The sequence below is a fragment of the Kitasatospora sp. NPDC051164 genome, from assembly GCF_044455625.1.
In the GTDB taxonomy this organism is placed as follows: Bacteria; Actinomycetota; Actinomycetes; order Streptomycetales; family Streptomycetaceae; genus Kitasatospora.
Genome location: NZ_JBITFB010000001.1, coordinates 1 through 56528 on the forward strand (window position 1 = coordinate 1; position 56528 = coordinate 56528).

Here is a 56528-nt window from a genome sequence, read left to right on the forward strand (position 1 = left end):
CGGCTCGTTCACCGTCGCCACCGGCGTCCCGGTCTACTTCTGCGACCCCGCCAGCCCCTGGCAGCGCGGCTCGAACGAGAACACGAACGGCCTGCGGCAGTACTTTCCGAAGGGCACAGACCTGTCCGTCCACACCCCGGAGGACTTGGTCCACGTCGCCGCCCAGCTCAACGGCCGCCCACGCAAAACGCTCGGCTGGGAAACCCCAGCCGAGCGCCTGCATAAACTCATCGCGGCCCAAACAACCGACCACGTGTTGCAACGACCCCTAGAAACCGCCAACTGCCCTCCGGGGCCCTTCCCTTGGCCCTACGGCCGACGCTCAGCGCGCGCAGGCCCCGGTGGACCCGCGCATCACCAGCTCCGGCTGGAACATGAACTCGCCGCGCTGGGCCGCGTTTCCGCCGACCTCCTCCAGCAGCGCGTCCACCGCCGCCGTGGCCATCGCCTCGACCGGCTGGCGGATCGTGGTCAACGGCGGCTCGGTGAAGGCGATCAGCGGCGAGTCGTCGAAGCCGACCACCGACACGTCCTGCGGCACCGACAGCCCACGCTGGCGCACCGCCCGGATCGCTCCGAGCGCCATCATGTCGCTCCCGCAGACGATCGCCGTGCAGCCCTTGTCGAGCAGCGCGCCGGCCGCCGCGTGTCCGCCCTCCACGCTGAAAAGCGTGTGGTGGACGAGGTTCTCGGCCTCCTCCTGGGTGCGCCCGAGCACCTCCCGCATCGCCGCCGTGAAGCCTTCTATCTTGCGCAGCACGGGCACGTACCGGCGCTGCCCGACGGCCAGCCCGATCCGCTCGTGCCCGAGTTCGGCCAGGTGCTGGACGGCCATCCACATCGCGGCCCGGTCGTCCGGTGAGATGAACGGCGCGTCGACCTTGTCGCTGAACCCGTTGATCAGCACGAACGGCACCCCGCGCCCGGACAGCCGCGCGTAGCGGTCGTGGTCGGCCGTGGTGTCGGCGTGCAGCCCGGAGACGAAGACGATGCCCGCCACGCCCCGGTCCACCAGCATCTCCACCAGTTCGTCCTCGGTGGATCCGCCCGGAGTCTGGGTGCACAGCACCGGCGTGTAGCCGTGCCGGCTGAGCGTCTGCTCGATCACCTGCGCCAGCGCGGGGAAGATCGGGTTGCTCAACTCCGGTGTGATCAGGCCGATCAGCCCGGCGCTGCGCTGGCGCAGCCGGGTCGGCCGCTCGTACCCGAGCACGTCGAGCGCCGCCAGCACCGTCTGCCGGGTGGCGGCGGAGACGTTCGCCTTGCCGTTGAGCACGCGGGAGACGGTGGCTTCGCTGACCCCCGCCTGTGCCGCGATGTCTGAGAGTCGCGCCGTAGTCACGGTCCCAGAGCCTATTGCAACCACGTCAGACCGCCCACCAGCCGGTGCTGTCCGGAGCGAGCACCGTCTCGCCGCCGTCCACCACGAGGTCGGCCGAGGCGAGCAGCAGTGTGCCCGGGGCCGCGATCCGCACCGGCTCGCCGGTGGTGTTCACGGTGCAGATGAAGGAGCCGCGGCGGAAGGCGAGGGTGCCGTCGGGGCCGTCCAGCCACTCGACCTCGGTGCCGGCGCCGAGGTCGGCCTGCGCCCGGCGGACGGCCAGCGCGCTGCGGTAGAGCTCCAGGGTGGAGGACGGGTCGCCGGTCTGCGCCTCGACGCTCAGCTCGGCCCAGGCGGCCGGCTGGGGCAGCCAGGACGGCCCGCCGGCCACCGGTCCGAAGCCGTACGGGGCCTCGGTGCCGGACCAGGGGATCGGGACGCGGCAGCCGTCGCGGTAGCCGTCCTGTCCGGCCTGGCGGAAGAACGACGGGTCCTGGCGCACCTCGTCGGGCAGGTCGGTGACGTCCGGCAGGCCGAGTTCCTCGCCCTGGTAGACGTACGCGGAGCCGGGCAGCGCGAGCATCAGCAGGGTGGCGGCGCGGGCGCGGCGCAGGCCGAGTTCGCGGTCGCCGGCGGTGCGGATCTGGGTGCCGAGGCCGGGCTCGTTGGCGAAGCGGGTGGCGTGCCGGGTGACGTCGTGGTTGGACAGCACCCAGGTGGTGGGAGCGTCGACCGGGCGCATCGAGTCGAGCGAGACGTCGATCACCTCGCGCAGCGCGGCGGCGTCCCAATCGGTGCCCAGGTACTGGAAGTTGAAGGCCTGGTGCAGCTCGTCGGGGCGGACGTAGTTGGCGGTGCGCTGGACGGTGGGGGTCCAGGCCTCGGCGACGCCGATCCGCTCGCCAGGGTACTCGTCGAGGATCTTGCGCCAGCTGCGGTAGATCTCGTGCACACCGTCCTGGTCGAAGAACGGCATGACGTCGTTGCCGAGCAGCTTGAGCTGGTCGGCGCCGCCGAGGTCGGGCAGGCCGGGGGCCTTGACCAGGCCGTGGGCGACGTCGATGCGGAAGCCGTCCACGCCCATGTCGAGCCAGAAGCGCAGGATCGAGCGGAACTCGTCGGCGACGGCCCGGTTCTCCCAGTTGAAGTCGGGCTGCTCGGGGGCGAACAGGTGCAGGTACCAGTCGCCGGGGGTGCCGTCCGGGTTCTCCGTGCGGGTCCAGGCCGGGCCGCCGAAGATGGACTCCCAGTCGTTGGGCGGCAGTTCGCCCTTCTCGCCCTTGCCGGGGCGGAAGTGGTAGCGGTCGCGCAGCGGCGAGCCGGGGCCCTCGCGCAGGGCGCGCTGGAACCACTCGTGCTGGTCCGAGGAGTGGTTGGGGACCAGGTCGGTGATGATCCGCAGCCCCAGCTCGTGGGCGTCCCGGATGAGCGCGTCGGCGTCCAGCAGGGTGCCGAACATGGGGTCCACCGCGCGGTAGTCGGCGACGTCGTAGCCGGCGTCCGCCTGCGGCGAGGCGTAGAACGGCGAGAGCCAGACGGCGTCCACGCCGAGATCCCGCAGGTAGGGCAGGCGGCTGCGGATGCCGGGCAGGTCGCCCATGCCGTCGCCGTTGGAGTCGGCGAAGCTGCGCGGGTACACCTGGTAGATGACCGCGTCCCGCCACCAGTCTCTGGACGCGACGCCGGTCACAGGGGCCGGGGTGGCCGCCTCGTGAGCGGTCTCGGCGGCAGGCCGGGAGGTGTCGGCCAGGTTCTGGGTCATGGACGGTATCCCTTGGGGATCGGAGGAGCGGGGAGCCTTGCGCGCGAGGTTTTCCGCGTCAGGCGTCACGACTTGGAGGCACCGGCGGTCAGTCCGGTGACCAGGTGGCGCTGCACCAGGTAGAAGAAGGCCGCGGACGGGATCGCGATCAGTACCGCGGTCGCGGCCATCAGGTTCCACTGGGCGTCGTGCTCGCTGACGAAGGTCTGCAGGCCGACGGCCAGCGTGTACTTGTCGGAGCTGAGCATGAACGTCGAGGCGAACGGCACCTCGGCCCAGTAGGTGAGGAAGGAGTAGAAGGCGGCGACCGCCAGGCCCGGACGGGCGAGCGGCAGCACCAGCCGCCAGAAGGTGCCGAACGGGCTGAGCCCGTCGACCCGGCCGGCCTCGTCGATCTCCACCGGGATGGTGTCGAAGTAGCCCTTCAGCAGCCAGGCGCAGTACGGCACGGTGGTGGTCGAGTAGACCAGGATCAGACCGGAGTAGCTGTCCAGCAGGCCGAGTTCGGAGAGCATCGTGTACATCGGCACGATCAGCACCGCGATCGGGAACATCTGGGTGACCAGCAGCGACCACATCAGCGGCTTGTGCCCGGGGAACTTCATCCGGGAGACGGCGTAGCCGGTGGTGGCGGCGAGCAGGACGCCGAACACGGTGGTGACGCCGGAGACCAGCAGGGCATTGCCGAACCAGGTGAAGAAGTCGGTGTCGGACAGCACGTGCTGGTAGTTCGACAGCGTGAGCTTGTCGAGGATCTGGCCGGGGTGGAGGTAGTCGGTCTTGTCCGGGCCGAGCGAGACGAAGAGGATCCACGCGACCGGGAACAGCGCGATCAGGCTGGCCACGATCAGGGTGCCGTGGGACAGCGCCCGGGCCAGCGGGCTGCTCTCGCCGCGGCGGCGGACCTTGGCCGGCCGGGCAGTCGGGGCCGCAGTCGCCGCGGGGGCCGGGCGTTCGGTGGTGGTGCTCATCGGGGTTACCTGCCTTCGTGGGTCAACTGGGTCCGGGGCCTCAGCCGTTGGCCTGCTCGTTACGGGCGAGCCAGCGCCGGTAGAAGGCGGTGAAGACGATCAGGATGGACAGCAGGATCACGCCGTACGCGGCGGACCCCGCGTAGTCCCGGGGGATCTGGCCGAAGCCGAGGCGGTAGGCCCAGGTGACCAGCAGCTGGGCGTCGGGCGCACCGGTGCCGAACAGCAGGAAGATGACGTTGAACTGGTTGAACGTCCAGATCACGCCGAGCAGGACGACGGTGGAGGACACGGTGCGCAGCCCGGGCATGGTGACGTACCGGAAGCGCTGCCAGGGCGTGGCGCCGTCCATCTCGGCGGCCTCGTACAGCTCGGCCGGGATCGACTGCAGGCCGCCGAGCAGCGAGATCATCATGAACGGCACACCGGCCCAGGTGTTCACCAGGATCGCGGCCGCCTTCTGCGCCCACGGGTCGGTGAGCCAGCCGGGCTCGGGCAGGTGCAGGGCGGAGAGGATGCCGTTGACGACGCCGCCGTCGGCGAGCATCAGGCGCCAGGAGAAGACGGTGACGAAGGTCGGCACGGCCCAGGGCAGGATGAGCAGCAGCCGGTAGGCGGCGCGCCCGCGCAGCTTCTTGTTGAGCAGCAGGGCGAGGCCCAGGCCGAGGGTGTAGTGCAGGAAGACGCAGATCGCCGTCCAGGCGATGGTCCAGACGAAGTGCGACCAGAAGCGGTCGTACGAGCCGGGGCCCCACAGGATGTCGGCGTAGTTGTGGAAGCCGACGAAGTTGTAGCTGGCCGGGATCTCGTTGACGCCGATCGTGCGGGCGACGTTGAGGCTGTTGGCGTCGGTGAGGGTGAGCCAGACGCCCTCGACGAGCGGGTAGAGCACCAGCGCGCCGAGCACCAGTACGACCGGGGCGATCATCGCGTAGGCGTACCAGTGCTTGGCGTAGGAGCGCTTGACGCGTTCCAGCAGGCCCGGACGCTGCTCGCGTTCCCGGTTGCCCTTGCCGGTGGCGCCCTGCACGGCGACTGACATCGTTTGCACCTTCTCGGGGGGATTCTCGGGGGAGCCGACGAGCCCGGCCTGCCGGGGCGACGAATGACGGCGAACAGCAGACAACTGACAGATGATGAAATCTGTTCGCTGTTATCCGTTCGCCGTCATTCGTTCACTGTCATCCGTCGGCCGGCAGGCCGGGCACGGGGACTACTTGGCGAAGCCCGGCAGGAGCTTGGCGTAGTCGGTGGCGACGGTGTTCAGCGCGTCCTGGGTACCGGTGCCCTGGACGGCCTTGCCCAGGTTGGTGCCGAGCGAGGCGAACAGCGAGCTGTACTCGGGCAGTTCGGGGCGCGGCTTGGCGCTGTTCAGGATGCCCTGGAAGCCGGCGATGCCCGGGTCGGCCTTGACGTCGGCGGTGAAGGCGTCGGAGCGGGTCGGCAGGGTGGAGTTCTTCTGCGCGATGAACGCCTGGCTCTCGGCCGAGGTCATGAAGGCGGCGAACTTCTCGGCGGCGGCCTTGTGGGCCTTGTCGGCACCGGCGTAGACGGAGATGTTGTGGCCGCCGGTGGGGGCGCCGGCCTTGCCCGCGGAGCCGCCGGGGACGGCGGCGATGCCGAGGTTGGCCTTGTCGGCGAAGGCCGAGCCCTTGTAGATGTTGGTGATCTCCCAGGGACCCTGGATGATCGCCGCGACCTTGCCGCTGTTGAAGGCGTCCATCATGTGCGCGTAGGCGTCGGTGGTGATGTCGGCCTTGGCGGTGCCGGGCGAGGTGAACATCGTCTTGTAGGTCTCGACGGCCTTGGCGGCCTCCGGCGAGGTGACGGTGATCTTCTTGCCGGCGGCGTCGACGGTGTCGGTGCCCTCGCCGAACAGGAACGGCATCGCGTAGTAGCCGTCGGCGGCCTTCAGCCAGAAGCCGTCCACGCCGGCCTTGTCCTTGACGGCGGCGGCGTCGGCCTTCAGCTCGTCCCAGGTCTTCGGCGCCTCGGTGATACCGGCCTTGGTGAACAGCTCCTTGTTGTAAAGCAGGCCGAGGGTGTCGGTCACCAGCGGGACGCCGTACAGCTTGCCCTCGTACTTGGCCTGCTGGATCAGGCTGGGCTGGAAGGCGGAGGTGTCGGCGGCGGCCGGGGTGCCGTCCAGCGGCTCGAGGTAGCCGGCCTTGGCGAAGGCGGCGGTCCAGCCGACCTCGGAGCGGAACACGTCCGGAGCGCCCTTGGCCCCCATGGCGGTCTGGAGCTTGTTCTGCGCCTGGTCGAACGGGACGTTGACGAAGTCGACCTTGATGTTCGGGTTGGCGGCCTCGAACTTCTTGACGAGCTCCTGGTAGTTCGGCGCCTCGTTGGTGGCGTTCGACGTGTCCCAGTACGTGAGAGTGACCGGCCCGTCGGCCTTGCCGTTCGAGCTGGAGCCGCTGCTGCCACAGGCAGCCATCGAGACCGCGAGGGCCACAACGAGGGCAGAGGCCGCGATGCCACGCCGCATGAGAACTCCTTGGGAGGGTGGGGGTGCCCGAGATGTTCGGAGACAGGCGCATAATGGCTGCCTCGTGCCGACCGCACCTTTGCTGCCGTCGGGCTCGGGAAGGAAGTTAACAGCGGTGAAAGATCCACGGAAAGTCCTTGCAGAAAGTTTCTGCAAGAAACCGCGATCGTTACACCCGCGTGTCCTGGACGTTGCCGCACGGTAGTTGATGACCGCACCGATTGACCCCGTTCGTCCGATTCACCCCACCCCCGGATGACCGACGGGACCACCGTGCGTGGCTGAAAGCCGTTTGCAGCAGACTGGACGCATGCGCATCCGAGCCGTCACCAGCGACGAACTTCCGCTGCTCGCCGAGCTGGAACGGGCCGCCGGTGCTCCCTTCGCCGCGATCGGCATGCCGGAGATCGCCGAGGACGAACCCCCGGCCCCGCAGGAGCTGGCGTCCTACCTGGAACGAGGCGTCGCCCTGGCCGCCGAGGCCCCCGACGACTCGGTCGCCGCCTACCTGCCGGCCGAGCCGGTGGACGGCGCGCTGCACATCGAGCAGGTCTCCGTCCACCCCGACCACGCCCGCCGCGGCATCGGCCGGGCACTGATCGAGCACCTCGCCGCGACCACCGACGCCCCGGCACTCACCCTGACCACCTTCGCCGAGGTGCCCTGGAACGCCCCCTACTACGCGCGCTGCGGCTTCCGCCCGCTGAGCGACGCCGAGGTCACCCCGGGCCTGCGCGGGATCCGCCGCAAGGAGGCCGAGCACGGCCTGGACCGCTGGCCCCGGCTCTGCATGCGCCGGGACCTGCGACCGCGACCCGCCCAGCCGTGACGCGCCCAGCCGCGATCCGCGCAGCCATGAGCCGCCAGGCCACGACCCGCCAGGCCATGAGCCGCCAGGCCGTGACCCGCTAGGCCGTGACCCGCTAGGCCGTGACCCCCTGGTTCGTCCCCAGCCGCAGCACCGTCGTCGAGCGGAACTCCTCCCCCGGCCGCAGCACCGTGCTCGGGAACGCCGGGTGGTGCGGGGAGTCCGGGAAGTGCTGGGTCTCCAGCGCGATCCCGGCGAACGGCCCGTACGGGACGCCGCTCGCGCCGGTGACCGCGCCCTGGAACTTGTTCGCCGTGTAGACCTGGATGCCCGGCTCGGTGGTCAGCACCTCCAGGGTGCGGCCGCTGACCGGGTCCTCCAGCAGCGCCGCCCGCGCCGGACTGCCGTCGGCGGGCCGGGGGCGCAGCACCCAGTTGTGGTCGTAGCCGCCCGGCCCGACCAGCTGCGGGTGCCGGTCGTGCACCGACTTGCCGATCGGCGTGGCCACCGTGAAGTCGAACGGCGTGCCGGCCACCGGCTCGGTCCGCCCGTACGGGATCTGCCGCTCGTCGGCCGGGGTGTATTCGTCGGCGTCCAGGGTGAGCAGGTGGCCGAGGACGTCGCCGACGCCTTCACCCGCAAGGTTGATGTACGCGTGGTTCGTCAGATTGACGACGGTCGGTTTGTTGGTGACCGCGCGGTAGGCGATCACCAACTCGCCGGAGGCGTCCAGCGTGTAGTCGACGGTGACGTCCAGCGCGCCCGGGAAGCCCTGGTCCCCGTCCGGGCTGTGCAGCCGCAGCCGCACCCCGTCCTCGACCGGCTCGGCCGCCCAGATCCGGTGCGCGAAGCCGTCCGGCCCGCCGTGGATGGTCATGCCGCCGCCGGTCCGGGCGAGCTGGTGCTCCTCGCCGTCGATGGTGACCGACGAGCGGTCGATCCGGTTGGCGTACCGGCCCACCACTGTGCCGTAGTGCCGGGCCGGGCCCAGGATCTGCGCCAACTCGTCCGTGGCGAGCAGCAGTTGGGCGGGACGACCGGAACGGTCCGGCGCGCTCAGGGTGTGCAGGGTGGCACCGAGGGTGAGCACGCTCGCCTCGTACGGGCCGGCCGTGAGCGTCCAGCGCCCGATCGCGGCACCCGCGCCCGAGGGGTCGAGGGGTTCGTGCCGAACGCTGGTGGCCTCGCTCGCCATGGCCTGCTCCTCACTGTCGGCCGCGCCTGGGGCGCCCGCCGCTTCCTGGTCCCGTCGAGGGGTCACCGCGGCAGCCCCGTGCCCGTCAGCCTAGCGACGGAGGCACCGGCGAGGGCGCACCCTCGCCAACGCGCGCCGCCCGTACGCGACGGCCGCCCTGACCGATCGCCACCACCGCAACCGCCACCGCCACGCGCCGGACGACCGGCCACCTCACGTGAGACGACGGACCGCCTCACGCGAGACGACCGGCCGCCCCGGGCGAGACCGCCGACTCCGACTCCTACTCCTCGCCCTCCAGCCGGGTCGCCTCCCGCTGCTGCGGCGGCAGCCCGAGCGCCGAGGCCAGCCCCTCCGGCCCGCTGCCCGCCTTGCGGTAGACCGCCGCCAGCCGCCGGTTGACCAGGCTGATGTGCAGTCCGAGCTCGTCGGCGATCCGCTGCGGCGGCAGGCCCTGCACCGCCCGCTGGGCGATCTCCAGCTCCGGGCCGCTGAGCGTGTCCCGGACGTCTCGCAGTCCCAGCCGGTTGGGCCGCAGGCCGTAGTTGGCCAGCTCCCGCCGGGCCTGGTCGACCAGGCCCTCCGCGGAGCAGTGCTGGGCCAGCTCGATGCCCTGGTACAGGTACTCCTGGGCGTCCTCCAGTCGCCCGACCCGGCGCAGCGCGGCGCCGAGGTCGACCAGCGCGACGGCGTGCTCGTAGCCGGCCGGGGACTGCCCGAGGTGCAGCACGGCCTGCTCCAGCAGCTCGACCGCCTGCTGGCCGTCCTCGACCTGAGCCTGCAGCCGCAGGGCGGTCCCGATCGCGGAGGCGGTGCCGAAGGCGCGCGCGTCCCGGACGGCCTTCTGGGAGTACTCGCGGGCGCGCTCGGGCTCGTCGTCCGCGAGCGCGACGGCGAGGTGGCCGGCCCAGGGCGCCCAGACGGTGTTGTGCCAGCCGCGGACCTCCAGCCAGGCGCCGGCCTCGGTGAGCGCGGCGGCGGCGCCCGCGTGCCGGTTCTTGGCGATCAGCAGCTTGCCGTACAGCGAGGCCGCGTCCGGCAGCACCATGGCGGTCGCGTGGTAGGGCGGGTGGAAGCCGAAGTCGTTGGCCAGCTCCCAGGCCTCGTCGACGCGGCCGCGGGCGATCAGGGTGTCCACCAGCACGCCGACCGCGTCCCAGGCCAGCGGCAACTTCTCCCCGATCCGCTCGGAGATGCGGTACGCCCGGCGCAGGAAGTCCTCGGCCTCGGCGAGCAGGCCGCGGCGGAACCGGGCCAGCCCCATCAGGAAGTACGCGAAGCCCCGGTGGGCGCCGCTCCAACCGGCCACCTCGAACTGGATGATGGCGTCGGCGGCCAGCCGCTCGGCCTGGGCGACGCGGTCGTTGTAGATGTACGTGAGGCCGAGCATCGAGGGCAGCTCGAAGCCCCAGGTGGTGTCGGTCCAGCCGAGTCCCTTGGGCAGCCGGCCACCGTCGAGGACCTCGTCGGCGAGGGCGAGCGCCTCGTTGGAGGGCGCGCCGCGCAGGGTGAGGTCCCAGGCCCGCATGGCGAGCACGGCCCGGTCGGCGGCCTCCCGGCCGGTGAGGCCGCTGCACATCTCGCCGAGCCGGGCGGAGCGGCCGGGGCCGTCCTCCTCGGACTTGCGGAAGGCGTGCCACATGAAGGAGGCGGCCTGCAGCCGCTGGCGCCCCGCCGGGTCGTGGGTCTTCTGCGCCTCGTCCTGGCAGACCAGCGCGGCCTGGCGCAGCTCGCCGCTGTGCGCGAGCACCTCGGAGAGCCGGAAGGTGGCGTCCACCCGCAGTTCGGGGCGCAGCGGCACCTCGTCGGGGTCGAGGGCGAGCTTGAGCTGGTTGACGGTGGCGACGGGGTCGGTGAGCAGGGCGGAGCAGCCGAGTTCGTACAGCACCTCGGCCTTGATCTCGTCGGCGGGCGGCTCGTTGAGTGCGCGGTTCAGGCAGCGCTGGGCGGCCTCGGGGGCGCCGATCAGCTGGTGTTCGACGGCGGCGCGGCGCAGCTTCTTGACGATCCGGTCGTCGCCCTCGCCGGAGTGGGTCTCGACGAGGTGGCGGGAGGCGGCGAGCAGGCCGAGTCCGGCGTTCTCGATCTCGACGGCGGCGATGCCGTGCATGCCGAGGCGGGTGGCGTCCGGCATGGTGTTGTAGATCGAGCTGGCGATCAGCGGGTGGACGAACTCGAGGTTCCCATTGGGGGCCTGGGTGAGCACGCGCTGTTTGCGCAGTTGCTTGATGGAGTCGCGGGCCCCCTCGGTGCTCTGGGTGGAGATCCGGGTGGCGAGGTCGATCCGGATGTCGGTGCCCAGCATGGCGCAGGCCCAGGCGAAGCGCAGGGTGGCGGCGCCGAGCTGGTCCAGCCAGCTCTTGAGGGTCATCCCGGTGGCGTCGACGGCGAGTTCGCGCAGTTGCCGGGAGTTCTCCTCGACCGGTTCGAGCTCCTGGTCGCGGACCTGGTCGAGCAGGCGACCGGCCTCGAAGGGGTTGCCGTTGACGACGTTCCAGAACTCGTAGCAGAAGGCGTCCTCGGCCTTGTCGCCGAGTTCGGCGCGGATCATGTCGGTGACGGAGCTGAGGTTGAGTCGGTTGAGCTCGTGCTTGCGGCCCTTGAGGCCGATGATGTCCCGGCGGAACTCCTGGGTCGCGGCGGGCCAGTCGCTCTCGTCCTCGCGGAAGGCGAAGACCAGCAGGACGGGCAGCTCGCCGGAGCGGACGGCGAACTTGGCGAGCCAGGAGAGGGATTCCGCGTCGGCCCAGTGCAGGTCGTCGACGATCATCACCATCGGTGCTCGGCGCGGTGCGAGCTGGGTGAGGACGTAGTCGAGGCCGTCGCGCACGCCCTGCGGGTCGAGGCGGCGGGCGCCGGCCTTGGGCTGCTTGAGGCCCATGGCCGGTCCGACGACCTCCTCCCAGGTGCCCATGACCTGGCGGAACACGTCCGGCCGAAGGTTGGTGAGCACCGGCTGGAGCAGCTGGCGCAGTACGTGGTAGGGCTCCTTGAACTGGCGTTCGCCACCTCGGGCGAACAGGACGGTGGCGCCCTCGCGTAGCCTGGCGATCCGTCGGACCTCCTGCAGCAGGGTGGTCTTGCCGATGCCGGGCCGGCCGGAGAAGGCGAGCAGGTCGCCGATCTCGGTGCCGCCGGCGGCGAATTCGCGGCAGAGCCGGTCGACGGCGGTTTCCACCGAGCGCAGTTCGGCGTCGCGGTCGCGCAGCCGGACCCGGGGCGCGGTGTCGTCGCCGTCCCGGCCGGAACCGGATCCCGTCCGAACGTCGTTCTCCTGCTCGGTCACCGTCGCGCCTCCGCCTCGCCCGATCGCGTCACAGCTCCATCACTGCGTGGAGCCGAGGGTAGCGCTGCGCGGGCCTCACCGTGTGGCATTCGTGCAGGCTGGGGCAGACGGTGAGGGTTCGGACGGCTTGCCAAGGGCAATTGCCCTATATCCCTAACGTCCGATCATTACATCCGATACCCTACGGCCCTCGAGGCGCAGATGATCTTGCCGGACCCACCCGCACCACCTCCGCCTCGCCGCGTCAACTCCCCCCACGGTCAATGATCGAACCACAAGCGCCCCCACCCTCCGCTGCACCGGGAGTCCGATGTCTGACGACAACTCACTTCAGATCCCGTTCCCGCACCGCCGCAGTCCGCACGGCCCGCAGGCCACCGCGCTGCACCGCGACTGGCTGATCCGCCACCCCCTGCTGCCCGACGCCGACCACCCCGGCTACGCGCACTGGGAGGTAGTGGACCTCGCCGCGCTGGGCTACCCGGACGCCGGACCGGACGAACTCGCCCTGGCCGCCGACCTGATGGGCTTCTACTTCCTCTTCGACGACCAGTTCGACGGCCCGCTCGGCCGCCGCCCTTCGGAAGTCGCTCCGATCTGCGAACGCCTGATCGCCGTCCTGCACGGCGCCCGTCCCGACCAGGGCTCCGCGATCGAGACCGCCTTCGCCGACCTCTGGAACCGCAGCACACACGGCATGCCCGCGCGCTGGCAGGCCCGCGCCGCGTACAACTGGGAGTACTACCTGGCCAGCCACCCGGCCGAGGCGGCCGGCCGGATCTCCGCCCGCCCCCCGGACCGGGACGGCTACCTGCAGCTCAGACGGGGCACCGCGGCGATGGAGACCATCTTCGACATGGTCGAACGCATCGGCCAGTTCGAGGTCCCCGCCGCCGTCCTGCACCACCCGGTGCTCCGTCAACTCCGCCAGCTGGCCGCCGACATACCGTCACTCAGCAACGACGTACGCTCCTACCCGCTGGAGGCGCCGCGCGGCGACGTCAACAACCTGGTGATGATCGTCCAGCGCGAGCGCCGCTGCTCGGCCGAGGAAGCCTGCACTGCGGTCATCGCGGAGGCCCAGCTGATGGTCGAGCGCTGCGCCGACCTGCACGAGCGACTTCCCGACGTCTACCGCGAGTTGGGCCTGTCCCGGATCGAACGCGCGATCGCCCAGCGGTACGCGGACGGGCTGCTCACCTGGCTGGCGGGCTACCTCAGCTGGGAGGCCCGCACCGGCCGGTACCACGCGGTCTGACGTCCGCCCGCCGGGCCCCCGGCCGCCGCGCGCCGACCCGCAGCCGACCGGGGCAGCCGGCCGACGAAGCCGACGCGCCGACGCGCCGACGCGCCGGACCGCGCCACAGTGACCGACGGTGGCGCGGTGACCGACGGTGGCGCGGTGACCGACCGTGCCCAAGTGACCGACCGTGCCGACCTGCCCGACCGTGCCGATCTGCCCGGCCGAGCCCGCGAGAACGACCGGAACGCGCACCCTCCGTACGGAACGGGCGCACGGACCGTAGCCGCGCCGCGCGCCCGGCGGCTATCGTGCTCGACGGCGGGCGCCCCCGGGCGTCCGGCCCGTGTGCGTGTCCTTACCCTCCCGCCGGGCCGCCCCGACCGGGCGGTCCGGCGCGCCGCCATCGGCCACGCGGCCCGGGCGGCGCCCGACGTCGCGAGGAGACACCAGAGCATGACGGTCTACCAGCCCCCCGGCACGCCCGGCAGCATCGTCGCCTACCGCTCCCGGTACGAGCACTGGATCGGCGGCGGATGGACGCCCCCGGTGCGCGGCGCGTACTTCGGCGACCCGACCCCGGTCACCGGCGAGGTGTTCACCGAGGTCGCTCGCGGCACCGCCGAGGACATCGAGGCCGCCCTGGACGCGGCCCACGCCGCCGCCCCCGCCTGGGGCCGCACCCCGGCCGCCGAGCGGGCCCAGGTGCTGCTGCGGATCGCCGACCGGATGGAGGCCAACCTGGAGCAGCTGGCGGTCGCGGAGAGCTGGGAGAACGGCAAGCCGGTGCGCGAGACGCTGGCCGCCGACCTCCCCCTCGCCGTCGACCACCTGCGCTACTTCGCCGGCGCGCTGCGCGCCCAGGAGGGCAGCCTCTCCCAGCTGGACGAGGACACGGTGGCGTACCACTTCCACGAGCCGCTGGGCGTGGTCGGCCAGATCATCCCGTGGAACTTCCCGATCCTGATGGCGATCTGGAAGCTCGCCCCCGCGCTCGCGGCCGGCAACGCGGTGGTGCTCAAGCCCGCCGAGCAGACCCCGGCCTCGGTGCTGCTGCTCGCCGAGCTGACCGCCGACCTGCTGCCGCCCGGCGTGCTCAACATCGTCACCGGCTTCGGCGAGGAGGCCGGCGCCCCGCTCTCCGCCAGCCCGCGGATCCGCAAGCTCGCCTTCACCGGCGAGACCTCCACCGGCCGGCTGATCGCCCGCGCGGCGGCCGACAACCTGATCCCGGTCTCCCTGGAGCTCGGCGGCAAGAGCCCCAACGTGTTCTTCGCGGACGTCGCCGCCGCCTCGGACGCCTTCTACGACAAGGCCGTCGAGGGCTTCGCGATGTTCGCCCTCAACCAGGGCGAGGTCTGCACCTGCCCCAGCCGCGCGCTGATCGACTCCTCGATCTACGAGCGGCTGCTCGCCGACGGCCTGCAGCGGGTGCGCGCGATGCGCCAGGGCGACCCGCTGGACACCGACACCCAGGTCGGCGCCCAGGCCAGCGCCGAACAGCTGAAGAAGATCCTCTCCTACTTCGAGATAGGCCAGACCGAGGGCGCCAAAGTCCTCACCGGCGGCGAGCGGGCCGACCTCGGCGGCGCCCTGGCCGGCGGGTACTACGTCACGCCGACGGTCTTCGAGGGCGACAACTCGATGCGGGTCTTCCAGGAGGAGATCTTCGGCCCGGTCGTCTCGGTGACCCGTTTCGACGGCTTCGAGCAGGCGGTCGCGCTCGCCAACGACACCCAGTACGGGCTCGGCGCGGGCGTGTGGACCCGCAGCCTGAGCACCGCCCACCGGGCCGGACGCGCCATCCAGGCGGGCCGGGTCTGGACCAACTGCTACCACGCCTACCCCGCGCACGCGGCCTTCGGCGGGTACAAGAACTCCGGCATCGGACGGGAGAACCACAAGGCGCTGCTGGAGCACTACCAGCAGACCAAGAACCTGCTGGTCAGCTACTCCCCCGACGCGGTCGGCTTCTTCTAGGCCGGCCCTGCGGAAATGTGGAGCGGGAGACGGTTCCGGTCTCCCGCTCCACCGCCACTCCCCGCGGCGGGCACTCGGGTCGAGCCATCGCTCGGGTCAAGCCGTGGGGCCGAATCACCCGTTTCGTGATCCAAGCACATGAATCCTGCCATTTTCCCGACGCGCCGCCGACATGCCCGGACGGCCCCCGCGAACGTCGTAGACAGGATTCCCCGACCCCTCACCCGTCTCCGGGAGTCCCACATGACCATCGCCCCCGCCAAACTCACCGACCCCGCCGTCCGCGCGTTCGTCACCGCGATCAACGCGGGCGACCGCGAGGCCTTCTTCGCCTTGCTCGCGCCGGACGCGGCCATGTCCGACGACGGTTCCGAGCGCGAGCTGGCGGACTGGGTCGACCGGGAGATCTTCGGCCCGAACGGCCGGATGGCCGTCCAGACCGAGTCGAACGGCGGCCACGCGCTCGTCGCCGAGTTCACCAACGACACCTGGGGCATGATGCGCACCGCGTGGCGCTTCACCGTCGAGGGCGGCAAGATCCGCCGCTTCGACACCGGCCAGGCCTGAACCCAGCAGGCGCAGGACGGCTTCCGGGCTCAGGACGGTCTGCGGGCTCAGGACAGCCCCAGGCACCCCCGCACCGCGCGGATCAGGTTCCGCGAGCGGATGTCCCCGGTGACGCCCGGCTGCATGCCGTTGGTGACGTATCCGAAGCCCAGCCCCAGCTCCGGGTCGGCGAAGCCCAGCGAACCGCCCCGCCCGGGGTGCCCGAAGCTCGCCGGGGAGGCCATCGGCGCGGTCGGGCCGTGCCGCCAGAAACCCAGGCCGAAGGTGGAGTTGACGATCAGCACCCGGTCGGGGCCGTGCACGGCCGGCCCGACCGCGCGGGTCAGCACCTCGGGTCCGAGCAGCGGCGGCAGCAGTGCGCCGGAGCCGTCGGGGCGGTCGGCCGCGCCGATCAGGGCCGCGTAGAACCGGGCCAGCGAACGGGCGGTGCCGATGCCGCCGGCGCCGGGGATCTCGGCGGCCTGCACCGCCGGGTCGTTGAGGTCCACCCCGGGGCGCACCGAGGCAAAGGACCGCGCGGTCAGCGAACTCGGGTCCTCGTAGGCGTCCCGGACGGACTGCTTGGGCCGCAGCCGCAGCCCGCTCGGTCCGGTCCGGGCCGCCTCCGGGGCGGGCAGGTCGACCAGCTTGCCGACCCGCGGCGCGGCCCCGGCCGGCAGCCCGATCCACAGGTCCAGTCCGAGCGGCCGGGCGATCTCCTCGGCGAAGTACTGTCCGATCGTCCGATCGCTCACCCGCCGCACCACCTCGCCGACCAGCCAGCCGAAGGTGTACGGGTGGTAGCCGTGCGCCGTGCCGGGCTCCCAGGCGGGCGTCTGCGCGGCGACGGCGGCGGCGGCACGCTCCCAGGTGAGCACGTCCTCCAACCGCAGCGGCACGTCCAGCGCGGGCACCCCGGCCCGGTGCGAGAGCAGCCAGCGCACCGGCACCCCGCCCTTACCCGCCGCCGCGAACTCCGGCCAGTACGAGGCCACCGGCGCGTCCAGGTCCAGCAGTCCGCGTTCGACGGCCAGCAGCGCGGTGGTCGCGGTCAGGCCTTTGGTGACCGAGCGCAGCACCTGCGCGGTGTCCGCCGTCCACGGCACCGCCGGCGCGGGCCGCCCGCCGACCTCGGGCCGGGCGTCGCCGCCCCACAGGTCGACCACCTTGCGGCCGTGCGCGTACAGCGCGAAGGCCGCGCCGAGCTCGCCGTACTCGGCGAAGTTCCGTGCGAAGGCCGCCCGTACGGGCTCGAACCCCTCGGCCGTCTCGCCCCAGATCTCCACCATCGCGCGCCGCTTTCACCCCGGTAACGATCGTCATGGTCCACCCGCGTTCGAAGGATCGTGAAGATCCGTTCGAGTCGGGCCCCGAAACCCTAACCTGTCCGTCATGACCAACCCTGCCGAAGAACTGCTGGACATCGTCGACGAGCACGACCGGGTGATCGGGACCGCCCTGCGCGGCGAGGTCTACCGGCGCGGCCTGATCCACCGCTGCGTCTTCATCCTGGTCCGCGACCCGGCCGGACGGATCTTCGTCCACCGCCGCACCGACACCAAACTGTTCGCCCCCGGGGCGTACGACATGTTCGTCGGCGGCGTCGTCGGCTCGGGCGAGACCTACGCCGAGGCCGCCGTCCGCGAGGCCGAGGAGGAACTCGGCGTCCACGGCATCGTCCCGCGCCCGATGTTCAAGTTCCTCTTCCGGGAGCCCGACGGTGGCAAGCTCACCTGGTGGTGCGACATGTACGAGGCCGAATGGGACGGCCCGGTCGACCCGCAGGAGTCCGAGGTCGCCTGGCACACCTGGCTCACCCCCGACGAACTCGCCGAGCGCCTCGCCCGTGACACCTTCGTCGCCGACGGCCGCGAGGCCTACCGCCGCTATCTGGACTTCCGGGCCGCGTAGACGGCCGCAGACGCCGCGTGGACGCTGCACAGCCGCCGCACGGACGGCCGCATGGGCCCCCGGACCACCGCCGGATAGGCTGGCGCGCATGGCCTCCCGTACGCCGTCCCCGACGGCCGACCGCGCAGCACGGACCTCCGCACCCGCCCGGGCGGCGGCGGGTGACCGGCCCCGTCGGCGGCTGAGCGTGGACGAGCGGCGGGAGCAGCTGATCGCCGTGGCGCTGGAGCTGTTCAGCCGGCGGCCGCCGGAGGAGGTGTCCATCGACGACATCGCCGCCGCCGCGGGCGCCTCCCGGCCGCTGGTGTACCACTACTTCCCCGGCAAGCAGGCGCTGTACGAGGAGTCGCTGCGGCGGGCCGGCCAGGAGCTGTCGGCCCGCTTCGAGGAGCCCATGGAAGGGCCGCTGTCGGAGCGGCTGTACCGGGTGATGGGCCGCTACCTGGACTTCGTGCAGAGTCACGGGCCGGGCTTCGCGGCGCTGCTGCGGGGCGGCTCGGTGGCCGCCAGCGCGGGCACCTCTGCGGTGATCGACGAGGTCCGCCGGGCCGCGCAGGAGCAGATCCTGGCCCACCTGGCGATCCCCTCGCCCAGCCCGGCGCTGCGGCTGACCGTCCGGGCCTGGATCGCCAACGCCGAGATCACGTCGCTGGAGTGGCTGGGCGAGCGCTCGGTGCCGCTGGAGGAACTGCAGCTGCACCTGGTGCAGGAGTTCGTCGCGGCACTCACCATCACCGCCGCCCGGGAGCCGGCGCTCGCCGCCGAGCTCGCCTCCTTCTTCGCCGACGAGCGCCCGCAGGGACCGACCGGGCGTCTGGTGCGGGACCTCGCCGGGCTGCTCGCCGTCCCGGGGACCCTCGACGCGCTCACCGCGCTCGCCACCGAGGCCGCTGAGGCCGCTGAGGCCACTGAGGTTGGGGAGGCCGCCGAGGTTGCCGAGGCCGCGGGTGCCGCCGAGGCCACCGAGGAGCCCCCGCCGGCGCACTCGTCCGAGTGATCATCCGGTCATCCTGCGGTTCGGTCAGGACGGCGGGCTCTGATAGGAATGGGCAGGGATCTGACGGCGCGCCGCCGCGACCGGCCCGATTCCACCCGAACCACCGACGGCAGACGGAGCAGAGCGGGGGGCTCACCAGTTGACCCAGGACGTCCAGTTCAGTGCGGAGGCCAACCCCTTCGCGGCAGCCGAGCAGGTCTGCGCGACCCTCGGCACGCTCACCGACGCCCTCTTCGACGAGCACACCTCGCGCCACCCGGCGGCCTCGCTGAGCGCCCTGCGCGCGACCGCGCACCCCGCCGCCGAGGCCCTGTTCGGCCTGCCGCTCGCCCCCAACGGCCCGGTGCACGCCGCCCTCGACCGGCTCGGCACGGTGATCACCGTCGGCTCCGCCCGGCCCGGCACCGGCGCCCGGATCGCCGACCGGGTGATCGACGCGCTGCAGTCCCGCTACGGCGGCGGACCGGTGCGCGGCGCCATCGCCGACCGGGGCACCACCTCGGCCGCGCTCTTCCAGCTGCCGGTCACCGGTGAGTTCGCCGACGCCATGCTGCGCCCGCCGTTCGCCCCGGCGCTCGCCGCGCTGGCGGCCGGACAGCAGACCCGGCAACCGGTCGAACTGCCCACCGACGCGGGCACCGAGGTCCGGCTGGTCGTCCCGCCCGGCTTCCACCCGCTGACCTCCCCCGGCGGGCCCCCCGGGGTCTCCGCCCGTACGGTGCCCCCGCTGCCCGCCGACGCGGACCCGGCCGACGGGACCGCCCCGGCCACCGCGGCGGCGGCCGCCGAGCTGTCCGGGCACCTGGCGGAGGTCGCCGAGGAACTGTTCAGCGCCACCGGTACCGAGCCGCGCCGCGACTTCGCGGTGGTCGCCGCCACCCTGGCCGACCTGATCCAGGACGCGGGCGTCGCGTACGCGGGCGTCTGCGCCCTCGAGCTCGACGACCGCACCTCGGACGCCGCCCTCGTCATCTCGCTCGCCCGGCACCCGCTGCCGATCACCGCGCTCGCCACCGAGCTGGCCACCGTCCGGCGGCACGCCGAGGTGTGGACGGTCCTGCTGCCGGCCGGCCCGGCCGCCGTCCTGGTCGAGGGACGGACCGTCCCGGTGCCCGGACCGCTGGCCGCCGACGGGCAGCGACGCTGGGTGGTCACCTCGGCCGTCCAGGCCTTCGTACCGCTGCCGGACGGCGGGACGGTGCTGTGCGCCCAGCTGTCCACGGCGCGGCCGGAGGACTGGGAGCTGTACACCGAGGCGTTCGCGGAGCTGCTGAAGAGCATCCAGTTCGGCTGGGACGGCGAGCCGGCCCCGACCGGCGCCGCGCCCGCCGCCGTGCCGGCTCCCCCTCAGGCACCGACACCTGAACCGATGCCGGTCGAGGAGACGCAGACGCAGACGCAGACGCAGACGCAGACGGAGGAGCCCACGGAGCTGCCCGTCCACCTGCGCGGCACGCCGGTGCGGGTTCCGCCCGCAGACTTCAACCCCTTCGCGCCGGTCGCCGAGTCGTCCACCACCGAGGCCGAGCCGACCGCGGAGGACCGCCCGAAGGGCACGCCGGTCATGGTCCCGCCGCCGGACTTCGACCCCTTCGCCATGCCGGACCTGCCGTCCACACCGGCCGCCGCGCCCGCAGCGCAGCCCGCCGCCGCCGACCCGTTCGGCACGACGGTCGCGGCCGACCGGCAGAGCGACCCGTTCGGCACCACCCTCGCCCCACAGGGCCCGGCCATCCCGCCGCCGCCGTCGACCCCGCCAGTCATCCCGGCGCCCGTAGCGGCAGCAGTCGCGGCGGAGGCTGCGGACGAGGAGGAGGCCCCGCGCAAGGGCACGCCGGTCATGGTCCCGCCGCCGGACTTCGACCCCTTCGCCATGCCGGACTTCCCGTCCACGCCGGCGAAGGAGCCCGAGGCAGCGGCGGACGCGAACGCGACGCCGGAGCACCGTCCGTTCGGCTGAGCCCGGCAGCTGCGCGCGCGAGCAGGGAACGGCGAACAGACGACACGTCACGGGTGACGGGTCACAGCTGACAGGTTTCAGATTTCAGATTTCGTTCGCTGAAATCTGAAACCTGAAATCTGATACCTGTCACCGGTCAGCCGTCGCCTGCCCTCCGCCACCCGTCACGCGCGCCGCCGCTCGATCACCGCCGCGATCCCGTCCAGCATCCGCGCCATCCCGAACTCGAACAGCGCCTCCAGACTCAGGTCGATCTCCGGACCCCGGTTCATCGCGTCGAACATCGGGAACCGGTCCGGGTCCGACATCAGCCGGTCGTGGTCCTCGTCGTCCAGACGGTCCATCCACTCGTCCGCCGACAGCCCGCTGTCCTGTTCGGCCTGCGCCTCCCGCTCAAAGTGGACGGCCAGCCCGCACACGAACGCCGCCAGCGCGACGGAGGCCTGGGCCATCTCGTCCCGGCTCAGCCCCAGTCCCGCCAGCACCGCCATCGAGCGCTCGGTGTGCAGCGCCGCGTCCGGCGCGAGCACCGGCCGGGTGAAGGACATCGTGGACGCCAGCCACGGGTGCCGCCGGTAGATCCGCCATTGCAGCCGCGCGACCGACTCCAGCCCCTCCCGCCAGTCCGACGCCGACATCGACGCCGGCGGCTCGGGCAGCGGCTGCTCGCCGAAGGCCACGTCCAGCATGAGCCGCAACAGCTCGTCCTTGCCCGGCACATGACGGTAGAGCGACATCGTCGCGACCCCGAGGTCCGTCGCGACCCGGCGCATCGACAGCGCCGCCAGCCCCTCCACGTCCGCCACCCGGACGGCCGTCGCCACGATCCGCTCCCGGGTGAGGTCCCGCTCACCGCCGGCCCGCGCACGCCGAACGGCGGCCGGAGCCAACGCCGCAGCCGCCTCGGCCCCAGCCCCCTTCGCCCCGGCAACCTTCACCCCAGCCACCGCAGCCTCGACCGCTGCAGCCCCGGACGCCTTGGTCCCGACCACCACCGTCCCCACCCCCGGAACGGCGCGGACCAGCCCCTCTTCCCGCAGGCGGCTCAGCACCTTGGTCGCCGTGGCCATCGCCACGCCCCATTCCCGGGTGATCCGCCGGGTCGACGGCACCCGGGCCCCCGGCGCCAACTCCCCTGCCACGATGCGCCGTCGAAGCTCGGCCGCGATCCGCTCCGAGGGAGTACCGCTCTCAGCCACCACCCACCACCGCCCGCCAGACCCTCCACTGCCCCAGGGAGAAGTCCCATGGGAGAAACCCCAGCAGCCGATCCCCGCCAACCGCCGTTCGCGTCGGCCGGGTTCGCTCTCAGCCCGCGCGCCGCGCCAGGTGCACCACGTCCGGCACTCCCCGGGACACCGGGATCTCGTGCGTCACCACGTCCGAGAAGCCCGCCCCCCGCAGCGCCTCCTCGAAGGCCTGCGACGGCTGGGCGCTCCACACCGCCAGCACCCCGCCCGGCTGCAGCCGGTGCCAGAGCACCGCGAGTCCGTCCGCGCCGTAGAGCCCGTTGTTGGAGTCGGTGACGGTCCAGTCAGGCCCGTTGTCGATGTCCAGGCACAGGGCGTCATAGCGCTCGCCGTCCGCGGCCGCGAGGTACTCCAGCAGGTCGGTGTGGAGCACCGCGACCCGCTCGTCCTCGAGCGCGCCGTCCGAGAAGGCGCCGAGCGGGCCGTTCCGGTGCCAGTCGATGATCGCGGTCTCGCGCTCGACGATGGCGATGCGGCCCCAGCGCGGCTCGGCCGCCGCGTACGCGAGCGAGAAGCCGACCCCGAGGCCGCCGATCAGGACCGCCGGCCGCTCGGGCCGGCTGCCCGTACGGTCGAGTTCGTCCAGCGCGGCCTGGATCAGCAGTCGCTCCGAGCGTCCATCGGCGGTGTCCATGAGGAAGCAGCCGTTGGCGATGATCTCGAAGTGCCGTCCGCGCTGCCGCAGCACCACCTCGCCGAACGGGCCTTCCCGTCGGTCGAGCGTGACGACGGCCTCGGGGCCGTCCCGTTCGGGCAGTGCGGTGGTCATCCGTCCTCCTCGACGAACCCAGGCGAACTCGGGCGAACTCAAGTGAACTCGGGCGAACTCGACTGCGGACCGTCCCAGTGTGACCGCGGGACCGTCCCGGTGCGGACGAGTACCCGCCCGACAATAGCCGAGTCCGCACCGGGGCCCGTCAGGTCGTGATCAGTACCCCCGCGTAGGAGACGCCGGCCACGACCACCCAGGAACCGAGCCCGAGCAGGGCGATCCGCCCGCCGGTACGGATCATGGTCGGCAGGTGCACGGCGCTGCCGAGGCCGAACAACGCGGCGGCGAGCAGCAGTTCCTGGGCGTCTCCGGCCAGGCCGAGCGCCCGCTCGGGCAGCACGCCGGTGGTCCGCAGGACGATCATCGCGAGGAACCCCGCCACGAACAGGGGCACGATCGGCGGACGGCTCCCGGTCTTCACCGAATTCGCAGCCGCCCCCTCCGGCGCCCCCGACAGCGGTCCCGCCGGCGGTCCTTCCAGCGGTTCCGCCATCGCCCCCGCCGGCGGTCCCCCGCCCGAGGCCCCACCGGAGCCCGCACCCACCGCCTGCGCCACCCGCGCCACCCGCGCCGCCTGCGCCGCCTGCGCCGCCCGCAGGTTCCGCCGCACCGCGACGGCCACCCCCGCGACCAACGGCGCCAGCAGCACCACGCGCATCAGCTTGACCAGTACCGCCTCCCGCAGCGCCGCCGCCCCGCCGGTCTGCGCGGTGGCGACCACCTGTCCGACGTCGTGCACGCTCGCGCCGACCCAGCGCCCGAACTCCACGTCGCCGAGCCCGAGCGGCTGCTGGAGCAGCGGCAGGACGGCGATCGCGAGGGTCCCGCACAGGGTGACCAGCGCCACCGAAGCCGCGACGTCCTCCTCCTCACTGCCCGCGGCCTGGCTGACCGCGCCGATGGCCGAGGCCCCGCAGATCGAGTACCCGGTGGCGACCAGCAGTGGCTGGTCGCCGGGCAGGCCCAGCCGCCGGCCCAGCCAGAGCGTGCCGGCAAAGGTGGCCGCGACCACCACGATCACCATGGCGACGGTGGCCCAGCCGAGGCCGAGCACGTCGTCCAGGCTGAGTTTGAGCCCGAGCAGGACGATCCCGACCCGCATCAGCCGCTTCCCGGCCGTGGACAGGCCCGGCCGGGCGACCCCGCGGACCACCGGGCGCAGCCCGGGCAGGTGGGCTGCCGCCATGCCGAGCACGACGGCGGCGGTGAGCTTGGGCACGGCCGGCACCACGGCGTGGACGCCCAGGGCGGCGGCCACCCCGAGGGCCGCGAGCAGCAGTCCGGGGGCGTCTCCGCGCATCGGGGGCAGCGAGTGGGTACGGGCGGCGCGTTGCCGCAGGGTCAGTGCCACGCCGCCGCTCACTGCTCCTGGTCGGCGGGCAGCCGGTAGACCCGCCGGATGCTGGTGCCGAGCCGCGAGACGTCCGCGCCGTACACGTGGATGGAGATAGCCGTGCTGCTGCAGGAGTTGCGCACCAGGTGGATGTCGCCGGGCGGGGCGAAGGCGGCGACGGTGCCGGCCGGGCCGGCCACGTTCTCGGTCTCGACCAGCCGGGCGGTGCGACCGTCGGAGACCAGTCGGTAGCGGGTCTCGCTCTCCTGGCCGCGGTGGACGCCGGCCACGCACCAGGAGACGTGGTCGTGGATCGGGGTGTGCTGTCCGGGCAGCCAGACCAGGGCGACGACGGAGAAGCTGCCGTCCTCCTCGGCGTGCAGGACGTGCTGGCGGTAGCGCTGCGGGTCGCCCTCGCACTGGGCGGGGGTGAGCAGCGCGTCGGGCCCGTCCTGGTCGGCGTGCAGGTGCGGGGCAAGGCGCTCGCCGACCAGGTAGGCGGTGAGCTCTGGGGGCAGTCCGCGGTCCACGACGGCGCGGATCTCGCTGATCAGCGCGGTCATCCGCTCGGTGAGCCGGTCGCTGCCGACCGTGGCTGAGGGCGTCATGCCAGCAGGTTCGGCCCTAGCGACCTATCACGTCCAAGGAGGTTTTGTAAGCAATATCCCCACCAAGGCTTATATGTCAGCAGCCGACCCGGCTCGCCGCCGCCTGCCGCAGGTGGTCCAGGACCAGCCCGGTGGCCGGGATCCGGCGGTGCTCGCGCAGCACGTACGCGCTCACCTGCCGCCGCAGGTGCGGTTCGACGGCCCGCCCGGTGACCTTGCGGTGACACATGAAGGAGAGGACCAGCGCGGGCATCAGCGCGATCCCGACCCCGGCGGCGACGAGCGACTGCACCGCGAGGTTGTCGTCGGTGGAGAAGACGATGTCCGGCGCGAAGCCCTCCTCCGCGCAGACGTGCAGCAGATTGGCCCGACATCGTGGGCAGCCGGCGATCCAGCGCTCGCCGTCGAGGTCGGCGAGCCGTACGGCGTGCCGGCGGCCGAGCGGGTGCCCGACCGGCAGCAGCACCGTGAGCAGGTCCTCCATCAGCGGGATCTCGTCCAGCCCGTCCGGGACCTCGGTGGCCGCGCCCGGGTAGCGGAAGGCCAGCGCGATGTCGCATTCCCCGCGCAGCAGCCGCTGGACGGAGTCGGGTGGCTCGGCCTCCAGCAGCTCGACCCGTACGCCGGGATGCTCGGCCAGCAGCCGGGCCATCGCCTCGGGTATCAGGGTGGCGTTGGCGCTGGGGAAGGCGCAGACCCGGACCCGCCCGGCGCGCAGCCGGGCGAGCGCGGCGAGCTGCTGCTGGGCGGCGGACATGCTGCCGAGGATCAGCTCGGCGTGCCGGGAGAGCGCCTCGCCCGCTTCGGTGAGCCGCAGTCCGCGCCCGGCGCGGGTGAACAGCGGGACGCCGACGGTGCGTTCGAGCGCCTTCATCTGCTGGGTGATGGCGGGCTGGGTGTAGCCGAGTTCCCGGGCGGCGGCCGAGTAGGAGCCGGCCCGGACGACCTCGTGGAACGTCCTGATGTGCCGCGAGTCGAACACCGGCTCCATGGCCCTCCCGCCCGGGTCGTCGTCGTCCGGACCGTTCAGGCGGTCCCGTCCAGCCCCGCAATCATAAGAGGAATTTGGAGGTACCGGCCCCGGCCCCATCCGTACCTATGGTTCAGCGTCGAACCAAGCCTCTCACTGCTGCGCCGACGGCGGCAGCCCCATCGCCACCCCGGCCTTGACCACCGGCGCCCCGCCCCGCACGGTCGGGCTGCGCCGGCTGCGCTTCTCGACGAAGCGGGCGAGCCAGGAGAGCAGCAGGCACATGCCGATGTAGATCGGCGCGATCACGATCACCACCGGGATGAACGGCAGGTCGTAGTCCAGGTTGGTGGCGATCAGCTTGCCCGCGTGCAGGAACTCCTCGTAGGTGATCAGGAAGCCCAGCGAGGTGTCCTTGAGCGCGACCACCAGCTGGCTGATGATGGCCGGCAGCATCGCCCGGTTGGCCTGCGGCACCAGCACGTAGGACATCACCTGGGTCTTGCGCATGCCCAGCGCGTACGCCGCCTCCCGCTGCCCCTTGGGCACCGCGAGCACGCCGGCCCGGAACACCTCGGCCAGCACCGACCCGTTGTAGAGCACCAGCCCGGCCACCAGCGCCCACAGCGGCTGCACCTTCAGCGCGACGAAGACGAAGAAGATCATCACCAGCACCGGCATGGCCCGGAAGAACTCGACCACCAGCGTTGAGAACCAGCGCACCACCCGGTGGTCCGACAGCCGCCCGGCCGCGAACAGCGCCCCGAACGGCAGCGCGAACAGCACCGTCCAGCCGAACGCCTTCAGCGTGTTGCCGAGCCCACGCAGCAGCAGCTCCTGGACGCCTCGGTACTCGAAGGGCTGCCACTTGGCGTAGGTGAACTGGTGGGTGTGGAACAGCATGTAGACGACCCAGGCGACCCCCGCCGCGATCAGCAGCAGCGCGATCCCGCCGTACAGCCGGTGGCGGGCGAGCGCCTTCGGCCCGGGGATGTCGTACAGCGCCGAGGATTCAACGGTCATCGGGACACCGCCACTCGTCGTTCCAGCAGGTTGAAGACAGCGCTGATGGCAAGGGTGATGATCAGGTAGCCGACGGCGATCCAGACGAAGGTCCAGACGATGCTGTAGCCCAGCTCGTTGATGGTCCGGTAGGTGCCGAGCAGTTCGGTGACGCTGAACGAGCCGGCGATCGCCGTGTTCTTCGCCAGCGCGATCATCACGCTGCCGATCGGCGCCACCACCGAGCGGTACGCCTGCGGCAGCACCACCAGGCTCATCGTCTGCCCGAAGGTCATGCCCAGGCTCCGGGCCGCCTCGCCCTGCCCGGTCGGCACGGTGTTCACGCCCGAGCGCATCGCCTCGCAGACGAAGGCGGAGGTGTAACAGCCGAGCGCGAGCACCGCGAAGGTGTAGAAGGGCAGCGTGATGTCGAACCGGGGCAAGCCCAGCACCACGATGAAGAACAGCAGGGTCAGCGGCGTGTTCCGCAGGATCGTCACCCACACCGTCCCGAACACCCGCAGCGGCCTGACCGGCGAGACCCGGAAGCTCGCGATCAGCACCCCCAGCACCAGCGACAGCACGGCGCTCACCGCGAAGAGCGAGAGCGTGCCGAGGAAGCCTTCCCAGTAGGTCGACCAGTTGTCGGTCAGCGTTTTCACGGCGCGGCCCTCTCAGTACCGGTTGATCTGCGGCGGGGTCGGCGCGGCTTCCCCGGAGAGACCGAGGGTGGCCTCGAAGGCCTTCTTCCAGTCGCCGTTCTGCTCGTGCTGCTCCAGCGCGTCGTTCAGCGCCATGCGCAGCACGGTGTCGTTCTTCGGTACCCCGATGCCGTACGGCTCGGTCGAGAACAGCGGGCCGACCACCTTGAGCTCGTCCGGCACCTTGGCCGCGTAGCCGAGCAGGATCGCGTTGTCCGTGGTCACGGCGTCGACCTGGTTGGTGATCAGGTTGTCGACGCACGCCGAGTAGGTGTCGTAGCCGATCAGCTTGGCCTTCGGGTACTGCGACTGGATGCGCTGGTACGGCGTCGAACCGGCCGCCGAACAGACCTTCTTGCCGTTCAGGTCCTGCGGGCCGTGGATGGTGGTGTCGTTCTTGCGCACCAGCAGCGACTGGCCGGCGACGAAGTACGGCCCGGCGAAGCCGACCAGCTTCTTTCGGTTGTCGTTGATGGTGTACGTGCCGACGTAGTAGTCCACCTGGCCGTTCTGCAGCGCGGTCTCGCGGTTGGCCGAGGCGATGGTCTTGAACTGGATCTTGTCCGGCGGGAAGCCGAGGGAGGCGCCGACCATCTTGGCGATCTCGATGTCGAAGCCGGAGTACACGCCGGTGGCCGGGTTCTTCTGGCCCAGGTACGGCTGGTCCTCCTTGGCGCCGACCACCAGGTGGCCCCGGCTGCGGGCGGCGTCCAGGGTCGGCGAGCCGGTGATCGAGGAGGCGTTCTGCACCTGGTAGCTGGGCAGCGCGGTGGGCTGCGGGCCCTTGGGCGGCGGGGTCCCGGCCTTGCCGCAGCCCGCCGCCAGCGCGGTGAGCAGCAGGGCGGCGGCGAGCACGCGTTTCCTCCCCCGCGCCGCGGGCTTCGCCGGGCGCGCTGCGCTGGGCTTCCCCGACCCCCCTGCGCCGGGCGCCGTCTCATCGTTCACGGCGCCGCCTCAGTGCTTCAGGATCTTGGACAGGAAGTCCCGGGCGCGCTCGCTCTCGGGGGCGCTGAAGAAGCCCTCCGGGGCGCGGTCCTCCACGATCCTGCCGTCCGCCATGAACACCACCCGGTTCGCGGAGGCCCGGGCGAAGCCCATCTCGTGGGTGACCACGACCATCGTCATGCCCTCGTGCGCGAGCTGGCGCATGACGTCCAGCACCTCGTTGATCATCTCGGGGTCGAGCGCCGAGGTCGGCTCGTCGAAGAGCAGCGCCTTGGGGTCCATCGCGAGCGCGCGGGCGATCGCGACCCGCTGCTGCTGCCCGCCGGACAGCTGGGCCGGATACTTGTCGGCCTGCGACGCGAGGCCCACCCGCTCCAGCAGCGCGCGGGACTTGGCGTCGGCCTCCGTCCTGGGCCGGCCGCGCACCTTGATCTGCGCGAGTGAGACGTTCTGCAGCACGGTCTTGTGCGCGAACAGGTTGAAGGACTGGAACACCATGCCGACCTCGGCGCGCAGCCGGGCGAGGCCCTTGCCCTCCGCGGGCAGCGGCTCGCCGTCGAGCAGGATGGTGCCGTTCTCGATCGGTTCGAGCCGGTTGATCGCCCGGCAGAGCGTGGACTTGCCGGAGCCGGACGGGCCGATGACCACGACGACCTCGCCACGGCCCACCGTCAGCTCGATGTCCTGTAGTACGTGCAGGTCCCCGAAGTGCTTGTTGACCCCGCGCAGCTCGATCAGCGGGGCGAAGTCCGCGGTGGCGCTCCGGGCCGGCTCGGGAGCTGTGGTCACCTGCTGCGTCGTCCCTTCAGCAGCCAGCCCAGCACGCTGCCCGCGACGAGCGTGGCCAGCAACGCGATCCAGAGCGGTGCAGTGACGGTGAACACCCAGAACTGGATCTTCACCTTTTCGAGGTTGGCGAACAGGAACCACACGGCGAGGATGACGATGACGCCGATCCCGATGTACCGCGTGGGGATCCCGCCGATCTCACCGCGCGGGGAGCGGGACGAGCCGTCTGAAATCTTGGTCACCGGAGCAGTCTGCGGGCCGGGCCGCCGATTTGCCCGGTTACGCGCCCTTCCGGGGCGGGGAGTAACCCGCACGGGGCAATCCGACCCCGTGCGGGTTTACCGATCTACGGCTACGGCCCTCCGAACTCCCCGGCTGCTACCGCTCGTCCCGCCACGAGCGCCAGAGCGCCGCGTACGGACCTCCGGCCGCGACCAGCTGCGGGTGGCTGCCGTACTCGCTGATCCGGCCGCCCTCGACCACCGCGATCACGTCCGCGTCGTGCGCGGTGTGCAGCCGGTGGGCGATGGCGATGACCGTCCGGCCCTCCAGCACCCGGGAGAGCGAGCGCTCCAGGTGCCGGGCGGCGCGCGGGTCCAGCAGCGAGGTGGCCTCGTCCAGCACCAGGGTGTGCGGATCGGCCAGCACCAGCCGGGCCAGGGCCAGTTGCTGGGCCTGCGGCGGGGTCAGCGAGGTGCCGCCGGAGCCGACCTCGGTGTCCAGCCCCTCCGACAGGGCGTCCACCCAGTCGCCGGCGTCCACCGCATCCAGCGCGGCCCGCAGCTCGGTGTCGTCGGCGTCGGGCGCGGCCAGCCGCAGGTTGTCCCGCAGGGTGCCGACGAAGACGTGGTGCTCCTGGTTGACCAGGGCCACCTCCGCGCGCACCCGCTCGGCCGGCATCCGGGACAGCGCCGCCCCGCCGAGGGTCACGCTGCCGCGGCCGGGGGCGTAGATCCCGGCCAGCAGCCGCCCGAGCGTGGACTTGCCCGCCCCGGACGGCCCGACCAGCGCGACCCGGCTGCCCGGGGCGACATCCAGGCTGATCCCGTGCAGGACGTCCGCGCCCTCGCGGTAGCCGAAGCGGACGTCCCGGGCCTCCACCCGGCGGCCGTCCGGGCGGGCGGACTCGTCCTCCTCGTGTTCCGGCACCTCGCGCACGCCGACCAGCCGGGCCAGCGAGGCCTGCCCGATCTGCAGCTCGTCGTACCAGCGCAGGATCAGGTCCACCGGACCGGTCAGCATCTGCGCGTACAGCACGCCGGTGGTCAACTGGCCGACGGTGATCCAGCCCTTGAGCGTGAACAGCCCGCCGAGTACCAGGGTCGCGAGCACCGCCGCGGTGTAGACCGCGTCGATGGTCGGGAACCAGACCGAGCGCAACCACAGGGTGTACCGCTCCCAGGCGAGCCACTCGCGCAGCTTGCGGTCGGTCAGCCCGATCCGCCGGCCGCCCAGGCGCAGCGCCTCGACCGTCCGCCCGGCGTCCACCGTCTCGGCCAACACGGTGTTCACCGCGGCGTACCCGGCCGACTCGTTGCGGTAGGACTGCGGCGCCCGCCGGAAGTACCAGCGGGAGGTGGCCAGCAGCAGCGGCAGCCCGATCAGCGAGGTCAGCGCGAGCACCGGCGAGGTGACCAGCAGGGCGCCGAGCACCAGCAGCAACGAGACCACGGCGACGGCGAGTTCGGGCACCGCCTCGCGCACCGACTTGTCCAGCCGGTCGACGTCGGTGGTGCCCCGGGAGACCAGGTCCCCGGTGCCGGCCCGCTCCAGCACACCGGTCGGCAGCGCGACCGAGCGGACCAGGAAGTCCTCGCGCAGGTCGGCCAGCACCCGCTCACCGAGCACCGCGCCGCGCATCCGCGACCAGCCGGTGAACGCGGCCTGCACAACGAGCGCCAGCAGGTACCAGGCGACCGCCACCGTGATGGTGGACCCAGCGGTGCCGGTGGCCAGCGACTCGACCAGGTGGCCGAGCACCCAGGGCCCGACCAGCCCGGCCAGCGTGGCCACCGAGTGCAGCGCCACGACGGTCGAGAACCCGCCCCGGTGCCGCCGCGCGAGCAGCAGCAGGTACGCGCGCACGGCGGCCGGGGAGCCGACCGGCAGGGTGGCGGCCGGCCCCTGCTCCTCATGGACGGGGGGCTTCATGACGTACTCCTCGGGTACGGGGCGGGACTGCCGGCGAACCTGTTCATGACGCTGTTCACACGGCCTCACCCACCGGCTGGGCGGCCTCCTCGTCGCGGGTGACCACGGCCCGGTAGGCCGGCTCGGACTGCATCAGCTCGCGGTGCCGCCCCGCCGCGACAACCCGGCCCTCGCGCAGCAGCACCACCCGGTCCGCTTGGTCGAGCAGCAGCGGACTGGTCGCGAACACCACGGTGGTGCGGCCCGCCCGGGTGTCCCGCAGTCCGGTGGCGATCCTGGACTCGGTGTGGGCGTCCACCGCGCTGGTGGGTTCGTCCAGCACCAGGACCGGCGGGTCCGCCAGCAGTGCGCGGGCCAGGGCGAGCCGCTGGCGCTGGCCCCCGGACAGCGAGCGCCCGCGCTCGGTGATCCGGGCGCGCATCGGATCGCCCGCGCACTCCGGCGAGCCGTCCACCAGCGCCTCCAGCACGTCGTCCGACCGGGCGGCCACCAGCGCCTCGGCCGCCGAGACCCGGCCCGAGGACGGGATGTCGAACAGCTCGGCCAGGGTGCCGGAGAGCAGCACCGGCTCCTTGTCGTGGACCAGCACGGCCGCCCGCGCCTCGGCCAGCGGCACCGTGTCCAGCTCCGTCCCGCCGAGCCGTACGGAGGGCTGAGCCTGCTCGCCCTCGGCCAACGGGACGTGGCCGCCGAGCCGCTCGGCGAGCGCCCCGGCGAGGTCCGGGTCCCCGCAGACCACCGCGGTCAGCTCACCGGCCCGCGCGGTCAGCCCGCTGACCGGGTCGTACAGGTCCGCCTTGGCCGGCCTGGCCCGTGGGGCCGGCGTGATTGTCGTGGTCGTCGTGGCCTCGCTCGCTCCACCGCTCCGGCTGAGGGACAGCACCCGAACGGCCCGCCCTGCGGAGACCCGGGCGACGCTCCAGGCGTGCGCCGCCTCGCCCAGGATCCGCAGCGGCGCGGCCAGGAATGCGGTCGCGCCGTACACCGCGATCAGGGTGCCGACGGAGAGCTCGCCGGAGGCTGCCAGCCGGGCGCCGTACCAGGTGACACCGATCACGAACAGGCCGGGCAGCAGCACCTGTTGGGCCTGCATCAGCGACCAGATCCGGGCCGAGCGGACGGCGGCCGCCCGCACCTTCTGGGAAGCGGCCCGGTACCGCTCCAGGAACAGTTCCTCACCGCCGATGCCGCGCAACACCCGCAGCCCCGCCACCGTGTCGGCGGCCAGCTCGGTGGCCTTGCCGCCGAGCGCGCGCTGCTGCTCGTAGCGCCGCTCGAACGGCCCGATCAGCGGCCAGACGGAGGCCGCCAGCACCGGGACGCCGAGCAGCACGCCGATGCCCAGCACCGGTTCGACCACCAGCACCACCGAGCTGACGGCCAGCCAGACGATCACCGCGGACCGGACCCGGGCGATCAGCTCGACGTACCAGCCGATCCGCTCGACGTCCCCACTGCCGACCGCGACGACCTCACCGGTGGCGATCCGGCGGGACAGCCCGGCCCCGAGGCGCGAGGCCTGCCGGGCCACCAACTGCCGTACCTGGCATGCCGCGTGGATCCAGTTCCAGACCGCTTGGCGATGCGACAGGACGGTGCCCAGCGCGGCGCCCGCGGCAAGCAGCAGGGCAAGCCCGCCGGCCTGCCAGATCCCGCCGGCGTCACCGTCGACGGCGGCCTGCACGCCCGAGCCGAGCGGTATCGGCAGGGCGGCCTGGCACCCCATCTCGAGCAGTGTCCAGCAGGTCGCGAGCAGTTGCCCGCGCCGCTGACTGCGCTGCAGCCAGCGCAGGAAGGCCAGGGGTGAGGAGAGATCGGGACTGCCGGGGTCGGCCAGCGGCAGCGGGGTGAGCGGCATGACACTCCGATACGAACGGTGCGGAGGTACGGGGGAACCGGGCGAACGGGGGTGCGGGCGAACGGGGCACGGACGGGCGCGCGCCGTCCGGCAGGGCGGACCGGTTCACGCGAGCAGCCCGAGCCGACAGGCGAGGGCAATGGGCGACGGACGCGCGGCGCAACGGCGCGGCGGCGTCGACACGTCCGGTGGGAGCCCCGGACGGGACATGGGAAGGGCACGAAGGGCCCTGATTTCAGGAGGCCATGTCCGCGAGCCTGCCAACCCCGGTGTGACCCGCGCAACAGGTTTTCCGCCGCCCCGCCCGCCCGGCTCCCCGCCCAGCCCGCCAGGGACCTCCGACGGGCCTGCGACGGACCTCCGACGGGCCTGCGGGGGCTCGCGACGGGCCTGCGACCCCGCCCCCGACGCTCGTCCGCCCGGGGCGAGCCACTGCAAACCTCCACCCAAAATTCGCCCGTTTGGCGGGAACAATCAGGTTCCAGTGCCAGTTGCCCCCCACTGGAAAGACCTACGACCAGGAGGGCATCCCGTCCCGTGAGCACCATCCCCAGCGTCACCCTCAACGACGGCGCGCAGATCCCGCAGCTCGGTTTCGGCGTGTGGCAGGTCCCGGACGGCGAGGCCACCGCCGCCGTCAACTCCGCGATCGGCGCGGGCTACCGCTCCATCGACACCGCGGCCATCTACGAGAACGAGGCCGGCACCGGCGCGGCGATCGCCGAGGCGCTGGCGGGCGGCATCGCCCGCGAGGACCTCTACATCACCACCAAGCTGTGGAACTCGGGCACCCGCGACTGGTCCGGCGAGCAGGGCCGCGACGCCGTGCTGCGCGCGTTCGACGCCTCGATGGACAAGCTCGGCCTCGACCACCTCGACCTGTACCTGATCCACTGGCCGCGCCCGATGCACGGCAGCTACCTCAACATCTGGAAGGCCTTCGAGCAGCTGAAGGCGGACGGCCGGGTCAAGTCGATCGGCGTCTCCAACTTCGGCACCGAGCAGCTGACCCGCCTGCTCGACGAGGCCTCGGTCGCCCCGGTCCTGAACCAGGTCGAACTGCACCCGTACTTCCCGCAGGAGGAGCTGCGCGCCTTCCACGCGCAGCACGGCATCGCCACCGAGGCGTGGAGCCCGCTGGGCCAGGGCGGAGAGCTGCTCGCCGAGCCGGCCCTGGTGAAGATCGCCGAGAAGCACGGTCGCACGGTCGCCCAGGTGGTCCTGCGCTGGCACCTGCAGAGCGGCGTGATCGCCATCCCGAAGTCGGTCACGCCGTCCCGGATCCGGGAGAACCTGGACGTCATCGGCTTCGAGCTGGACGCGGAGGACCTCACGGCGATCGCCGCCGTCGCCACCGGCAAGCGCATCGGTCCGGACCCGCAGGGCTTCGACTGGAACTGACGTGGACCCGGGGTGCCGAATCCGGTCCCCGAGCATCCGCGACCGGCCCCCACGGGGCCTGACGGCCGCCATGACGAGGACCGCCCGCCCCGAACGGGGCGGGCGGTCCTCGTCATGCGCGATTCACAACATCACCACACCAACGGCCAGGGACCCTCGGTGCGTTGGCGAATCGTTTTGGCTGTTGTTACCAAGGCTTGGTCTAAAGCCTGCCCGCCTTGGCGATGAGCGCGAGTGCAGCCTCGTGCTCAGCCTCCTCCAGCGGAGCCAGCAGCAGCCGCTGGACCTCGGCCACCCCGGCGGCCGAGCGGTGCAGCAGGTCCTGTCCCGCCGGTGAGAGCGAGAGCAGGTTGCGCCGTCCGTCCGAGGGGTCGCGCCGGCGCTGCACCAGACCGCGGCGCACCAGCCGGCTCACCATCTCGGCCATGGTGGCCTTGTCCAGCGAGGCCAGCTCGCCCACCGTGCGCTGGTCGGCGCCCGGCTCTTGCTCCAGGGCGTCCAGCACCGCGTACTGCGGGGCCGTCAGCTCCGCGCCGACGTGCTCCGACCAGAGCTTGGTGTGCACCTGCTGGCTCACCCTGATCAGGTAGCCGATAGCCCGCTGGGCGTCCAGTATCGGCCGCGCGTCCGTGAAGACGGCGACCGCCGCGGGCTCCAGCCTGGCTATCTTGGCCATCACCCGGACGACCTCGACCTGCTCCTCCGCCGTCAGCGGCTCGAACAGGACGCGCTGCACGCGGACCACACCACCGGTGGCCTCGCGCACCGCCTGGGCGCCGCTCTGCGAGAGAGCGAGCAGCTTGCGTCGGCCGTCGGCCGGGTCGCGCCGACGCAGCACCAGGCCGCGGCGGACCAGCCGCGCGACCATCTCGGCCATAGTGGCCTTGTCCAGCGACGCTCGCTCGCCGACCGTTCGCTGGTCCGCACCCGGCTCGAGGGCCAGGACCAGCAGCACGGCGAACTGCGGAGCCGTGAGATCGGCTCCGACGTGCTCCGACCACAGCCGGGTGTGAACCTGCTGTGCAACGCGAATGAGGTGTCCGGGCGACTGCTGCAGTCGCGCGGACACGCGGGTTGTCGGGATCTCCCCCAGCACCATGTATCCGTCCCGATGTCACACCCGGTGTGTGTGGGACACCCGGGTGGGGCAGTAACGGCGAGTGGGCGTCCAGCTATGAGGGAGGGCGCTCCAGCCGTGCAGCCGGTGGCTGCTGGCGGACACTATACAAACGGCTGGCCCCTGCTGGCAGGCAGGGGCGGATAGTAGACGCAGGTTCGGCAACATTGGCATATTTACGCGCTGCCACACCGTTGCAGTAACCCGTTCTGAGCAGAAAGCCGACCGGTCGGTCCTTACCGACCGTCACCTGCGTCTCTCCACTCTGGCCGCCTTCCCTACTCGCCGGTAGGGTGTGGCCACCCTCCCCCGGGGGCTCTCCCCCGGAGGCAACCCCCGAGAGAGACGAGAGCGAGCATGACCGAGCAGAGCACCGCCCCCCGGGTCGCCGTCGTCACCGGCGCCGCCCGCGGCCTGGGTGCCGCCACCGCCGTCCGGCTGGCCGCCGACGGATACGCGGTCGCCGTCCTGGACCTGGACGAGGCGGCCGGCAAGGACACCGTGGACCGGATCACCGCCGCCGGCGGCAGGGCCGTGGCCGTCGGCGCCGACGTCTCGAACGCCGAGCAGGTCCAGGCCGCCGTCGACCGCGTGGTCGCCGAGCTCGGCACCCCCGTCGTGCTGGTCAACAACGCGGGTGTTCTCCGCGACAACCTGCTCTTCAAGATGTCCGAGTCCGACTGGGACACGGTCATGAACGTTCACCTCCGCGGCGCCTTCCTGATGACCCGCGCAGTGCAGAAGCACATGGTCGACGCCGGATTCGGCCGCATCGTCAACCTGTCCTCCTCCTCGGCCCAGGGCAACCGCGGCCAGGCCAACTACTCGGCCGCCAAGGCCGGCCTGCAGGGCTTCACCAAGACTTTGGCCATTGAGCTGGGCAAGTTCGGCATCACCGCCAACGCCGTCGCCCCCGGATTCATCGCCACGGACATGACAGCAGCCACCGCCGCCCGGGTCGGCATGGACTTCGAAGACTTCAAGCGGGCTGCCGCCTCTCAGATCCCGGTCCAGCGGGTCGGTCTGCCTGAGGACGTCGCCCACACCATCTCGTTCCTGGCGAGCGAGGGCGCCGGCTTCGTCTCCGGCCAGGTGATCTACGTCGCGGGCGGGCCCCTCGACTGAGCACGGAACCTACACAGGGTTACCACGGAGCGGGAAGCCGGGCAGGCCGGCCTCCCACTCCGTTTCCTTTACCGGGGCTTTTGGGGAACCATTCGAAGACCACACTGGCATTCGATCCCGAAATAGCGGAAATCGCTCGCCGGACCACCCCGGACAGCCCAAATTGTCGATTTCACGGGAAAATGACAATTACCCCCGGAATGGCCCTGTCCGGATGGGTAAGGTCGCCCCGTGCAATCCGGAAGTACCCCCGCCCCCATTCCGCGACAGGGGCGGCGACACCACACCGCCACCACCGGCCGGGGACGCCCCACCACCCCCTGCGGCCCGATCGGCCCCATCAGCCGCGACCCCGACCGCCGCAGCCCGATCGGCCCCGTCAGCCCCGTAAGCCCCGCCGGCCGCGACCCCGGCTGGCCGCCGATGAGCCGACGGCAGGCCGCCCTGCTCGCCGCCACCGTCGTCGTCTACCTGCTGGTACTGGCCGGCGTCCTGCTCAACACCGCCCTGGTCGACCTCGACTGGTCGGTCCGCCTGCTGCGCCCGTACGAGCGGTGGCCCCGGCTGGAGCCGCTGCTCGACTCCTGGGTGGTCGCCGGGCAGCGCGGGCCCTCGGCGATCACCGCCTTCGCCTGGCTCGCCTGGCGCGCCCGCCGACTAGGCCGACTGCGCCCGCTGCTGGTCATGGGGATCGCGCTGCTTTTGCTGAATGTCACGGTGGGCGCGGTGAAGATCGTCACCGGCCGGCTCGGCCCGCACTACGCCCAGTACGTCGGCTCGCCCGAGCTCTTCTCCGGCGGCACCATCTTCCCGTCCGGCCACACCGCGAACGCCGTGGTCACCTGGGGCGTGCTTGCCTACCTCGCGGTCCGCTGGCGTCGCACCGGCGCGGTGATCGCCGCCGGAACCGCCTGCTCGATCGGCCTGACCACGGTCTACCTGGGCACCCACTGGGTCACCGACGTGCTGGCCGGCTGGGCCGCCGGGCTGCTCGTCCTGCTCTCGCTGCCGCTACTGGAACCCCTCGTGACCATCGTCGAGCAACGGCTCCACCGCCGCTTCGGCCGCCGCGCCCTCCCCTACCGGGCCGCCACGGCGGTGGGGGCGAGCGCTACCCCTCCCAGCTCCGCTCGACCACGCCGTCCCGCACCGCGAGGTTGAGCCGCCCCTGCCGGTACTCCATGGTCATCAGGTCCCCGGGCTCCAGCACCCGGACCGAGGCCCAGCCGTGCCGCCGGGCCAGCTCCCGGGCCCGCTCGACCCGCAGCCCCGCGTACCCCTCGGCGTCCGCCCCCGCCGTACCCGACCCCACCGCGTCCGACCCCGACATCGCGCCTCCCCCGGCCAGCCTCCTCGGACGTACGCTGGAATCGTAGCCCGACCCGCGCGGTCCGGAGGTGAAGGCCATGCGCACCACTACCCCGCGACGGTGGCGCAGCGGCACCGAGCCGACCACCGCCCGCAGCGACCTCAAGCTCCGCTACCTGCTCTCGCTCATCTTCACGCCGCTGTTCGTGCTGGCCACGGTGGGCTTCGCGGTCTGGGCGGCCGTCTCGCCCGTCAACGGCGCACCCAGCCGGGGCACGCTCACCGGCTTCGCCGTCGCGTGCGGCCTGCTCTCCCTGTTCGCCATCGTCGATCTCGTGGTGGTCGTCCGGCGTCGCCGGACCGAGCTCTGACGCGGTGTCTCCCATGGAGTGTGAAGTCGGCCCGGCCGACTTCCCACTCCCCGCACCCAAGCCACCCGGCCCTCGGCCTCAGCGGCCGCCGACCGCCTGCTTCACCAGCGTCCGCCCGAAGTCCCACATCAGGCCGCTCCCCCGGTGGGCCTCTTCCATGATGTCGGTGAAGGCGTCCATGAAGCGGTCCACGTCCCGCTCGGTGATGATCAGCGGCGGAATCAGCTTGATCACTTCCAGGTGGTCCCCGGACACCTGGGTGAGGATCCGGTGCCGCTGCAGCAGCGGGACCACGACCATCTGCGCGAACAGCCCCTTGCGTGCCGCCTGCAGGGCCGTCCACCCGGTGCGCAGCTTGAGCGACTTGGGCCGGCCGAACTCGATGCCGATCATCAGCCCGCGCCCGCGCACCTCGGCGAGCAGCTCGTACTTGTCGACAAGCTCGGTCAGCCGCTCGCGGAACCGGTCGCCGACCGTGCGGGCGTTCTCCACCACCTTCTCGTCCCGCATCACCTCCAGGGTCGCCAGCCCGGCCGCCATGGCCTGGGCGTTCGATCCGAAGCTGGCCGAGTGCACCAGCACCCGGTCCATCGAGGAGTACACCTTCTCGAAGATCCAGCCCTTGCCGAGCGTCGCCCCGACCGGGACGTACCCGCCGGAGAGCGCCTTGGCCGCGCAGACCAGGTCGGGCAGCACGCCGTCCTCGTGCTGGTAGGCGAAGAACTCTCCGGTGCGGCCGATCCCGGTCTGCACCTCGTCGCAGATGAGCAGCGCCTTGTGCTCGTGCAGCAGCGCCTGGGCGGCGCGCAGCCAGCCGGGCGGCGGGGCCTGGACGCCCTTGCCCTGGATCGGTTCGACGATCAGGGCCGCGACGTCGCCGCGCTTCAACTCCTTTGCCAGCGCCGACAGATCGCCGAGCGGGATGGCGGTGTCCGGGAGCAGCGGGTCGAAGCCCTTGCGGAAGCCGTTCTCCCCGTTGACCGAGAGCGAGCCGGTGGTCAGCCCGTGGAAGGCGTGGTCGGCGTAGAGGATCCGCCGGCGTCCGGTGGCGTACCGGGCGAACTTCAGCGCGGTCTCCACCGCTTCCGTCCCGCTGTTGCCGAAGAACACCCGGTCCAGCCCGGGGGCGTACGACAGCAGCCGCTCGGCCAGCAGCCCGGGCAGCGGCGAGCAGTCGAAGCGCACCAGGTCCGGCAGGTCCAGGTCCATCACCTGCTGGATCGCCGTGCGCACCACCGGGTGGTGGCGGCCGAGCGCGAAGATGCCGAAGCCGGCCAGCATGTCGAGGTACTCGTTGCCCTCGGCGTCGTAGAAGTACTGGCCCTTGGCGCGCTCGTAGTACTTGTCGAAGCCGATGGTGTGGAGCATCCGGGACAGCTGCGGGTTGAGGTAGCGGCTGTTCAACTCGTAGCGCTCACCGCCGCGTTCGGCGAGGAGGGCGGCGAGGTCGAAGGCGGGGCGGTCTGGGTCAGCCGGCATGGCGCGGGTTCGCTCCTCGGGTCGGTAGCAGGTTCTTGGCGAAGACGGCGGCCTGGGCAGCGACCCCGGTCCCGGTGAGCCCCGCCTCCTCGAGGATCTCTCCGCGCGAGGCGTGCCCGAGGAACTCCTGCGGCAGGCCGAGGACCCGCAGCGGTACGTCCACGTCGGCGTCGCGCAGCGCCTGGGCGATCGCCGAACCGACCCCGCCGGTCCGGCCGTTGTCCTCGACGGTGACCACCAGCCGGTGGGCGGCGGCCAGCTCGGGCAGCGCCGGGTCGACGGGCTTGACCCAGCGCGGGTCGACGACGGTCGCGGTGAAACCCTCGGCGAGCAGCAGCCGGGCGGCGTCCAGGCAGGCGGGGGCGGTGGTGCCGACGGCGACCAGCAGGATCTCGGCCGGGCGCCCGGTGCGCAGCAGCACGTCCACCCCGCCGATCCGCTCGACGGCCGGCACGGCGGGCCCGACGTTCCCCTTCGGGAAGCGCACGACCGTCGGCGCGTCCCCGACCTCGACGGCCTCGCGCAGCTGGGCCCGCAGCTGGTCGGCGTCGCGCGGTGCGGCGAGCCGCAGGCCTGGGACGACCTGCAGGATCGACAGGTCCCACATGCCGTTGTGCGAGGCGCCGTCCGGTCCGGTCACCCCGGAGCGGTCGAGTACGAAGGTGACGCCCAGCCGGTGCAGGGCGACGTCCATCAGCACCTGGTCGAAGGCCCGGTTCAGGAAGGTCGCGTACACCGCGACCACCGGGTGCAGTCCTCCGGTGGCGAGCCCCGCGGCGCTGGTGACGGCGTGCTGTTCGGCGATCCCGACGTCGAAGGTCCGCGTCGGGTACGCCTTGGCGAACGGCGCCAGGCCCACCGGCTGCAGCATGGCCGCGGTGATCGCCACCAGGTCCGGCCGCTCGGTGCCGAGCGCGAGCAGTTCCTCGCCGAACACCGAGGTCCAGGAGACGCCGCTGCTGGGCGAGATCGGCAGGCAGGTGTACGGGTCGATCGGGTTGACGGCGTGGAAGCGGTCGGCTTCGTCCTGCTCGGCGGGCCGGTAGCCGCGTCCCTTGACGGTGAGGCAGTGCACGATGACCGGCCCGCCGAAGTTGCGGGCCTGGCGCAGCGCCTGTTCGACCGCGCCCAGGTCGTGGCCGTCGATCGGGCCGAGGTACTTGAGGCCGAGGTCCTCGAACATGCCCTGTGGGGCGAAGGCGTCCTTGAACCCCTTCTTGGCGCCGTGCAGCGCGTCGAAGATCGGCTGGCCGACCAGCGGGGTGCGTTGCAGCGCTTCCTTGCCGAGGGCGAGGAAGCGCTCGTAGCCCTGGGTGGTGCGCAGGGTGGCGAGGTGGTTGGCGAGGCCGCCGATGGTCTTGGCGTAGGAGCGTTCGTTGTCGTTGACGACGATGACCAGCGGCCGGTCGCGGGCTTCGGCGATGTTGTTGAGCGCTTCCCAGGCGAGTCCGCCGGTGAGCGCGCCGTCGCCGATCACCGCGACGGTGTGCCGGTCGTGCTGGCCGAGCAGCCGGGCGGCTTTGGCCAGGCCGTCGGCGTAGGAGAGCGCGGTGGAGGCGTGCGAGTTCTCGACCAGGTCATGCTCGGACTCGCCACGCGAGGGGTAGCCGGACAGTCCGCCCCGCATCCGCAGCCGGGTGAAGTCCTGGCGGCCGGTGAGCAGTTTGTGGACGTAGCTCTGGTGGCCGGTGTCGAAGACGATCCGGTCGTACGGCGAGTCGAAGACCCGGTGCAGCGCGATGGTGAGCTCCACCACGCCGAGGTTGGGCCCGAGGTGTCCGCCGGTGCGGGTGACGGCGTCGATCAGGAAGTCCCTGATCTCGTCGGCGAGCAGCGGGAGTTCGGCCGCCGGGAGCTTGCGCAGCTCGGCCGGCGAGGTGACGCGGGAGAGCAGTGACATGGGTACACCTCACGACTCGGAGCGGTGCGGTGATGCCTCCGCCCGGCAGGGGCGGAGCCGGGGCGGGGGGGGGGGGGCGGGCGCGGGGGCGGGCGCGGGGGGGGGGGCGGGGTGTGGGGCCGCGGGGAGCTTGCGCAGCTGGGCCGGCGTGGTGACGGGGGATAGCAGTCACAGGGTCACACCCCACGACTCGGTGGGGTGCGGTGATGCCCCCGCCGGGGGGGGGGGCCCCCGGCCCGGGCGCGGGGCCCGGGCCGGGGTGCCGACTTGGCGGTCAACTCCCGGCTCAGCGGCCGTGGTTGCCGCCGATAGTCTCGGTGATGGCGCGCAGCGACTGCTGGAGCGAACCCATGGTGGCGAGGACGGCCGTCGGCTCGTAGCCGCAGTGGGCCATGCAGTTGGCGCAGCGCGGGTCCCGGCCGCGGCCGTACTTGCTCCAGTCGGTCTTCTCGACCAGTTCGCGGTAGGTCGGCACGTAGCCGTCGGCCATCAGGTAGCAGGGCCGCTGCCAGCCGAACAGCGAGTAGTTGGGGATGCCCCACGGGGTGCATTCGAAGTCGGCCTTGCCCTCCAGGAAGTCCAGGAAGAGCGGGCTGTGGTTGAGGCGCCAGCGCCTGCGGTTCCCGCCGGCGAAGGCTTTGCGGAAGAGTTCCCTGGTCTGTTCGACGCCCAGGAAGTGCTCCTGGTCGGGGGCCTTCTCGTAGGCGTAGGCGGGCGAGATCATCATCTCGTCCACTTTCAGCTCGTCGTTGAGGTAGTCCAGCACCTCGATGACGGTCTGCGGGGTGTCGGTGTTGAAGAAGGTGCTGTTGGTGGTGACCCGGAAGCCGCGCCGCTTGGCCTCCTTGATCGCGGCCACCGCCTCGTCGAAGGTGCCCTCCTTGGCCACCGACTCGTCGTGCCGCTCCCGCATGCCGTCGATGTGCACGGCGAAGGTGAAGTACGGGGAGGGCGTGAACTTCTCGATCTTCTTGCGCAGCAGCAGCGCGTTGGTGCACAGGAACACGTACTTGCGGTGCTCGACCAGCTGGCGGACGATCTCGTCGATCTGCGGGTGCATCAGCGGCTCGCCGCCTGCGATCGAGACCATCGGGGCACCCGACTCCAGGACCGCGCCGACCGCCTGGGCGACGGGCATCCGCTGCTTCAGGACGCCCGCCGGGTGCTGGATCTTGCCGCAGCCCTCGCAGGCGAGGTTGCAGGCGAACAGCGGTTCCAGCTCCACGATCAGCGGGAACTTGTCCCGTCGTTTGAGCAGCTTCTGCTGCATGAGGTAAGTGCCGACCCGCACGGTCTGGCGCAACGGCATGGCCATGGCTAGCTCGCCTCCTGAGGGAGCGTCGAGGATGTGGGGTGGTTCAGGTCTGCGGAGCGGGGCGCGAGCTCCTGCCGGTACCAGTCGACCAGGGCGGGCACCGTCGCCCGCAGGGTCCGCCAGGCCCGCACCCCGGCCGGGAGGGTGCCGGGCCGCAGCAGTTCGTGCTCGGGGGTGTCGACCACCACGCGCAGGACGGCCGCGGGCAGTGTCGGCCGCACCTCCCGCAGCGCGGCCAGCACGGCGGCGGCCTCCATGTCGACGGCGAGCGCGCCCTGCAGGTGCAGTGCCCGGCGCTCGATACCGCGCACGACGTGGTCGGCGGTGTGGTGCACCCCGGTGTGTACGGTCAGGCCGCGTTCCTTCAGCGCCCGGGTGAGCTCCGGCCCGGAGTCGACCGGGTAGAGGTGGCCCTCGGCGTCGCGCACGCCGTCGGCCGCGACGACGTCGCCGGGCTGCACACCGGGGCCGAGCGCGGCGCCGAAGCCGGCCACCACGACCGCGCCGTAGCCGCCGGGGACGGAGCCGAGCAGCCGTCGCACGGCCATCCCGGCGCGCCGCCGGCCGACCCCGGTGCGGACCAGCACCGGGGCTCCGCCGGCCGCGCCGCGCCAGTCGCCGCCGCGCAGGGCCCAGACCTCGGGGCCCAGTGCGCAGAGCACCAGCAGGGGGGCGGTGGTCACCGCGCCGCCCCGATCGCCGGGGTACCGTTCGCCCGGCCCCCATCGTCCCGACGGATGGTCGGGCTGCCGTGGAGGTAGCGGCCGAGCGCGGTGACCGGGAAGACCAGCCGGTACAGGTGGTAGTTGATGGAGAAGTCCCACGGGAAGCCGGTGCCGGTGAATTGCGGCTCGTCCCAGGTGCCCTCGGGCAGCTGGGTGCGCACCAGCCAGTCCACGCCGCGTTCCACCGCCGGGTTGGTCCGGCCGTCCGGTCCCTCGCCGGCCGCGAGCAGCGCCATCAGCGCCCACGCGGTCTGCGAGGCGGTGGAGTCGCCGCGCCCGGCCCAGCGCGCCGGGTCGTCGTAGGAGCGCATGTCCTCGCCCCAGCCGCCGTCGGCGTTCTGCCGGTCCTCCAGCCAGCGCACCGCCCGGCGGATCGCCGGGTGCTCGTCCGGGACACCGGCCGCGACCAGAGCGGGCAGCACCGAGCCGGTGCCGTAGATGTAGTTGGTGCCCCAGCGGCCGAACCATGAGCCGTCCGCCTCCTGGTTGCGCAGCAGCCACTCGATGCCGCGCCGGGTCCGGGGGTCGCGGGCGCGGCCGGTCTCCGCGAGCATCTCCACCACGTGGGCGGTGACGTCGGCGGACGGCGGGTCGACCACCTCGCCGAAGTCGCAGAACGGCAGCTTGTTGGGCAGCGTGCTGGTGTTGTCGACGTCGAAGGCGCCCCAGGCGCCGTTCTTGGACTGCATACCGAGGTTCCACAGCACGCCCCGGTCCACCGCCGCGTCGACCTTGGCCGGGTCGGGGTGGGCCACCCGGCGCAGCGCCAGGACCACCTCGGCGGTGTCGTCGATGTCGGGGTAGGTGTCGTTCTCGAACTCGAAGGCCCAGCCGCCGGCGGGGAGCCCGGGCCGTTGGACGGCCCAGTCGCCGCGCTTGCGGATCTCCTCGCCGAGCATCCAGTCGACGGCGGAGACCAGCGCGGGGTGGTCGGCCGGCAGCCCGGCGTCGGCCAGCGCGACGGTGGCCAGGCAGGTGTCCCAGACCGGGGACTGGCAGGCCTCCAGCCAGCGCTTGCCGTCCTCGGTGTGCACGGTGAAGCGGTCGAAGGAGGAGAGTCCGGCCTGCATCACCGGGTGTTCCAGCTCGTAGCCCTCGAGGTGCAGGGCGATCAGCGAGTAGACGGCGGGGGGCTGGATGCCGCCCCAGCAGCCGTCGGCTTCCTGCCGTTCGACGATCCAGCGGCAGGCCTGGGCGACGGCCAGGCGGCGCAGCGGGCGGAAGGCCCGGCGGTGGTAGGCGTGCAGTGCCTTGTCGAGGCGCTCGAACAGGCCGTCCCAGGTGGTGGCGGGGGCGAGCGGCCGTTGGGGGTAGGGGTCGGCCGGGTCGGTGTGCAGCTCGGTGAGCTGGAAGGGCGCCGGACGGACGGGCCGGTGGGCGGAGACGACGGTCAGCGGGACGATGGTCTGGCGGGCCCAGCACCCGAAGGCGTAGATGTTCAGCGGGAGCCACTTGGGCAGGAAGATGATCTCGGGCGGCATCTCCGGCAGCCGCTCCCAGGGCCACCAGCCGAACAGCGCGAGCCAGATCCGGGTGAACACCCGGGCGGCCGCGATGCCGCCCGCCGAGCGGACGTACCGGGCGGCGGCCAGCATGTGCGGGGCGTTCGGCTCGTCGCCGGCCAGCCTGAGCGCGACGTAGGCCTCGACGGTGGTGGACAGTTCGGGCGGCCCGCCGTGGAAGGTGGCCCAGGTGCCGTCCTCACGCTGATGGGAGCGGATCCACTCGGCGGTGGCGTTCGTCTGTTCGTCGGTCCGGATCCCGAGGAACTGTCGGAGCAGTAAATCCTCGGCGTCCATGGTGACGTTGGTCTCCAGGTCGCCTTTCCACCAGCCCTCGGAGGACTGCAGCGAGAGCAGGTGGGTGGTGGCGCGGGCCAGGGCCTCCCGCGCGTCGACCGGTCGGAGGTCCGCCTCGTCGGTCGGCCGGAGCTGGTCGGCGTCCTCGGGCTGCCACCGCCCCGCGCCCAGGAGGGCCGGGGGGCGGTCGCCCACCGCGACCGGCTCGGAATCGTACTCAGGGTCGAGCCGGCCGTCCGCGGTTGCTGTCAACGTAACGTCACCTCTCTCGTACCACCACGAATTCGGCGAGTGCGACGAAGTGCTCGCGCACCTCGTCGGACATGGGCACCTCGTCCAGGGCGGAGAGGGCAGTCGTGTGCTGGCGGCGGGCCTCCTCCTGGGTCCAGGCGCGGCCGCCGGCCTCCTCGATCAGCGCGGCCCGGGCGGCGAGCTCGGGCTCGCTCTCCTCTCCCCGCCCCTTCGGGTCGGCCAGCTGCCCGGCGAGCCGGCGCGAGGCCGGGCCGCCCTCGGCCAGGGCTGCGGCGACCGGCAGGGACTTCTTGCGCTGGCGCAGGTCTCCCCAGTGCGGCTTGCCGGTGACCTCGGTGGCGCCCCAGATGCCGAGCAGGTCGTCCACCGCCTGGAAGGCCAGGCCCAGGTGGTGGCCGTAGCGCTGGAGGGAGTCGGAGACCTTGTCGTCGGCCCCGGCCAGGACCGCGCCGATCGCCGAGGCGGCGGCCAGCAGGGCCGCGGTCTTTCCGCCCTCCATCTCCAGGCACTCCGCGACGGTCACGCTGTCGCGCTGTTCGAAGGCGACGTCCATGGCCTGGCCGTCGATCAGCCGGCGGGTCGCCGTGGTGAGCAGCCGGACGGCGCGCGCGGCGTCGGTGGGGCTCGCGCCGCCGGTCACCGCGGCGTCGAGCAGCACCTCCGTGCCGAGCGTCGCCAGGGCGTCGCCGACCAGGATCGCCTGGGCCGGCCCGAAGACCGTCCAGGCGGTGGCCCGGTGCCGCCGGGTCTCGTCACCGTCCATCAGATCATCATGGAGCAGGGAGAAGTTGTGCACCAGTTCAACGGCCACCCCACCGGGCACCCCCACCTCGGCCGCCGCACCGGTGGCCTGGGCGGACAGCAGTGCCAGCGCCGGGCGTACGGCCTTGCCGCCGTCCCCCGAGACCGGCGTGCCGTCCCGGTCGATCCAGCCGAAGTGGTAGGCCCCGACGGTGTCCATCGGTGCGGCCAAACGGGCGACGGCGGCCCGTAGCGGCGGGGTGCAGAGCGTACGGCTGCGGGCGAGCAGCTCCGGCACCGAGACCGGTTCGGCGTGCGCCGTACCTCCGACGGCGAAGCCGGTGCGTGACTCCACGTGCGTTCCCTCTCCCTGGTGGTGCCGGACCGCACGGGGCGGCCGGGTGCTGTCGGTGCGGCTGGTGTCGATTCGGGTGGTGCCGGTGCCAAGGGCGTCGGTCCGGCCGGTCCGGCCGGTCCCGCTGATTCCGCCGACGCGCTCGACGGTACGCCCGTCGGCTCTCGCGGGCTCTCCGGCGGCGGGGCCCGCCGTCACCTGGGCCACCTCCCGTCGCCGCGGTCCACCGGCACCCGGGCGCCGGTCGCGGCGAGCGCGGCGTCGGCGGCGGCGTGGCCGCTGCGCACGGCGCCCTCCATGGTCGCGGGCCAGCCGGTGGCCGTCCACGAGCCGGCCAGCAGCAGGCCGGGGACCTCGGTGCGGGCCGACGGGCGCAGCGCCCCGCGGCCCGGGGCCGGGTCGAAGGTCGCGGTGCGCTCGCGGGTGACGAAGAAGTCGAGCACCTCGGCCCCGGCCGCGGCCGGCAGCAGCCGTTCCAGCTCGGGCAGGTAGCGGCGGCGCAGCTCGGCGACCGGCAGGTCGATCTCGTCCTGCGCGGCGGACTGCGAGAGCGCCAGGTACTGGGCGCCCGGGTGGGCCCGGCCCAGCTCGGTGGCGGCCAGGCCGGAGTGCGCGGTGCGGTCGAAGACCCACTGGACCGGGGAGCCGAGGGCGGCGAAGAACGGCCGACGCAGCAGCTTGCGGTCGTAGATCACGTGCACGTTGAGGATCGGCGCGGTGCCGAACCCGGCCAGCCGTTCCTGCTCCGGGATGGCGTTCGGCGGCAGTAGGGCGGCCGCGCTGTCCTGGGCGCCGGCCAGCACGACAGTGTCGGCGGTGAGCAGTTCCCCGCCCTCCAGGAGGACGGCGTGCTGCGGCGCGGCCGGCTTGAGTTCCGCCACCCGCGTGCGCAGCAACACCTTCACACCGGCGTGTTCCAGCTCGGCGAGCGCCCGGTCGTGGTGGATCGCGCCGAGCGGGGCGGCGGCGATGCCGATGTCGGCGGCGCCCGGGTCGGAGAGCAGGCCGGTCTGGAACACCTTCGCCGCGAGCGCCATCGACACCTGGTCGGCCCGCCCGTTCAGGGTGGCGACGCCGACCAGGTCCCACAGGGCGGCCTGGGTGGCGGCGTTCTGCCCGTTGCGGCGCAGCCACTCGCCGAAGGAAATCCGGTCCAGCGCCGGGTCGTCGAGGTCCAGGCCCTTCAGGGCGAGCGCGCCGCGGACCACCCGGGCGCGGTCGACCGGGGACAGGTGCGGGTAGCGGGCGAGGCTGGCGGCCAGGTGCAGGGGGACGGGCAGGCCGGCCCGCTGCAGCCGGCCGAGGGTGCGCACCGGTGCCGCGTCGGGGCCGGTGACGGAGAGCACCGGGACGTCGAGGCGGTCCTGCAGGTGGACCAGGCGGGTGGCGCCGAGCCGCTCCAGCAGGCCGCGGTAGGCGGTGCAGCAGCGCAGGTAGACGTGCTGGCCGTTGTCGACGGTCAGCTCGCCGCGTCGGAAGGAGAACGCCAGGCCGCCGAGCCGGGGCCGCCCCTCGGCGAGGGCGACCCGGTGGCCCGCCTCGGCCAGGCGCAGGGCGGCGGTGATTCCGGCCAGGCCGCCGCCGACCACGACGGCGGCCGGGCGCGCGGCATCGGCTCGCCCGGTCATCGGCCCTCCCCCTCGCAGTTGCTGGACCGCCGGCAGGCGGTCGCTGAAGCCGGTCCTCGTTCGGTCAACACGGAACTGCCCGCACGTGATTCCCCGCTGACACAGCGTGACAGAACTGTCGCGAGAATCAAGAACGCCCCCCGGCGAGCCCGGAAAGCGCCACGTACGCCTTCTCCCAGCCCGGCAGCGAGACCCGGCCGCGCAGGACCGACTCGGGGTCGGCGGCGATCCGGCCGAGCAGCCGGTGGTAGATCCCGGCCATCGCGGCGGTGCAGGCGCGGCTGCGGCGGTCGAGCATCGGCAGCAGCCGCAGGCCCTCCTCGAAGGCGGCCTGGGCGCGGGCGGCCTCGAAGGCCACCAGGCCGGTGAAGTCCGCGCCGACCGGCGGCTTGGGCAGCGCGAAGCCCTGCTCGCAGCCGAACCGGACGAGGTCCTCGGTGGGCAGGTAGGTGCGGCCGTTCAGGGCGTCCTCGCGCAGGTCGCGCAGGATGTTGGTGAGCTGCAGCGCCAGGCCCAGGGTGTCCGCGTACCGCGCCCCGAGCTCGGGGTCGTCGCAGCCGTAGACGCCCAGGGAGAGCCGGCCGATCGCGCCGGCCACGCAGCGGCAGTAGACCTTCAGCTCCTCGTACGTCTGGTACTCGGCGCCCTTGAGGTCCATCTCGACGCCGTCGATCAGCTCGTCGAAGCCGCCGAGCGGGATCGGGAAGCGCCGGGCCGTGTCGGCCAGGGCGACCTTGATCGGGTCGGTGTCGTCCTCGGCGACCACTCCGGAGCGGACCTCGTCCACCAGTTCCCGGGTGCGCAGCAGCGCCTCGGCCTTGCGGTCGGCCGGAAGGTCGCCGTCGCCGATGTCGTCCACCCGGCGGGCCAGGGCGTACAGGGCCGACATGGCCAGCCGCTTGGGTTCGGGCAGCAGGCGGATGCCGTAGCTGAAGTTGCGCGCCTGCAGCCCGGTGACTGCCTCGCAGTACCGGTATGCCGCCATGACCTGGGCCGACGCCAGTGGTGATGCCGCCACTCGGGCGTTCACCTTCCCTTCGCGAAGATGGCCGCCGCCTTCGCTGCGAGGCGGCGCTTGTCCGGCTTCGCCTGCCGGGCGAGCACGTCGTACCCGGCGTCCTCGACGGCAGCCAGGGCCGCGTACCCGCCGGCGGTGAATCCCGCCAGGAGCAGTCGAAGCCTCCCCCGAACCGTACCTACCAATGGTGCGCCGCGATCGAGCAGGGTGCGGGCCCGTTCCGCTTCGAAGGCGATCAGCTCCCGCACCGCGCCGTCGGCGGAGGGGGCGGCGAGGTCGGCCTCGGTCACGCCGAAGCGCTCCAGGTCCTCGGTGGGGAGGTAGATCCGGCCGTGGCGCAGGTCCTCGGCGACGTCCTGCAGGTGTTCGACCACCTGGAGGCCACTGCAGATGGCGTCGGAGAGCTCGATCCGCTCGGGCGTGGAGACGCCCGCGATGGCCAGGACGAGGCGGCCGATCGGGTCGGCGGAGAGCGTGCAGTAGCCGATCAGGTCGTCGTACGTGGCGTAGCGGGCGGTGGACTGGTCCACCCGGTTGGCCTCGATCAGACGGCGGAACGGCTCGGGCGTCAGGCCGTGCCGGTCGACCAGCGGAACCAGGGCCCGCATCAGCGGGTGGCGCGGGCGGTCGGCGCCGGATCCGGCGGAGCCGCCCGGGTGCAGCGCGGTCTCGAAGACCCGGTCGAGGTCGTGCTCCAGCCCGTCGAGCAGCGCGAGCCGGAAGGCGACCTCCTGCGGAGTCGGCGGGCCGGACTGGTCCGACGGGGTGGCCGGGGGCGCCTGCTCGACGCCGAGCAGCCGGGCGGTGGCGGCCGGGTCGGCCAGGTCGCCGTCGCCGGAGTCGTCGACGAGGCGGGCGAAGCCGTACACCGCCATCAGGTCGTCGCGCCAGGCGGCGGGCAGGAAGAACGGGGCGACCGGGAAGTTCTCCGCACCCGCCTTGTCCAGGGTCTGACCCGCGGAACGGTTCACCGGCGTATCACTGGGCTGGGCCGAAGCCGACACTGCTGTCACTCCCCCGTTCTACACCGCTGGGTACGACCGGTCCGACTCGGACACGCGTCCGAGCGCGGGCGTCACGTCCGGCACACCGCCCCCGCGCCCACCAGCCTGACACCCCGGGGCGCGCCGGTGAAGACCGCCCCGCCCGCCCGGCGGGGTGCTCACCCCTGCGGGGGCGGCCACCTGGGGTAACGGCGGGGGCACGCCGAAGGGCCGGTCCCGGATGTCCCGGAACCGGCCCTGGAGGCGGGGGTGCTACGGGCGCTCGCCGCGCTCGTAGCGGCCGACGACCTCGTCGGTCGGCCCGTCCATGACCAGCTCGCCGGCCTCGATCCAGATGGTCCGCTCGCAGACCTCGCGGATCGAGTTGTTGTCGTGGCTGACGAGGAAGACCGTACCGGCGGACCCGCGCAGCTCGTCGATGCGCCGCTTGCTGCGCTGCTGGAAGGCCTGGTCACCGGTGGCCAGGGCCTCGTCGATCAGCAGCACGTCGTGGGTCTTCGCGGCGGCGATCGAGAAGCGCAGGCGGGCACCCATGCCGGAGGAGTAGGTGCGCATCGGCAGGGAGATGAAGTCGCCCTTGTCGTTGATGCCGGAGAACTCGACGATGTCCTGGTAGCGCTCCCGCACGTCGGCCGGGGACATCCCCATCGCCAGGCAGCCCAGGACGACGTTGCGCTCGCCGCTGAGCTCGTTCATCAGCGCGGCGTTGACGCCCAGCAGCGAGGGCTGGCCGTTGGTGTAGATGCCGCCCTTCTCCGTCGGCAGCAGGCCCGCGATGGCGGAGAGCATGGTCGACTTGCCGGAGCCGTTGGAGCCGATCAGGCCGATCGCCTCGCCCTTGTACGCGGTGAAGCTGATGCCCTTCACCGCGTGCACCTCTCGCACGCCGGCCCCGCGCTTGCGGCTGAGGATGCGGCTCAACGCCGAGGTGGCACTGCCCTTGCCGGAGCCGGCGCCGTGCACCCGGTAGACGATGTGCACGTCGTCGACGACGACGGTGGGCTCGCGGGCCACGTCCGTGTCCCGGACGAAGTCGTTCTTGTTCAGGTCGACGTCAGCCACGGCCGTACTCCTCCTCGGCCTTCCAGAAGAAGACGTATCCGATGACGAACAGCCCAACGCCCCAGGCGAGCCCGTACACCCACTGGTGCGGCGGCAGGGACTGGTACACGGACTGGTGCTTGTTGTAGATGACCGGCGCGAAGGCGTGCCGCAGCAGGTCCATGTAGACCGAGGCCGGGTTCACGTTGCAGATCACCTGGATGTAGTGCGGCCACTTGTGGACCCGGTCCTGGATGCTGAACATCACGCCGGACAGGAACATCCAGGCCCGCATCACGAACGGGATCAGCTGGGAGATGTCACTGGTCTTGGCGCCGATCCGGGCCATGATCAGGGAGATGCCGGTGTTGAACATCGTCTGCAGGATCAGCGCCGGGATGATCAGCAGCCAGGTCCTGCCCGGGGCGATGCCGCTGGCCAGGACGGTCACGACCAGCACGACCATCGAGATCATCAGCTGCTGGAGCTGGATCACGGTGAAGGCGATCGGCAGGCTGGCGCGGGGGAAGTGCAGGGCCCGGATCAGGCCGAGGTTGTCGGAGATCGCCCGGGTGCCGGACTGCACTGCGTTCTGGGTGAACTGGAACACGAAGACGCCGATGCAGAGCCAGGCGATGTACGTGTCCGGCGGGAAGCCGTCCTTGCTCGACAGGATCACGCCGAAGACCAGGTAGAAGACCGCGCAGTTGAGCAGCGGGGTCACGACCTGCCACAGCTGGCCGAGCTTGGCGTCGGTGTACTGGGCCACCAGTCGGGCGGTGGCGAAGGCCCAGATGAAGTGGCGCCGGGCCCAGAGCTGCTTGGTGTAGGCGAACAGACCCGGCCGGGCGCCGCTCACCGACAGACCGTACTTGTCCGCAAGCTGCTTCGCGGTCAGGCCCGCGTCCACCCCCCTGGGGGTCGAGAGGCTGACGGGTTCACTCACTGTCGACACATTCGTCCTTCACGCGGGATCGGTCGGGGCGGCCGGTCGACGGGGGGTCCGCCGGCCGTGCGCCGATGGGGATCCACTGGGATCTCGGGGGAGCCGGCCGGTGTGTGGTCACCGGCCGCAGCAATCGATCATTTGATCAGATCAGATGATCGGAGGTCGGCCCAGCCTGGTCAGTTGCCAAACGGTACGCCATCGCATGGGCCGTCGCGGACCGCAGGATTCGCGCCAGCCCGCCCGGAATCCGCCCCACCAGGCCTTCAGCGCCTCGGGGGAGGGGCGGCGGGCCAGGGTGAGCAGAAGCCAGGTTCCCAGATAGAGAGGCACCAACAGGGCCGGAAGGTTCCGCCTCGCGAGCCAAACCCGGTTGCGAGCCACGTTGTGGAAGTAGGTGGCGTGCCGGGCGGGGGAGGTCGTGGGGTGGTGCAGCACCACGTCCGCCCGGTAGTCGATGCCCCAGCCCGCGTCCACCGCACGCCACGCGAGGTCGGTCTCCTCGTGGGCGTAGAAGAACTCGGCGGGCAGCTGGCCGGCCTCTTCGAACACCTTGCAGCGCACGGCGCTCGCGCCGCCCAGGAAGGTGGTCACCCGGGACGAGCGCAGCGGGTCGCTGGCACGCAGCCGGGGGACGTGCCGGCGCTGGGTGACACCGGTGTCCGGGTCGGCGATCCGGAAGGACACGATGCCCAGCTCCGGGTCGGCGGTGAAGGCCTCGCGCAGCAGACGGGCGGAGTCGGTGCGCGGCAGGCAGCCGTCGTCGTCCAGGAAGAGGACGGCGTCCACGTCCGCGCCGTCCCGGCCGAACAGCTCGATGCCGACATTGCGGCCGCCCGGGATGCCGAGGTTCTCCGGCAGCTCGACGGTGCGCACGCCCTCCGGCAGCGGGGGCAGCGGGGCGCCGTTGACCACCACGGCCAGCTCGACCGCGGGGCCCTCCTGGGCGCGGACGGACTCGATCAGGGCGTTGAGCTCGGCGGGCCGGTTGCCCATGGTGATGATCACGGCGCCGAGGCGGAAGCTCTCCGCGTTGGTCACGGCGTTCATGCACCCACCTCGCTGCGCTCGGCAGGGGCATGCGCCCACGCGCACCTGTCGATCATTCGCTCGCTCCGCTCGCTCATCGGAGCCTGCTCGAGAGGACGATGCTCAGCAGGTGCAGCACGGTCTGCAGCATGGCGATCGCCGCCAGGACGACCACCGCGAGCCGGGTGAAGAAGAGCCCGCCGTGCACGGTGTCGGCGATCCCGGCGGCCAGGATGAACAGCGAGGCCTCGACCGCGCCGACCAGGCGGTGGAACTTCAGGAGCGAGGCCGCCCGGCGGGCCTTGGCGACGGTGGCCGAGCGCGGCACCGAGGCGCTGTCCTCGACGGCCGTCAGACCGGTGCGGGCCCGGGCCACGTCCACCAGGTCCGTCTCGGACTTGATCAGGATCGCGCCGAGCGCGGCCAGCGTGCCGAGGAAGGCCCACTCCCAGTGCGAGCCGCCGCCCTCGCGGTGCAGCAGGTCGGTGGCGCGCAGGCCGAGGCCGGTCAGCAGGGCCGCCTCGGACATGTAGTGGCCGACCCGGTCCAGGTAGACGCCGGTGAGCGAGGTCTGCCGGCGCCAGCGGGCCACCTCGCCGTCCACGCAGTCCAGCAGCAGGTAGACCTGGATCAGCAGGGCGCCCAGGACCGCGCCCGCGATGCCCGGCACGACCAGCGCGGCGCCGGCCAGGATGCCGGTGCACATCATCAGGTACGTCAGGCCGTTGGGCGTGATCGCCGTCATGGTGGAGAGCACGCGGGTGATCCGCAGCGAGATCCTCCGCATGTACAGACGCCCGGCCCAGTGCTCGGCGCTGCGGCGCTGGAGCATGCCCTCCGGGTGGATCACCGCGCGCAGCTCCTCGATCGAGGGCCGGCGGGTCAGGTCCACCGGGGGCCGTTCGGCGCCCGCGGTGGAGGGGTCAGCTGTTGAGGGCTTGGACATAGTCGGCGTACGCGTCCCTGATAGCGGAAGGGGAGAGGTCGAGGTGCTCAAGGATGGTGAAGCGTCCCGGGCGGGTGTTCGGAGCGTAGTGCACCGCTTCGGTGAACTCCGCTTCGGTAAAGCCGATCTGAGCGGCGGTCACCGGCAGCCCGTGGCTCGCCAGGCGCTCCACGATCAGACCGGTCAGCTCGCGCTCGCCCCGCAGGAAGCTGGCGAACGCGGCACCGAGGCCGACCTGTTCGCCGTGCTGGGCGGACCGCTTGGGATACAGCACGTCCAGGGCATGCGAGATCTCGTGGCAGGCGCCTGACGAAGGCCGGGTGCTGCCAGCGATGTTCATCGCGATGCCGGACAGTACCAGGGCTTCCGCGAGGGCTGTCAGGAGGTCCTGATCCTGAGTGTTTCCTGGGTGCCGCAGCAGGTTCTCGCCCGCCGAGCGGGCCATCGCGACGGCCAGCCCGTCCACCGGCTCGCCGGTGACCGCGTGCGACAACTCCCAGTCCGCGCAGGCCGAGATGTTGGAGACGACGTCGCCGATGCCGGCCGCGACGAAGCGCTGCGGGGCCTCCCGGATCACGTCCAGGTCGACGATGATGCCGATCGGGCTGGGCACCCCGTAGGAGCCCCGGCCGGCGTCGTTGTCGAGGGTGGAGACCGGCGAGCAGATGCCGTCGTGGGCCAGGTTGGTGGCGACCGCGACCAACGGCAGGCCGACCCGGGCGGCGGCGTACTTGGCGGCGTCGATGATCTTGCCCCCGCCGAGGCCGACGATCGCGTCGTAGTGCCCGCCGCGCATCGCCTCGGCCAGCCGCACCGCGCTGTCCAGGCTGCCGTCGTCCACGTTGTACCAGTCGGCGCCCGGCAGGGCCGGCTCCAGGCGACGGCGCATGGCCGCGCCGGAGCCGTTGCTGATCGCCACCGCGATCCGGCCCGAGGCCGACAGCCGCTGGTCCGCGAGGATCCCGCCGAGCGCGTCCAGCGCGCCCGAGCGGATCTCCACGAACAGCGGCGACGGGACCAGTCGGGTCAGTACTGGCACGCGATCTCCCGCGCCTTCGCCAGGTCGTCGTGGTTGTCGACCTCGACCCAGGAGACCTCGCCGATCGGCTGCACGTCGATCCGCAGGCCGCGGTCGACCATCTCCTGGTAGCCGTCCTCGTAGTACAGCTGCGGGTCGCGCTCGTAGGTGACGCGCAGCGCGTCGGTCAGGTCGGCGGCGGCGGATGGGTTGATCACCGTGACGCCGATGTACTCGCCGCTCGCCTCGGCCGGGTCCATCAGCTTGGTGATGCGGCGCATGCCGGCGGCCGGGTCGACGACGACCTTCATCTCCTCGTCGGCGAGCTTCTTCACCGTGTCGAGGGCGAGCAGGATGCCGGGGGCGGTGCCGGCGTCGAGGAGACGCTGGTTGCCCTCCAGCATGGTGCGCTGGACGGAGGCCGGGTGGACGGTGTCGCCGTTGGCCAGCAGCAGACCCTCGCCGAACAGGTCGCGGGCGCACCAGAGCGAGTACGCGTTGTTCCACTCCTCGGCCTTGTCGTTCTCGACCAGGTGGAGCTTGACGCCGTACTTGCTCTCCAGGGCGTCCTTGCGGTCGTACACCGCCTCCTTGCGGTAGCCGACGACGATCGCGGCCTCGCACAGTCCGACCTCGGCGAAGTTGCCGAGGGTGAGGTCCAGGACGGTCCGCTCCCCGTCGACCGGCACCAGCGCCTTGGGCAGGGTGTCGGTGTACGGGCGCAGCCGGCGGCCGGCGCCGGCTGCCAGAACGAGGCCGATCATGCGGGGTCTCCTGATCCGTCGTGCTGTGCGCGCGGGCCGTGCCGAGGGGCGGCGGCGCTGCTTCGCCGGACGGGGTGCGACCGGGCCGGGCAGCGGCGCGCCGGTGCCGGCACAGATCCGGGCACCGTGTCGTATGTGATGGTAGGCGACTTGGACGACCGGCCCGAACGCGCCCGGAGACGGGACGGTGACGGAGGGGTGACCAGGCGGTGGCGGCGGCGTTCGTGCGGGCGGTCGTGCGCGGGTGTCCGCGTACGGGTCTCGCGTGCGGGTCGCGTACGGGTCACGTGCGGGTTTCGCGTACGGGTGGGGCGGGTGTCCGCGCCGGGCCGCTTCCGGAGTCCTCCGGAGGGCTCCGGACCGCGCCGGGCCGCGCCAGGCCGGTCGAACGACCACCGA

The 56528-nt window shown here is 72.3% G+C and carries 48 protein-coding genes and 1 pseudogene; 12 read left to right on the forward strand and 37 right to left on the reverse strand.

Annotation, left to right across the window (positions count from 1 at the left end):
* Positions 1 to 238: pseudogene (locus ACIBEC_RS00005) on the forward strand (IS30 family transposase); the annotation flags it as partial.
* A gap of 84 nt (positions 239 to 322) precedes the next feature.
* Here the strand turns inward: ACIBEC_RS00005 and ACIBEC_RS00010 are convergent.
* From ACIBEC_RS00010 to ACIBEC_RS00030, 5 genes are all read right to left on the reverse strand, one after another.
* Positions 323 to 1342 carry a LacI family DNA-binding transcriptional regulator gene (locus tag ACIBEC_RS00010; RefSeq protein ID WP_360489696.1) on the reverse strand — a complete coding sequence of 340 codons (1020 nt, stop codon included), beginning with the start codon at positions 1340 to 1342 and terminating at the stop codon, positions 323 to 325.
* Positions 1343 to 1367: 25 nt separating this feature from the next.
* Positions 1368 to 3083, reverse strand: coding sequence for a glycoside hydrolase family 13 protein (locus tag ACIBEC_RS00015; RefSeq protein ID WP_360489698.1), 1716 nt, complete (start codon positions 3081 to 3083; stop codon positions 1368 to 1370).
* Positions 3084 to 3148: 65 nt separating this feature from the next.
* A complete protein-coding gene (locus tag ACIBEC_RS00020; RefSeq protein WP_360489700.1) occupies positions 3149 to 4054 on the reverse strand; it encodes a carbohydrate ABC transporter permease in 906 nt (301 codons plus the stop codon).
* 40 nt (positions 4055 to 4094) lie between these two features.
* Positions 4095 to 5096 (reverse strand): sugar ABC transporter permease, encoded by a 1002-nt coding sequence (locus tag ACIBEC_RS00025; RefSeq protein ID WP_360489702.1) that lies wholly within the window; start codon positions 5094 to 5096, stop codon positions 4095 to 4097.
* Between the two features lie 171 nt (positions 5097 to 5267).
* Positions 5268 to 6545, reverse strand: a complete 1278-nt coding sequence (locus ACIBEC_RS00030; RefSeq protein ID WP_360489704.1) for an extracellular solute-binding protein — start codon at positions 6543 to 6545, stop codon at positions 5268 to 5270.
* Positions 6546 to 6855: 310 nt separating this feature from the next.
* Here ACIBEC_RS00030 and ACIBEC_RS00035 point away from each other — a divergent pair, with 310 nt between their 5' ends.
* On the forward strand, positions 6856 to 7374 hold the full coding sequence (locus ACIBEC_RS00035; RefSeq protein ID WP_360489706.1) for a GNAT family N-acetyltransferase: 519 nt from the start codon (positions 6856 to 6858) through the stop codon (positions 7372 to 7374).
* 94 nt (positions 7375 to 7468) lie between these two features.
* Here the strand turns inward: ACIBEC_RS00035 and ACIBEC_RS00040 are convergent, their stop codons facing one another.
* Together ACIBEC_RS00040 and ACIBEC_RS00045 are read right to left on the reverse strand one after the other, a co-directional pair.
* Positions 7469 to 8548, reverse strand: a complete 1080-nt coding sequence (locus ACIBEC_RS00040) for an aldose epimerase family protein (protein ID WP_360489708.1) — start codon at positions 8546 to 8548, stop codon at positions 7469 to 7471.
* A 283-nt stretch (positions 8549 to 8831) separates the two neighbouring features.
* Positions 8832 to 11834, reverse strand: a complete 3003-nt coding sequence (locus ACIBEC_RS00045) for an AAA family ATPase (protein WP_360489710.1) — start codon at positions 11832 to 11834, stop codon at positions 8832 to 8834.
* A gap of 310 nt (positions 11835 to 12144) precedes the next feature.
* On the opposite strand from ACIBEC_RS00045, the gene ACIBEC_RS00050 reads away from it, so the two are divergent.
* The 3 genes from ACIBEC_RS00050 (at position 12145) to ACIBEC_RS00060 (ending at position 15621) form a co-directional block, all read left to right on the forward strand.
* Positions 12145 to 13092, forward strand: a complete 948-nt coding sequence (locus ACIBEC_RS00050; RefSeq protein WP_360489712.1) for a terpene cyclase — start codon at positions 12145 to 12147, stop codon at positions 13090 to 13092.
* A gap of 438 nt (positions 13093 to 13530) precedes the next feature.
* Positions 13531 to 15054, forward strand: coding sequence for an aldehyde dehydrogenase family protein (locus ACIBEC_RS00055; RefSeq protein ID WP_360489714.1), 1524 nt, complete (start codon positions 13531 to 13533; stop codon positions 15052 to 15054).
* Positions 15055 to 15297: 243 nt separating this feature from the next.
* Entirely contained in the window at positions 15298 to 15621 is a 324-nt protein-coding gene (locus ACIBEC_RS00060) for a nuclear transport factor 2 family protein (protein WP_360489716.1), read from the forward strand.
* Positions 15622 to 15668: 47 nt separating this feature from the next.
* On the opposite strand, the gene ACIBEC_RS00065 is transcribed toward ACIBEC_RS00060, so the two are convergent.
* Positions 15669 to 16889 (reverse strand): serine hydrolase domain-containing protein, encoded by a 1221-nt coding sequence (locus ACIBEC_RS00065; RefSeq protein ID WP_360489718.1) that lies wholly within the window; start codon positions 16887 to 16889, stop codon positions 15669 to 15671.
* A gap of 103 nt (positions 16890 to 16992) precedes the next feature.
* Between ACIBEC_RS00065 and ACIBEC_RS00070 the strand changes: the two genes are divergently transcribed.
* From ACIBEC_RS00070 to ACIBEC_RS00080, 3 genes are all read left to right on the forward strand, one after another.
* Positions 16993 to 17511: an NUDIX domain-containing protein gene (locus ACIBEC_RS00070; protein WP_360489720.1), complete on the forward strand. Its 519-nt coding sequence runs from the start codon at positions 16993 to 16995 to the stop codon at positions 17509 to 17511.
* A gap of 88 nt (positions 17512 to 17599) precedes the next feature.
* Positions 17600 to 18508 carry a TetR/AcrR family transcriptional regulator gene (locus ACIBEC_RS00075; protein ID WP_396287636.1) on the forward strand — a complete coding sequence of 303 codons (909 nt, stop codon included), beginning with the start codon at positions 17600 to 17602 and terminating at the stop codon, positions 18506 to 18508.
* Positions 18509 to 18647: 139 nt separating this feature from the next.
* Entirely contained in the window at positions 18648 to 20468 is a 1821-nt protein-coding gene (locus ACIBEC_RS00080; RefSeq protein WP_360489722.1) for a hypothetical protein, read from the forward strand.
* Between the two features lie 164 nt (positions 20469 to 20632).
* Here the strand turns inward: ACIBEC_RS00080 and ACIBEC_RS00085 are convergent, their stop codons facing one another.
* The 12 genes from ACIBEC_RS00085 to ACIBEC_RS00140 form a co-directional block, all read right to left on the reverse strand.
* Entirely contained in the window at positions 20633 to 21670 is a 1038-nt protein-coding gene (locus tag ACIBEC_RS00085; protein WP_396287637.1) for a TetR/AcrR family transcriptional regulator C-terminal domain-containing protein, read from the reverse strand.
* 106 nt (positions 21671 to 21776) lie between these two features.
* Complete coding sequence (locus ACIBEC_RS00090; protein WP_360489726.1) at positions 21777 to 22487, reverse strand: spermidine synthase; 711 nt, start codon at positions 22485 to 22487, stop codon at positions 21777 to 21779.
* A gap of 148 nt (positions 22488 to 22635) precedes the next feature.
* Positions 22636 to 23790 carry a putative sulfate exporter family transporter gene (locus ACIBEC_RS00095; protein WP_360490655.1) on the reverse strand — a complete coding sequence of 385 codons (1155 nt, stop codon included), beginning with the start codon at positions 23788 to 23790 and terminating at the stop codon, positions 22636 to 22638.
* A 59-nt stretch (positions 23791 to 23849) separates the two neighbouring features.
* Positions 23850 to 24431 (reverse strand): cysteine dioxygenase family protein, encoded by a 582-nt coding sequence (locus ACIBEC_RS00100; protein ID WP_360489728.1) that lies wholly within the window; start codon positions 24429 to 24431, stop codon positions 23850 to 23852.
* A gap of 76 nt (positions 24432 to 24507) precedes the next feature.
* Complete coding sequence (locus tag ACIBEC_RS00105; protein WP_360490658.1) at positions 24508 to 25413, reverse strand: LysR family transcriptional regulator; 906 nt, start codon at positions 25411 to 25413, stop codon at positions 24508 to 24510.
* A gap of 141 nt (positions 25414 to 25554) precedes the next feature.
* A complete protein-coding gene (locus ACIBEC_RS00110) occupies positions 25555 to 26424 on the reverse strand; it encodes an amino acid ABC transporter permease (protein WP_360489730.1) in 870 nt (289 codons plus the stop codon).
* A complete protein-coding gene (locus tag ACIBEC_RS00115; protein ID WP_360489732.1) occupies positions 26421 to 27065 on the reverse strand; it encodes an amino acid ABC transporter permease in 645 nt (214 codons plus the stop codon). Before ACIBEC_RS00115 ends, ACIBEC_RS00110 begins: the two co-directional genes overlap by 4 nt.
* A gap of 12 nt (positions 27066 to 27077) precedes the next feature.
* Positions 27078 to 27959 (reverse strand): glutamate ABC transporter substrate-binding protein, encoded by an 882-nt coding sequence (locus ACIBEC_RS00120; protein WP_360489734.1) that lies wholly within the window; start codon positions 27957 to 27959, stop codon positions 27078 to 27080.
* A 99-nt stretch (positions 27960 to 28058) separates the two neighbouring features.
* Positions 28059 to 28787 (reverse strand): amino acid ABC transporter ATP-binding protein, encoded by a 729-nt coding sequence (locus tag ACIBEC_RS00125; RefSeq protein ID WP_360490661.1) that lies wholly within the window; start codon positions 28785 to 28787, stop codon positions 28059 to 28061.
* Between the two features lie 47 nt (positions 28788 to 28834).
* Positions 28835 to 29080, reverse strand: a complete 246-nt coding sequence (locus ACIBEC_RS00130; RefSeq protein WP_360489736.1) for a LapA family protein — start codon at positions 29078 to 29080, stop codon at positions 28835 to 28837.
* Between the two features lie 136 nt (positions 29081 to 29216).
* Positions 29217 to 30989, reverse strand: coding sequence for an ABC transporter ATP-binding protein (locus tag ACIBEC_RS00135; RefSeq protein WP_360489738.1), 1773 nt, complete (start codon positions 30987 to 30989; stop codon positions 29217 to 29219).
* A 55-nt stretch (positions 30990 to 31044) separates the two neighbouring features.
* Positions 31045 to 32847 carry an ABC transporter ATP-binding protein gene (locus ACIBEC_RS00140; RefSeq protein WP_360489740.1) on the reverse strand — a complete coding sequence of 601 codons (1803 nt, stop codon included), beginning with the start codon at positions 32845 to 32847 and terminating at the stop codon, positions 31045 to 31047.
* A gap of 537 nt (positions 32848 to 33384) precedes the next feature.
* Between ACIBEC_RS00140 and ACIBEC_RS00145 the strand changes: the two genes are divergently transcribed.
* Positions 33385 to 34248: an aldo/keto reductase gene (locus ACIBEC_RS00145; RefSeq protein WP_360489742.1), complete on the forward strand. Its 864-nt coding sequence runs from the start codon at positions 33385 to 33387 to the stop codon at positions 34246 to 34248.
* A 202-nt stretch (positions 34249 to 34450) separates the two neighbouring features.
* On the opposite strand, the gene ACIBEC_RS00150 is transcribed toward ACIBEC_RS00145, so the two are convergent.
* Positions 34451 to 35317, reverse strand: coding sequence for a MarR family transcriptional regulator (locus ACIBEC_RS00150; RefSeq protein ID WP_360489744.1), 867 nt, complete (start codon positions 35315 to 35317; stop codon positions 34451 to 34453).
* Positions 35318 to 35722: 405 nt separating this feature from the next.
* Between ACIBEC_RS00150 and fabG the strand changes: the two genes are divergently transcribed.
* Positions 35723 to 36490: a 3-oxoacyl-ACP reductase FabG gene (gene fabG / locus ACIBEC_RS00155; protein ID WP_360489746.1), complete on the forward strand. Its 768-nt coding sequence runs from the start codon at positions 35723 to 35725 to the stop codon at positions 36488 to 36490.
* Positions 36491 to 36721: 231 nt separating this feature from the next.
* Positions 36722 to 37651 (forward strand): phosphatase PAP2 family protein, encoded by a 930-nt coding sequence (locus tag ACIBEC_RS00160; RefSeq protein WP_360489748.1) that lies wholly within the window; start codon positions 36722 to 36724, stop codon positions 37649 to 37651.
* On the opposite strand, the gene ACIBEC_RS00165 is transcribed toward ACIBEC_RS00160, so the two are convergent.
* Complete coding sequence (locus ACIBEC_RS00165) at positions 37602 to 37820, reverse strand: I78 family peptidase inhibitor (protein ID WP_360489750.1); 219 nt, start codon at positions 37818 to 37820, stop codon at positions 37602 to 37604. The genes ACIBEC_RS00160 and ACIBEC_RS00165 overlap by 50 nt on opposite strands.
* A gap of 76 nt (positions 37821 to 37896) precedes the next feature.
* Between ACIBEC_RS00165 and ACIBEC_RS00170 the strand changes: the two genes are divergently transcribed.
* Positions 37897 to 38169, forward strand: coding sequence for a DUF6343 family protein (locus ACIBEC_RS00170; protein WP_360489752.1), 273 nt, complete (start codon positions 37897 to 37899; stop codon positions 38167 to 38169).
* A gap of 78 nt (positions 38170 to 38247) precedes the next feature.
* Here ACIBEC_RS00170 and ACIBEC_RS00175 read toward each other — a convergent pair whose 3' ends face one another.
* From ACIBEC_RS00175 to ACIBEC_RS00245, 15 genes are all read right to left on the reverse strand, one after another.
* Positions 38248 to 39648, reverse strand: coding sequence for an aspartate aminotransferase family protein (locus ACIBEC_RS00175; protein ID WP_360489754.1), 1401 nt, complete (start codon positions 39646 to 39648; stop codon positions 38248 to 38250).
* Complete coding sequence (gene dxs / locus ACIBEC_RS00180) at positions 39638 to 41548, reverse strand: 1-deoxy-D-xylulose-5-phosphate synthase (RefSeq protein ID WP_360489756.1); 1911 nt, start codon at positions 41546 to 41548, stop codon at positions 39638 to 39640. The genes ACIBEC_RS00175 and dxs overlap by 11 nt, the downstream gene beginning before the upstream one ends.
* A gap of 286 nt (positions 41549 to 41834) precedes the next feature.
* A complete protein-coding gene (hpnH, locus tag ACIBEC_RS00185; RefSeq protein ID WP_360489758.1) occupies positions 41835 to 42863 on the reverse strand; it encodes an adenosyl-hopene transferase HpnH in 1029 nt (342 codons plus the stop codon).
* 2 nt (positions 42864 to 42865) lie between these two features.
* Entirely contained in the window at positions 42866 to 43546 is a 681-nt protein-coding gene (locus ACIBEC_RS00190; RefSeq protein ID WP_360489760.1) for a 1-hydroxy-2-methyl-2-butenyl 4-diphosphate reductase, read from the reverse strand.
* Positions 43543 to 45639, reverse strand: coding sequence for a squalene--hopene cyclase (shc, locus tag ACIBEC_RS00195; protein ID WP_360489762.1), 2097 nt, complete (start codon positions 45637 to 45639; stop codon positions 43543 to 43545). The genes ACIBEC_RS00190 and shc overlap by 4 nt, the downstream gene beginning before the upstream one ends.
* A 7-nt stretch (positions 45640 to 45646) precedes the next feature.
* A complete protein-coding gene (locus ACIBEC_RS00200) occupies positions 45647 to 46735 on the reverse strand; it encodes a polyprenyl synthetase family protein (protein ID WP_396287639.1) in 1089 nt (362 codons plus the stop codon).
* Positions 46736 to 46929: 194 nt separating this feature from the next.
* Entirely contained in the window at positions 46930 to 48363 is a 1434-nt protein-coding gene (gene hpnE / locus ACIBEC_RS00205; protein ID WP_360489764.1) for a hydroxysqualene dehydroxylase HpnE, read from the reverse strand.
* 127 nt (positions 48364 to 48490) lie between these two features.
* A complete protein-coding gene (gene hpnD / locus ACIBEC_RS00210; protein ID WP_360490667.1) occupies positions 48491 to 49348 on the reverse strand; it encodes a presqualene diphosphate synthase HpnD in 858 nt (285 codons plus the stop codon).
* Between the two features lie 41 nt (positions 49349 to 49389).
* Positions 49390 to 50394: a squalene synthase HpnC gene (gene hpnC, locus ACIBEC_RS00215; RefSeq protein ID WP_396287640.1), complete on the reverse strand. Its 1005-nt coding sequence runs from the start codon at positions 50392 to 50394 to the stop codon at positions 49390 to 49392.
* A 243-nt stretch (positions 50395 to 50637) separates the two neighbouring features.
* Complete coding sequence (locus ACIBEC_RS00220) at positions 50638 to 51447, reverse strand: ABC transporter ATP-binding protein (RefSeq protein WP_360489768.1); 810 nt, start codon at positions 51445 to 51447, stop codon at positions 50638 to 50640.
* Positions 51440 to 52381, reverse strand: coding sequence for an ABC transporter permease (locus tag ACIBEC_RS00225; protein WP_360489770.1), 942 nt, complete (start codon positions 52379 to 52381; stop codon positions 51440 to 51442). The genes ACIBEC_RS00220 and ACIBEC_RS00225 overlap by 8 nt, the downstream gene beginning before the upstream one ends.
* A 141-nt stretch (positions 52382 to 52522) precedes the next feature.
* Entirely contained in the window at positions 52523 to 53422 is a 900-nt protein-coding gene (locus tag ACIBEC_RS00230) for a glycosyltransferase (RefSeq protein ID WP_360489772.1), read from the reverse strand.
* Between the two features lie 73 nt (positions 53423 to 53495).
* Positions 53496 to 54233, reverse strand: coding sequence for a CDP-alcohol phosphatidyltransferase family protein (locus tag ACIBEC_RS00235; protein ID WP_360490670.1), 738 nt, complete (start codon positions 54231 to 54233; stop codon positions 53496 to 53498).
* Between the two features lie 91 nt (positions 54234 to 54324).
* Entirely contained in the window at positions 54325 to 55386 is a 1062-nt protein-coding gene (locus tag ACIBEC_RS00240) for an iron-containing alcohol dehydrogenase family protein (protein WP_360489774.1), read from the reverse strand.
* Positions 55374 to 56129, reverse strand: coding sequence for a phosphocholine cytidylyltransferase family protein (locus ACIBEC_RS00245; RefSeq protein ID WP_360489776.1), 756 nt, complete (start codon positions 56127 to 56129; stop codon positions 55374 to 55376). The genes ACIBEC_RS00240 and ACIBEC_RS00245 overlap by 13 nt, the downstream gene beginning before the upstream one ends.
* Positions 56130 to 56528: the final 399 nt, after the last annotated feature.

What these genes read in the sequence shown, in the direction of transcription:
- ACIBEC_RS00060 (WP_360489716.1), top strand. Translation starts at nt 15,298, where the DNA reads ATGACCATCGCCCCCGCCAAACTCACCGACCCCGCCGTCCGCGCGTTC.
- ACIBEC_RS00020 (WP_360489700.1), bottom strand. Translation starts at nt 4,054, where the DNA reads ATGAGCACCACCACCGAACGCCCGGCCCCCGCGGCGACTGCGGCCCCG.
- dxs (WP_360489756.1), bottom strand. Translation starts at nt 41,548, where the DNA reads ATGTCACTGCTCTCCCGCGTCACCTCGCCGGCCGAGCTGCGCAAGCTC.
- ACIBEC_RS00050 (WP_360489712.1), top strand. Translation starts at nt 12,145, where the DNA reads ATGTCTGACGACAACTCACTTCAGATCCCGTTCCCGCACCGCCGCAGT.
- hpnD (WP_360490667.1), bottom strand. Translation starts at nt 49,348, where the DNA reads ATGGCGGCATACCGGTACTGCGAGGCAGTCACCGGGCTGCAGGCGCGC.
- ACIBEC_RS00030 (WP_360489704.1), bottom strand. Translation starts at nt 6,545, where the DNA reads ATGCGGCGTGGCATCGCGGCCTCTGCCCTCGTTGTGGCCCTCGCGGTC.
- ACIBEC_RS00165 (WP_360489750.1), bottom strand. Translation starts at nt 37,820, where the DNA reads ATGTCGGGGTCGGACGCGGTGGGGTCGGGTACGGCGGGGGCGGACGCC.
- fabG (WP_360489746.1), top strand. Translation starts at nt 35,723, where the DNA reads ATGACCGAGCAGAGCACCGCCCCCCGGGTCGCCGTCGTCACCGGCGCC.
- ACIBEC_RS00140 (WP_360489740.1), bottom strand. Translation starts at nt 32,847, where the DNA reads ATGCCGCTCACCCCGCTGCCGCTGGCCGACCCCGGCAGTCCCGATCTC.
- ACIBEC_RS00175 (WP_360489754.1), bottom strand. Translation starts at nt 39,648, where the DNA reads ATGCCGGCTGACCCAGACCGCCCCGCCTTCGACCTCGCCGCCCTCCTC.
- ACIBEC_RS00075 (WP_396287636.1), top strand. Translation starts at nt 17,600, where the DNA reads ATGGCCTCCCGTACGCCGTCCCCGACGGCCGACCGCGCAGCACGGACC.
- ACIBEC_RS00110 (WP_360489730.1), bottom strand. Translation starts at nt 26,424, where the DNA reads ATGACCGTTGAATCCTCGGCGCTGTACGACATCCCCGGGCCGAAGGCG.
- ACIBEC_RS00235 (WP_360490670.1), bottom strand. Translation starts at nt 54,233, where the DNA reads ATGCTCCAGCGCCGCAGCGCCGAGCACTGGGCCGGGCGTCTGTACATG.
- ACIBEC_RS00015 (WP_360489698.1), bottom strand. Translation starts at nt 3,083, where the DNA reads ATGACCCAGAACCTGGCCGACACCTCCCGGCCTGCCGCCGAGACCGCT.
- ACIBEC_RS00230 (WP_360489772.1), bottom strand. Translation starts at nt 53,422, where the DNA reads ATGAACGCCGTGACCAACGCGGAGAGCTTCCGCCTCGGCGCCGTGATC.
- ACIBEC_RS00055 (WP_360489714.1), top strand. Translation starts at nt 13,531, where the DNA reads ATGACGGTCTACCAGCCCCCCGGCACGCCCGGCAGCATCGTCGCCTAC.
- ACIBEC_RS00065 (WP_360489718.1), bottom strand. Translation starts at nt 16,889, where the DNA reads ATGGTGGAGATCTGGGGCGAGACGGCCGAGGGGTTCGAGCCCGTACGG.
- ACIBEC_RS00135 (WP_360489738.1), bottom strand. Translation starts at nt 30,989, where the DNA reads ATGAAGCCCCCCGTCCATGAGGAGCAGGGGCCGGCCGCCACCCTGCCG.
- ACIBEC_RS00070 (WP_360489720.1), top strand. Translation starts at nt 16,993, where the DNA reads ATGACCAACCCTGCCGAAGAACTGCTGGACATCGTCGACGAGCACGAC.
- ACIBEC_RS00040 (WP_360489708.1), bottom strand. Translation starts at nt 8,548, where the DNA reads ATGGCGAGCGAGGCCACCAGCGTTCGGCACGAACCCCTCGACCCCTCG.
- ACIBEC_RS00035 (WP_360489706.1), top strand. Translation starts at nt 6,856, where the DNA reads ATGCGCATCCGAGCCGTCACCAGCGACGAACTTCCGCTGCTCGCCGAG.
- hpnH (WP_360489758.1), bottom strand. Translation starts at nt 42,863, where the DNA reads ATGGCCATGCCGTTGCGCCAGACCGTGCGGGTCGGCACTTACCTCATG.
- ACIBEC_RS00170 (WP_360489752.1), top strand. Translation starts at nt 37,897, where the DNA reads ATGCGCACCACTACCCCGCGACGGTGGCGCAGCGGCACCGAGCCGACC.
- ACIBEC_RS00090 (WP_360489726.1), bottom strand. Translation starts at nt 22,487, where the DNA reads ATGACCACCGCACTGCCCGAACGGGACGGCCCCGAGGCCGTCGTCACG.
- ACIBEC_RS00245 (WP_360489776.1), bottom strand. Translation starts at nt 56,129, where the DNA reads ATGATCGGCCTCGTTCTGGCAGCCGGCGCCGGCCGCCGGCTGCGCCCG.
- ACIBEC_RS00025 (WP_360489702.1), bottom strand. Translation starts at nt 5,096, where the DNA reads ATGTCAGTCGCCGTGCAGGGCGCCACCGGCAAGGGCAACCGGGAACGC.
- ACIBEC_RS00095 (WP_360490655.1), bottom strand. Translation starts at nt 23,790, where the DNA reads ATGCGCGGAGACGCCCCCGGACTGCTGCTCGCGGCCCTCGGGGTGGCC.
- ACIBEC_RS00100 (WP_360489728.1), bottom strand. Translation starts at nt 24,431, where the DNA reads ATGACGCCCTCAGCCACGGTCGGCAGCGACCGGCTCACCGAGCGGATG.
- hpnE (WP_360489764.1), bottom strand. Translation starts at nt 48,363, where the DNA reads ATGACCGGGCGAGCCGATGCCGCGCGCCCGGCCGCCGTCGTGGTCGGC.